We start from the raw sequence: 49,960 nt of genomic DNA on the forward strand, positions 1-49,960 counted from the left end.
AGCCAGAGAGTTCGCTATTCTCACTCGTATTGAGTAGTAAGCCTCCGTTGTTACGCGAGTCCTTATCCTCGGAGTAATCACGGACTGCATCCTCAAAAGAGATCTGCCCCTTATTTACCTCCATACGTAACGAATCCAGCTTGGCAACTGCCGCCTCCAGAGCCTGATCAGAGATTTGAGGACGAAGCAAAATCTGCCTGAAATTGATCAGATCGCCCTTCTTGTCAATAAGCTGCACGATATGATAGCCCTCCTCTGTTTTGATCACTTGAGAAACGTATCGATCCGTACTAGGCATATTGAAAACGACATTGGCAAAATCAGGATCAAGAGAAGCCCGACCTACATAGCCATACTCTCCACCTTGCAGGGCAGTCCGCTTGTCTTCGCTATACAGCCTTGCTAAAGTGGAAAATTCACTATTCCCTTTGCTTACCTCGGATGCAAATCCACGTAGCTTATCCTTGATTGCGTCGATCTCGGCCAAAGCAATCTCCGGCTTAATGCTGATGGCCTGTACCTCCACACTGGTGGGGATATACGGCAAACTGTCAACTGGTGTACTTTGCACAAACGAACGAATTTCCGAAGGAGAGACCTTTACGTTCTGTGCTATCTTGTATTGCATCTGCCGTACAATCTCACTGTTGCGCGCTATGCGCCTTTGGTCTTCCCTTATTTGCGAATACTTCTTGTTGAAGTACTCCTCCATCTTCTCCCGTGTACCATAATAGTTAGACACGGCATTGTTAAGCCAAGTCTCCACATAGCGGTTCACCTGAGCGTCATCGACCTGTATACTGTCTATCTTGGCCTGATTCAGGAAGAGCTTCTGCACAGCTATCTGCTCGGGGATATAACAATCGTAATTCCCGGCCAGCTTATGCCCCTCACTCATCAGATAGAGCTTTTGGTTTTCCACATCCGATTTGAGGATAGGTTCGTCCCCTACCATCCATATAACTTCATCAATCACATTCTTTTGGCCGAACAGACCAGATACAGGCGACAGGGCTAAGGCCACGGCCAACAGTGTACGAGAAAATTTCTTTTGCATGGTATGGGATGTTTGCTCTGTATTACTTGGTATAAATCAATTGGCCAAATCGGAGAGGAACTTTACCCTCAGTAGTCGTATTTCGTCCTCGCTATATTCATCACCCAACTCTTCCTGAGCGGCTTCGAGAGAATCCGAAGTCGATTCTTTGAAGTAGTCATAAATGTCACTGACATGGTCGGGGTCCATAGCCTCTTCGATAAAGTAGTCGATGTTGAGGTGCGTACCAGAGTAGACAATCGCCTCTATCTCGGAGAGCAATTCATCGAACTCCAATCCGTGGCTCATGGCTATATCGTCCAAAGCCACCTTACGGTCTATCTGCTGCACAATAGCAACTTTCATCTTCGACTTATTGGCCAGCGTTTTCACTCGAAGGTCTTCAGGACGTTCTATGTCATTATCTTCAACGTGCCGCTTAATCAAATCCAAAAATTCCTGCCCGTATCTCTTGGCTTTGCCGGCTCCCACTCCCGGGATCTTCTGCAGCTCCTCCATGGTCACAGGATAGAATGTAGCCATAGCCTCCATACTGACATCCTGAAAGACAACATAGGGGGGCACTTTGTGGCGAGATCCGATCTTCTTGCGCAGATCTTTCATCATGGAGAATAGCACCGGGTCTACCGCACCACCCGATCCGCCACCCGAAGTACGTGGCACAGCACTCTCGCTGTCTTCCTCTTCATCCTCACTGGGGATCTGGAAGCTAACCGGTTTCTTGAGATATTTCTTACCCTTCGGAGTCTCTTTGAGCAGGCCATAATTCTCTATATCCTTACTTAAATATCCTTCGATCAGGGCTTGTCTGATCACACTATTGAGAGTCTCTTCGGATTCTTTCTCACACACACCGAAGCTTTCCAGCTGATCATGCTTAAACGATTCCACCTCGGCAGAGTTTTCTCCGCGAAGTATCTTGATTACGTAATCCGTTTTGAACTTGCTTTTGAGTTCCTGGACGGCCTCCAACACGCTCACTAATAACTCCTTTGCTTCCACCTGTTTTACCGGCATCAAACAATTATCACAACTGCCGCAGTTATCTTTCTCGTACTCCTCTCCGAAGTAGTGCAAGAGCAACTTGCGACGACAAACTCTCGATTCGGCATAAGCTGCCGTCTCAATCAATAATTGCCTGCCAATCTCCTGCTCGCTGATGGGTTTGCCTTTCATGAATTTCTCCAGCTTGGCAAGATCTTTCTTACTATAGAAAGCCAGACAAATACCCTCACCCCCATCTCGCCCGGCTCTGCCGGTTTCCTGATAGTATCCCTCCAGACTCTTAGGCATATCGTAGTGAATCACGTAGCGCACGTCCGGCTTATCGATACCCATACCGAAAGCAATTGTCGCTACAATCACATCGGCACGCTCTTCCAGAAAAGCATCCTGGTTTTCCGCCCTCTCTTTGGGATCCATACCCGCATGGTAAGGGAGAGCGCTAATCCCATTGGCCTGCAAAATTTGGGCAAAGGTAGTAACCTTATTCCTACTCATGCAATACACAATTCCACTTTTCCCGGGCATGGAGAGGATAAATTTGACCACTTCCCGATCTACATTTTCATTCTTGGGTTTTACCTGATAAAATAAGTTCGGGCGGTTGAATGAACTCTTGAATATCGTCGGAGAATTAAGGCCCAAATTCTTCTGTATATCGTGCTGCACCTTGGGGGTGGCCGTAGCCGTGAGAGCAATCACAGGGCGAGGAGATATTTCGTTGATAATAGGCCGAATACGCCTGTACTCTGGTCTAAAGTCATGCCCCCATTCCGAAATACAGTGAGCCTCATCGACTGCATAAAAAGAGACATGCACAGTCCGCAGAAAGGCTATATTCTCTTCCTTATTGAGCGATTCGGGGGCTACATACAACAGCTTGGTAATGCCGGCTCGGATGTCTTGCCGCACCCGCTCTATCTGTACCTTGGTAAGAGAAGAGTTTAGAAAATGTGCTATACCGTCATCACTACTCACATAACGTATAGCATCGACTTGATTCTTCATCAAGGCAATTAGGGGAGATACTACGATGGCCGTACCCGGCAAGATAAGAGCCGGCAGTTGGTAGCAAAGGCTCTTGCCTCCTCCCGTAGGCATCCGAACAAAGGTATCCTTCCCCTCCAATACGTTTCGTATGATAGCTTCTTGGTTACCCTTGAATGTATCGAAGCCGAAATACTCTTTCAGTTTAAGAGTTAAGTCGTCCACCATAGATAGATCATAATGTTGATTACAGGTATAGTCGCTGTTGTTTGTTGGCAAGGGCCAAACTCCTACTTCTTGTTTCGCAAATATTCTTTTTCGGCAAAAGCACGTGTTACGGTCAGTTGCTTCTGGTCTTCACCGGGCAGGTTAAACATCGCGTCAAGCATGATTGTCTCCACAATAGCTCGGAGTCCTCTGGCACCCAACTTCTCTTCTATGGCCTTATCTACAATAAAATCCAAGGCTTCGTCTTTGAATTTGAGTGTGATCCCGTCCATCTCGAACAACTTGGTGTACTGTCTGGTGATAGCATTCTTCGGTTCGGTGAGAATCCGTTTGAGAGTATCTCTATCCAGTGGATCGAGGTAAGACAAAATGGGAAGACGCCCGATAATCTCAGGGATCAATCCATAGCTCTTCAGGTCTTGATGGGTGACATACTGCAGCATATCCTCCGGCTTAATCTGCTTGACATTCTGACTGGAAGTATAGCCTACGACCCTTGTATTGAGGCGTCTGGCAATACGCTTCTCTATCCCATCGAAAGCTCCGGCACAGACAAAGAGTATCTGCTTGGTGTTTACGGCTATGAGCTTCTGTTCGGGGTGCTTACGTCCTCCTTCGGGTGGCACATTTACCACAGAGCCTTCAAGCAATTTCAACAAACCTTGCTGCACACCCTCTCCGCTGACATCTCGGGTAATAGAGGGGTTATCGCTTTTGCGAGCGATCTTGTCTATCTCATCAATAAACACAATCCCTCGCTCGGCCTTGGAGACATTATAGTCCGAAGCCTGCAACAGCCGTGTGATGATGCTTTCTATATCTTCTCCTACATAACCGGCTTCGGTGAGCACTGTGGCATCCACGATAGTAAAAGGCACCTTGAGCATCCGGGCAATAGTGCGAGCCAGCAAGGTCTTACCCGTACCAGTAGGGCCGAGCAGTATCACATTGCTCTTCTCTATCTCCGTCTCATTCTCATCTCCCTGCTGCAAAAGCCGCTTATAATGGTTATATACGGCAACGGACAAGTATCGCTTGGCTGCATCCTGCCCCACGACATAGAGATCCAAAAAGGCCTTGATCTCTTTCGGCTTGGGTAATGGGGTTTCGTTGAGGGTCTCGAGTGTCTTATCCGATTGGCGGATCATGTCTCGGCTCACCTCGACAGCCCTCATGGCACAATCTGAACAAATAGACCCACTCAGGCCTCTCAACAAGAGAGAGGTCTGACTTTCGGGTGCTCCACAAAAGTCGCAATGCCCCTCCTGGGGCTTATTATTTTTGCTCATACACCGAAGCCTATTTCCGCTGCTTGGTCAAAATCTTGTCTATCATGCCATAGCTGAGAGCTTCTTCGGCTGTCATCCAATAGTCACGGTCGCTGTCTCGCTCCACATCCTCTATCTTCTTGCCGGAGTGAGTGGAGATAATTGTGTACAACTCTTTCTTCACTCGCAATATCTCACGGGCTGCAATCTCCAGATCGCTGGCCTGACCGCTCATACCCCCCAATGGCTGATGAATCATTACCCGAGAGTGCGGCAAAGCAAACCGCTTGCCTTTCTCTCCTGCCACCAGCAATACGGAGGCCATGGAGGCTGCCATACCGGTACATATGGTAGAGATTTCACTACCTATGTATTGCATGGTGTCGTAGATGCCATAGCCGGCATAGACCGATCCTCCCGGAGAATTGATATATATGGAAATATCTTTCCCAGGATCACTGCTATCCAAATAGAGCAACTGTGCCTGAATTACGTTGGCGGCATAGTCATCTATCTGCGTCCCAAGAAAGATAATACGGTCCATCATCAAACGAGAGAAGACATCCATCTGAGCAACGTTGAGTTGTCGTTCCTCCATAATCGTAGGAGAGATATAGCTGCTCTGTACCTTGAGATAGTCGTCCAAGCCGGTACTGCTCATGCGCAGATGACCGGTGGCATATTTTCTGAAATCGTCTTTTGTATTCATTATTATTTTTCTGCGTTGTGCTGCTGTAGTAAGTAGTATATATAGGATAAGAAGGAGGATAGCTGCAAAGACCGCCCTGCCTCAAAACCAGCAGAACTCGGATCAGGCCAATCGCCCTACCCAAACAAAGGTAGAAAATTTATGCACCCCTGCCTATACTTTTTATCCTGCCATTGTTCCTAGCATTTGGAGAGTGAGCAAGAAACACATACGACTTCCGCAATGCCTCGACGATAAGAGATCATCACAGGGGCTACTCCAAAATATAGATTTCGTCTATTCTACCATAGGATAAAACAGTTCCTCATCATAGTTTTTCACCATACATTTGCCCACAGATAACCAAACAAAAAAAAGAATGATTATGAATAAGAACATCCTTTCCATCACAGGATTGAACCCCAACGGTTTGAAAGAAACAGTCGTAGGCTTGGAAACCTTGCTGGCTTCCTACCAAGTTTATTACAATAATCTCCGTGGCTATCATTGGCACGTACGTGGGCCTCTCTTTTATGAATTGCACGCCCAGTTCGAGAAATGGTACGATGCCACGGCCGAGAAAATCGATGAGATAGCAGAGCGGCTCCTGCAATTGGAAGTCTCTCCGGAGAACAGAATGAGCATCCTCATTGGTCAAAGCAAAATCAAAGAGACAAGCAAAATGACCGACCCTGCGCAGATTTTGCCCGAAATACTCGACAACTACAAGCTATTGATGGCTCTCGAAAGGGAAACATTACGGGCTGCAGCCGAGGCCGGCGATGAAGTTACCGTTGCTCTGATGGGTAATTTTCTGGCTGAGCAGGAAAAGGAAATTTGGATGCTCACGGCCTATCTGAACTAAGCTACTGAAACAATCTTGAGGAGTTCATGCGATGGCCTCACAAATAGAGGCGTGTGTATCTGCAAATAACCCTGTGTGCCATTAACCTTGCATTAGATCTCCTCCCTCTCTGCCTTTCCTCGTAAAGGCGCAAAAATCCCCTCGAAGACGTCTTGCTGGCATCTTTGAGGGGATTTTATCTTTCTCGCTCAATCACCTTTGCCGGCCAAGAGATCTACTTACACTTGAAATCTAAGGATTTTGCTTGACCTCAAATATCAACAAATACGAATGTGAGCTGGGGATTTTTCTCGGGTAAGGCGACGAAGATTCTCGGGCAAGGTGATGAGGATTCTTAGGAAAGCTGAGAGAGCTTATCGAGCAAGGCGATGAGGTTTCTCGGGCAAAGCGATGAATATTCTCGGGCAAGGTGATGAGGCTTCTTAGGAAAGCCGATAGAGCTTATCGAGCAAGGCGACGAGGCTTCTCGGGCAAAGCGATAAATATTCTCGGGCAAGGAGAAAAATTTTCCTGGGCAAGAAAATTTATTTCCGTGCGCAAGAAAAAATATTTCTCTGCGCACGAAAATTCAGCTAACTTAGCAGAGATTTATAACACTTTGTTTAACAGTAAATTATATCATCATGATTAAAATCAAAGCAGTTGAGCGTAAAGTCGGTTTTGGCAAGACCAACAAGACGCTTTGGTACCCCGCAATCCATTTGCATTCGGATGTGACGTTCGAGGAGTTTATCGAACTCGTGGCGGACGAGACAACAGTCTCTTCGGCTGATGTTAAGGCGGTGTTTGACCGTGCCGCGAAGGTGCTTATCCGTCTGCTTCAGGACGGCAAAAGCGTCGATTGCGGCGACATGGGCACTTATCGCCCCAGCATCACGGCGAAGACCGGTTCGGGCGTCGATAGTGCCGAGAAGGTCGGCGTCGAGCTCGTGGACAAGGCCAAGGTCATCTATACGCCTCGCGTGAAGGTTAAGACGGCTCTCAAGGGCGTTCGCCTGGAGCGTGCCGAGCGTGTACTGGATGTCGCCTACAATTCCTTGGGCAAGAAAAAAGAAAACAATGGCGGTGGCTCTTCGCCCTCCGACGACAATGGACAAATTGGGGCGTAAAACGCTTATTTCGTTACATTAAAAAAGAAGAAAATCGCCAATTACTCCCCGTATAATCATTTTATGCGGGGAGTTGTCTTATTTGCCGATACAGAAGTGAGAAAATATATGGTGAAGGACAGTGTCCGAACCAATGCGACGACCGCTGATCTCCTCTATACTGTCGATACAAGCCCTGAGATCCGGACTAAGGAAATCCGAGCTAATGCCATCCTCAAGCCCCTGAACAACACGACGAAGTGCTTCGGCTGCATTCAACAATGCCTGATAATGCCTCGTGTTACTCACAATAATGTCATTGCTTCCCTCAGGGAGTTGCGCCAATTGCAGCAACTCTTGTTTCAGAAGTTCTATCCCCTCTCCTTTTTTAGCCGCTAAGCAGATCCTTTTCATCGAGCGCAACTCCTCGGGAAGCAGATCTTCGGCCGGAGTCGCCAAATCGCTCTTGTTAAGTAGGAGCAAGACGGGAGTCTCTCCGGCTGCACGGCAAAGCCTATTCGTCTCTTCCCGATCCAATTGGCTCAAATATCGCCCATCCAGCACATAGAGGATGATATTTGCTTCGGAAATAGCAGCAAAAGACCGCTCGATACCAATCTGCTCTATCTTATCCTCAGTAGAACGAATACCGGCCGTATCGACGAGCCGAAAAAGGATGCCCCCTATGCGCAAGCTATCCTCCACTGTATCTCTGGTGGTACCGGCCGTATCGCTTACAATAGCTCGATCCCTGCCGAGCAAGGCGTTGAGCAGAGTAGACTTACCAGCGTTGGCAGGCCCAACAATCGCCACAGCGACCCCTTCCTTCACTGCATTTCCGGCCGAGTAGGTCGTAATAAGCTGCTCTATACGCTGCAAAGTGGAGGAGCATAGCTCAATAAGAGTAGAACGATCCGCAAACTCGACATCTTCTTCGGAAAAATCCAACTCCAACTCCAAAAGGGCAGTCAGCTCGATCAACTTGTCTGCCAAGGCGTTGAATGCGGCACTATAAGAGCCATCGGCCTGCTTACGAGCCAAGCGAAGTGCCTGTGCAGACCGAGCTGAAATAATGTCCGCAACAGCTTCGGCCTGAGACAAGTCCAGACGACCATTGAGAAAAGCTCGCTTGCTAAACTCTCCCGGCTCAGCCATGCGACAACCGTTGCCAATCAACAAACGAAGGAGTTGTTCCTGTATATAAAGAGAGCCATGACAGGCCAACTCCACGGTATCTTCACCGGTGAAAGAATGGGGAGAACGAAAAAGAGTCGCAACTACATCGTCTAAAACTTCCCCTCCCTCATATCTGACACTTCCGTAACCGGAGCGGTATGCCGGCCATTCATGCAGCTGTTTACCCCCAACAGACCGAAACAAACGATCTACAATGGATATTGCTTCGGGGCCACTGACACGCAATACCGCCAAACCGCCCTCACCCGCAGGAGTGGCAATGGCACATATCGTATCTTGATTTACAAGGTGTAGCGAATCCATGGAATAATTATTCGTTGAATAGTTGTGCCATACTGTCTACATATAAGGCTTGTAAATCCGGAGAGATCCCGGCCTGAGCCAAATCGGCCGTATCATTCCGGTATGCTTTGATCAGATCTCTCAATCCATGATCTCCGTAGAGAGAAACAGCCTTACGGTAGTGCTCAAGAGCTTGCACTCGATCCGAAGCGACAGCATAGCAATGCCCCAAATTCAATTCATCGGAAGCCAGCACGGATCCTCCACCGCAGATCTGTTGATAGATTGCCCGTGCCTCCTCGTAGCGAGCTGTTGAGAAATAACACCAAGCCAGCGGGCGAAGCATCTGCAGGTCTTCTCTACCAGTCAGATCTCGATACTGCAAATAGAGCTCTATTGCTCTGGGATATTGCTTCTGCTCCATAAGCAAGGCAGCAGCTACCAGACAGGCCCGCTTGTCTCCTCCCTCTTGAGTAGCCAGTTGCAGGTACAGCTCCACGGCCTTCTCGGTCCGCCCCATTGCTCCGGCACAGAACGCCATTTGTTTGAGAAGCCAGCTCCCCGGTTCGCTCTCGGAGAGAATATCGGCCCTATTGTAGGCCTTGAGAGCTCGTGAGGGATTGCCGGAGAGTTGATAGGCATAGCCGAGTTGCTCGTACAACTCTCTGGATGGCTCTGTCTGAACGGCTTTCCGTAAGAAAGGGATAGCAGCAGCACAACGCCCCAGAGAGAGCAATTTGCGGCCGAATAGAGCCTGTGTTTTATCCGGAGATAGATATTTGTTCAGCACTTCCGGCACAGAAAAGTCCTTGGCAAACACATCATAGAAACTTGCCCTACGTGAGAACAACTTGTGAAAGCGATACAGATTCTCGACATATCGCTTTATTGTATTGGAAAGCTTCTCCCCTGTCGCTGCCTTATTCTCTCGCTTGAATTCATTGATTTGTTCCTGCATTTCTCTCATATCGAAGCCCATTTGAGCCAGAGCCATGCTGCGACTCTCTTGTGGCATCAATTTGAGAGTGAAAAGGAGAGAAAAGATATCCGAATCACAAAGCATGTAGGGTAATACGAGAGCCGCATCGGAGAGAGCCGAAGTTTGTTGCAAAAGGGCTTTTACCTGAGGATCCTCCGGAGAGAAGGGGCGAAACCAATTATGCAAATCCGAAAAGAAAGGCATGGCCTTGAGGTGACGAAAAGATCCAAAGACCACATCAGCCCCTTCTGCCTGTAAATCGGAAATCCGCCTCATCTTATCCTCTATACCGGACTCACGCATCTTGCGCATCCACTCGGGATCAGAGGCTGCCTTTTCGAACAGTCGCTCCAAATCTTGCTGCATCCCCGAGGACTTACCTTCAGACCATATTTTCTGCATAGCCGGCAAAAGCTCCTCCTGTAGCTCTTGAGTTAGCCGTTCTGTATGTTGTGCACGGAAAAGCCGGATATAGAGCTGCTCCAAAACAGCTCCCAAGGGAAAGCTCTCTTGAGCCACATCCAAGTGAATTTTAATCACAGGCTCAAAAAGCCGGGTATGGAGCGGATAGGTCTCTAACACCAACACTAACTCAACGAGAGCACGCACACGATTGTCGTATTCAAGGTGAGGATTTTGGATAAGCTCAAGCAAGAAGGTCACATCTCCCGTATGCCACCAAGTCCTCAAACCTAAACCAAGAGCAGAAATCAACATCGGCTTGAGAGAGGTCGGAGCTGCGATAATAGCATCCTGCTCCTCGGGAGTAAGACCATAGGCCGTCCAGATTCTAAAGAAAATGGTCTTGAGTAATTCCTCATACTGAGCTGGCTGGCGAGAGTTGTCCTGCAGGAGAGAAAACAAGCCGGAAAGACTTTCATCCGAAAAACCCTTGCGAATCCGTACAGTTTCGTAGTACTGAGCACTGTCTGAAACGATAGCTATACTACGATGCAGTTCATCACAAAGCTCCAGAAGCTGCAAGCGCAAGTTCGCAAGTATCCGGTCTCGATCAGGATCGGGCGCACCTGAGACAAAAAACTCCAGCATATGTCTATAAACATCTGCCGATCTATCAAGCCGAGGCAGCAAGGAGGGTTGCTCTGCCGTCAGGACTTCTCTCAATAGCTCTATAGCTTCGGTGATTCGTTTCTTTTCTATGAGCTTGTATATGTCTTGTCTACGATCATTCATGGTCTACAAAGGTACAAAGTCAAACACTTCCCTTTCAGAGAATCTCCCTGCGCATACGACCGGTGGGAAATCCCAATCGTTGTCTGTACTTGGCCACCGTACGTCTGGCTATTCGATAACCTTTATCCTCCAACAAGCGAGTCAGAGCCTGATCCGACAACGGATGCCTCTTATCCTCTTTCTCGATAAGAGTTTTCAGAGCTGCCATGACCTCCATATTCGAGATCTCATCGCCCTCATCAGTAGTCATCGCTGAGGAGAAAAAATGCTTGAGAGAGAAAATGCCAAAGTCCGTCTCAACATACTTGCCGGAGACAATTCGAGAAATTGTACTAACGTCGAAACCAGCAAGATCGGCCACATCTTTCAGTATCATGGGCTTGAGGTCGGATATTTCTCCCGATCGAAAATAGTCGGCTTGGAGGGATACGATCGTCCGCATCGTATTGAGCAGAGTCTCCTGTCGCATACGTATCGCCTCGATAAACCATTTCGCTCGCTCCATTTTGTGCTTGACAAAGAGCAGCGTCTCTCTGCGTTCCCTACTTCTATTCCCAGCCGAAGCCTTGTAGTCTCTGGCCATATCTACGTATTCGGGGTTTATTTTCAATACGGGCAATTCTCTCGTGCCCGGCATGGAGACAGAAAAAACGCCATTGTCCTCAGTTACGACAAAATCCGGCCGTATTTGCTGCATTTCTTCGACAGAATCGAATGCCAGAGCATTCCCAGGTTTGGGGTTTAAGCGAACAATCAGTCGTGAGGCTTCGGCTAACTCTTCGGGGGAAATATCCAACAGAGAGGTCAGGCGATCGAAATGCTTATTGGCAAAATCATCGAAATAATCCCGGATGATGACCAAAGCAAGATCACGTTTGGGATCCGGCGGTATTCTCTGCAACTGTAATAGCATACATTCACGCAAATCCGCAGCAGCAATGCCCGGAGGATCGAGCGTCTTGATCAAATCTATCACAGAGGCAAGTTCTTCGGGCGAAGCACTAATGCCGGTATTGAAAATCAAATCGTCCGAAAGATCAACGGCCGAACGACGCAAATAACCATCGGAATCTATGCTACCGATCACGAAAGGAGCAATACTGCGCTGCCTATCGGTGAGGGGCAATAGCTCCAGCTGACCGAGCAACTGTTGGGAAGCTGTCTCGGCCGAAGCAGCAAAAGGAATATTGTCGTTCCGGGCTTCCCTATCCTGTATCTGCCGGAGCTTATAACCAGGAATGTCGTCCTCGTTGCGATAATCATCCAAGGAAAGATCTTCTTCATTGACATCCTGTTCCGAACTCTCTCTCCCCGGTATCGAATCTTCCAGCTCAAGAGCGGGATTGTCCTCTATCTCTTTCTTGATACGCAGCTCTAACTCCTGCATCGGCAATTCCAGCAACTTTATCTGCTGTATTTGTCGTGCCGAGAGCGATTGCTCCAACTGCTGCTGCAAACGATTTTTCAGCATAGAGGTAGGATTTGCTCCAAATGGATACCATGAGATCCCTTGATCAACACCAAGCTATCCCGCAGAGGCTCTTGCTCCAAACGCAGGGTCAACTCTTTTACTGAAGGATAAAGCTCCAATGGCAATTTCTCGAACAAATTCGCTTGAGCAGCTGCCTGTCCGAAAAGAGATCCGACAAGACAAATGCGACTATACACGCCTGTCGCTATCTTGCCCAAGACCTCAATATGCTCGGATAGGCTCTCGCTACCCAATTCTCTCATATCCCCCAGAATAAGAACCTTGGGTTGCTTGCCACGCATCTGTTGCATATTGGCAATGGCCAAGCTCATACTCACAGGGTTGGCATTATAGGCATCCACCACTAAGGTATTGTACTGGGTACAGGTCAGTTGGGAGCGGTTGTTCTGAGGTTTGTAGTCTTCCAATGCTCGAAGAATACCCGCCGTGGCCACATCGAAGTAGCGACCGACAGCCACCGCTGCCAAGGCATTAGGCAAATTGTAGTCACCAACCAGCTGTGTAGAGATATCGTGAGGGATAGCGACTTGCTTCCAGCGGAAACTAAGTGTATAGGGTTTGGCGCGAATGATATTGCCATAAAAAGTGGCCGAAGTGAAGGTACCATAGGTAACCTGCCGAAGGTCATGAGCCAACTCGACCAAAACAGGATCATCCGAGAAAACAAAAGCAATACCGTTGTGCTCACGCAAATAATCCATCAATTCTCCCTTGGTTCGTTTCACTCCCTCGACGGAGCCAAAGCCCTCCAGATGAGCCTTACCGACATTGGTGATCAATCCGTAGTCGGGAGCTGCTATCTCGACCAACTCCCGAATATCTCCGGGATGAGAAGCTCCCATTTCTATCACCGCAATTTGATGCTTCGGTTGCAACCGAAGCAGGGTGAGCGGTACTCCGATGTGGTTGTTCAGATTTCCTTCCGTAGAAAGGACATTATAGGCCTGACGCAATACAGCTGTAACAAGCTCCTTGGTCGTTGTTTTGCCATTGGTACCGGTAATTCCCAATACTGGCAAACCCAATTCCCTGCGGTGATGTGCGGCCAATTGCTGCAAACAGAGTAGACAATCCGATACCAAAATATAACGCTCCGCATCCTCGGGAGGGATGACGGCTGGGTCGTCCACTACTGCATAAGCTGCACCCGATTGCAGGGCAGCCGCAGCAAACTTATTACCATCGAAGTGCTCCCCTTTTAACGCAAAAAACAGACTGTCGGTACTAACCTGACGACTGTCTGTACAGACTTCCGGATGCGCAAGGAAATGACTATAAAGTTGAGTGATATTCATAAGAAGCTTTGCTTGCATCCCTTCACAAGGCGAAGGGCCTTTTTACCTTAAACGAGACCGTCACATGGGCCATCAAAAAGGCTATTTCAGCTGTTTTTGGCCATTTTTTCAGACTGCAGTAACCGCAAAGCTCTTAGACAGAGAGTGAAAGAGAACGCACTTTCTGGTACGTGACCATACTCGAATGTCGACAATAATGCAGTGACTGCCGTATTACGCAATGATCTCTAAGCACAAATGTAAGGCAAAAGCCATTGTAGCCCAACAGACTCTCCAGAAGAAGAAATAAGGGGCTGTGGCAAAATTCGATTTTGCCCACAGCCCCATTTATGTGCGTTAGAATGCGCAAAAAGCAAGGCTCTAAGACTGAGGCTGAGGGGAGCATACTGGAAAGCCGAATGTCGCAAGTAACACAGCAGTTTGCGTATTATGGCACTCCGTCTGTATCCTGTACATTGTCAAAGTTCACCCTTATGGCACATAACCTTTGTAGAAAGAAAAACGAGAGGAGATCAACTCAGAGGCAAAGCATGTTGCAACTGAAACAAATGGGCAAATTCACCTCCTTGCTTCAACAATTCGGCTGGATGTCCGCTCTCAACGACCCGTCCATCCTTGAGTACAACGATCTTGTGGGCATTGGCCACTGTACGCATCCGATGGGCAATGATCAGCACCGTCTTATTGCGAATTAACTCCGAAATAGCGGACTGTATTTGACTCTCATTCTCCACATCAAGACTGGCCGTAGCCTCATCCAGCAAGACGACAGGGGCATCTTTAAGCAAAGCCCGGGCAATAGAGATGCGCTGACGCTCCCCTCCGGAGAGTCTCTCTCCATTCTCCCCGATAATCGTATCGTAGCCATTCGGCAGACGGCTGACAAACTCATCACACCGAGCCAATCGGGCGACAGCTCTGACCTCTTCGTCGGTTGCATCTTGCCGGCCTATGCGGATATTGTCCATCACACTTGCATTGAAAAGAAGGACGTCCTGAAAGACAATTGCGTAATGGCGAAGCAAACTTTCGGGATCGATAGTAGAAATATCTACCCCTCCTAAGAAAATCCGGCCATGATCAACATCCCAAAACCGGGCAGCCAGCTTGGCCGAAGTACTCTTACCTCCACCAGAAGGACCCACCAAGGCTGTCACCTCTCCCTGACGGGCAGTGAAAGAGACAGAGCGCAAGACCTGTCTATCGCCTCCATAGGAAAAATCTACCTCCTCGAAAGTAATATCATAGTTAGACACCTGAAAGTCTGATGTTCCTTGCTGGATAGGCATAGCATCCATTTCTCGCATACGGTCAATGCGAACATCAAGAAAGGCAAGAATAGCCATGTTGTTGAATACCTCCATAATCGGGTTGTAGATAGTCGACCCGATCATGAGAAATACGAGATATGTAAATAGATCAACCTCTCCTGAGACTAACAAGTAAGCCCCCACGAGAATAACCGAGGCCAACCCCAGTTTCAGGATGATATAAGATATATTGATAGAACAGCCAACAAGCAGTTCTCCCTTGATCATGCCTTGCTCACAGCTATCCAATTCGTCATCAAGCTTAGCCAAGTAGTCTGCCTCTCCGTTGTAGGACTTAATTTCCTGAATTTCCTCCAAACCCTCCTGTATACGCTCCGTGACAGCTCGCTTGACGAAGTAATGCTTCCTATGCAGACGCAACATAAACTTCTTGGATACAAAAATCACTGCAGCTGCCACTGGTACAACCCAAAGCAGGGCCAGAGAGAGTTGCCAGTTAAAACAGAACAAACCAAGTCCAACCAACGATAAACTCAAGAAAGAGGCAAAAAGCTGTGGAATGGAATGGGAGAACATTTTCTCAAGCTCCGAATTGTCCTCCATAAGCGTTGCAGTAAGGTCAGAGAGATTTTTCTCCGCAAAGAAAGCCAATGGCAACTTGCGCAACTTCTCAGCCAGACCAATACGCCTATTGGCACTTTCCACATACACGTTCGTGTAAGTATTGGTGTATTGAATCATGGCAAGGGCAAACAATATCAGCATAAAAGCAAGTGCAACAGCTATATAAAAACGCCAACCATGCAAAGCAAGAGCATGGAAATAATCATCAAGAAACAGGAAAGTAAACACAGCCGGCAACATCAGGGCAATATTGAGCAGCGTAGTCCAGGCAATCCCCCCGAAAAGGGACTTGCCCCCCTGTCTCGATAGAGCAAATCTATTTTGGAAGTATGAAATCATCTTTGTGTCAATTTATTATTCGGATTAGTGATACAAGCCTCCTCCTATACTGTCCAGGCCACAGATCGCTGGTATTCATCCCACATGGAACTATACAGACCTTTCTTGGCGAGCAACTCTTCATGGTTCCCCTGCTCTGCAATCTGCCCCTTATCTACCACCAGAATACGATCTGCCTGCTGCACACTTGTCAAGCGATGTGCAATCATCAACACTGTCTTGCCTTTCATCAACTCTTGCAAAGCCTGATGTATAAGTGTCTCACTCTCGGGATCGGCAAAAGCAGTAGCCTCATCAAGCACCACAATAGAGGCATTCTTAAGAATAGCTCTGGCTAAGGCAATCCGCTGTCGTTCTCCACCGGAAAGGTAGATACCGTCCGCTCCAATTCGTGTATTCAGGCCATTGGGTAAGCGATCGATAATCTCCCTGCTTCGAGAAAGATCGATAGCCCTATTTATCGCCTCCTCTGTAGCATCGGGAGTTCCATAGGTAATATTTTCCCGAAGTGTCGTTTTGAAAAGTTTGGTATTCTGGAAAACAAAAGCAACTCTCTCCATCAGATCCTCCTTGGCCATATCACGCACATCTACCCCACCTATCCGTACACTGCCATGAGAGACATCCCAAAAGCGAGGGATTAGCCGAGCGATAGTTGTTTTGCCACTGCCGGAAGGGCCTACCAAAGCATAGGTCTTGCCCTCCGGGATCATGAAGTCTACACCATCGACAGCTTTTTGTGTCGTTCCCGGATAGCCGAAGCTCACCTGGTTGAATGCAAGGTCGTGCTGCTGAGGCCTAAGGGTTTTCTCGGCAATAGGCAAAGAGCTCTCAGAGGTAAGTTGCTCCAAGCGGCTAATTGTCTCATTTGCCAAGAAAAGATTTTGTCCAAGATGCATGATCTTCATGATATTGGTGGCAAAAAGAGGGGTGACCAATAAATACAGGAACATATCTGCCAGCAACTCCGTTGGATTATCTGATTTGCCGATCAGCAAGATCGTCACCGGGATGAGGAAAAAGGCAAAACTATGTATCGCCACCATATAGAAAGACATGGGTTTCTGCCAGCTAAGAGTGTACTTCATCACCAAATCTCGATAGGAGATAATACTATCGTAAAATCGCTTAAAAGAGAATACCGTTTGCTGAAAAACCTTCACCACCGGGATCCCTCGTACATATTCAACAGCTTCGCTGCTCATCTTTTCCTGTGCATCAAGGTATCTCCGCTGGAAATCATTACGATTCGGATTCATCATAATAAACATCGTAAGACAGGCAGCCAATATGGGTATCAGACAAACCAATCCCAGACGTGGGTCAAACACGAATATAAGGATGAAGACACCCAAGGGAGCAGTTATACTCCCAATGATATCCGGCAACAAATGCGCCAGCAAGATATGTGTCTGGGAGGTATCTTCGTCTATGACTTTCCGTATTTTGCCACTAAGTTTCTTATCGAAATAGCCCAATGGCATTCTCAATACACGACGCATCGCTTCTCGTCTCATATTTAGCTCGACCCGAAAAGCAACCAGATGCGACAACATCAGGGAGCAAAAATAGAGGAGTATGGCTATGACCGAGACGCCCACAGCCCACCAAGCATAAGTCTTCACAAGAGAGCTATCTGCCAAGCCTCTACCGGACAACAGTTCACGGACGATAAACCAAATAAGAATGAAAGGCAACAATGACACCAAACCATTCATGGCCGAGAGAGCAAAGGATATGGGCAGAAGAATCTTACGCTGCCCCATGTAGGATTGGATTTTTTGAATCGTATTCATCGGAAATGCAATGTCTTTTTAGAAGCTGTATCTAGCTTTGATCCAAACTTCCGAATTGTCTCTATATCGGGCAAACAGGCTCCCATTGTCTTGCCCGGCAAACCAATCGTAACCGGCCAATAAATGCAACTGATCACTCAGAGCATAATCTCCTGAAAAACGGCTGAACCACGCTCCATTATTGAGATCGAGATAAGTAAAATTGGCAAGAGAGAGTGTACTGCCCAGCATTTTTTTTGAGATATGAAGTGTAAGCAGAGAGGTATGCTCATCTTGCCCGGCAATAGGATCGTAGTCGAAAATGCTCTCTGAAGAAAGCTGAGCTGAGAGCATCCATTCGTAAGGAGCATACCAATCAGCTCCAACAAGCCAATTGAGAGAATTGAATCCCTGCTCTGGAGAACGAAAATGCTTATCTATGTTGAATGCCGCCTCTCCTCTAAGGACAAAAGCACCGAGAGGCTTGGCAATGTCTCCCCCAACGAAACCCATGCGGTAATAGCGAGGAGAGACACGCACACTGCCAGGAGTCATTCCTCTTTCGATCTGCAAAACAGGCATTTTGTTCCATGTATGCAAAGCTGCAAGAGAAAAATCTACACCCGGCAGAGTAAAGCTCAAACGACCGCCATATTCTATATTGGCCAATTTGAGGGCAGGCTTACTATCCTTGTCATCCCATTCGATTTCGTAAGACTTTTTTTGACCTGAAGAGGAGAATATACTCCACGGATTGTTTTCCCCAGTCGGCAATATATACCCCTCGAAAGTGGGTACCAATATGGTTTCGAATCGTAGCTTTTCGTTGTACAGAGAGAAGCGCAAAGCATTTACCGGCAAACGGATATCATCGTAGTCTTGAGCGAGAAACTCTGTCAAATCCATTGGAGAGACCAAGTCGGTAATACGTACTCCATCGGCAGTTCCCCAAATCACAAACTGTCGCCCAAAACTGATCTTCCAAAACTCCTCTTGATGTTCAAAATAGGCTTCTCTCAATTTCAGATTGCAAGGCCCTCCGGTGATGGGGTTATACGCAGCATCGAAAGAAGCAACAACAACCGACTCGTCGAAACGCTTGGTAAACTCTCCTCGCAGCCGTGTACGCGAACTCATAATATCATGAGGAGAGGTTACACGCATCGCATGGTAGGTATCTACAAAGCCCTTTGTATCGAATGTCACTCCTCGCTCTCCTTCCGGAGACAAGGCTCGCAGAGGCAAAGCCCCGACAATCAGGCCAAGCAACAGAATCGCATATAAACAAACAGTATCTCGATACATCATCACATACCGCCTTTCTCGAGAGTGGCAACATTAAACTTCGATTCATCCAGAGGTAAATCGAACTTAGGGTTTTTGATTTCCAAAATCGTTTGGTGTCCATTCTGTACATTAGTCATGTGCATCTTCTTGGCCACCCAAAATCCGTTCACCTTACTGATCTCGGATAGCTCCAGCCGACGATGTAGCTTGCCCATTTTGTCGTAGTACTCGACCTTGACAGGGATCAAACAATCCTGGCGTACCCAAGTCATCTTGCTCGAAAAGACATCACGGTTATCTCGTGGCTTGGACTCCACTTTCCAGCATTTATGCCCGGCAAGAGTCTCTTCTGCCAGGAGAGAATGTGTGTCTTCATCCACATGTCTGCCCCCCATGTCGTCATAGGTAAAGTCACTTCCCATGAAGTAGTCTTTCTTAGCTGAGGAACCACTGATCCGTCTGACTTTTTTCATTGAGGGGAGATAGAGCCAACGATCATCTTCTTTGTCTGCCGAATCGTAATCCCAAGTGAGAAATCCGGTTCCTTTGACATCTCCAGGATAAAGGAAAAACAGAATTGTCTTGCGGTCTTTCTTCCCTTTGCCCATATCAATCGAATAGGAGAGCAATTTGCGCTCTCTGGTACTTCCACGTTTATTGATCAGAGTCATGCCCAATTCCGACTGTCGAGTGTCTCCATCTGAGCGATCCTTCACTTTCTGCATAACATCTCGCCCTGTCTTCTGCGCAAAAGATCCGGTCGTCCAGAGAAAGGCCATGACAAGGCCTGTAAATACGATACGATTCATTGTTTCAATTATGTTTTTATTCGGTTTCTAATTCTGGTTTACTTTCCATAGGTTTCCACAAGCGAACAACGAGAACAATGTTTGTTGCCAAGATGAAAGAGAGGAGCAAAATCTGTTCTATGCAGAAAGGACTCTCTCCGAAGGTTGCAATCAAGTGAACTGCATTGAGAAGCCCCATCAAAGAAGCCCATATTCGATTGAACCAAACAAAACCTCTGCTCTCAATCAAAAGAGTAAGCAGCACCATCAGCAAAGAGCCTACTCCGAAAACAATATGACTGACCACAAAGATGGTCGGCTCGGAGCCATCCGTTCCCGGCAGCTGAATATTTGCTCCGTAGAAGAGACTGTCCAGAGAAAAAACAGAGTGGAAAATGATCCCTGTGACAACCAATAGCCACAGAAAAGCCAACTTAATTTGCTCGATTTGTTTCATAACTACCTCTTCATTTTAAGGTTGTACGATTCTCTTCTTCTCTCCTCTTGTCTCCCTCTTCCTTGCCGAAAATTTTGAAGCGACGGAATAACAAAGGAGTAATACACAAATCGGCCAAAAGAGCCGAAAGCATCCCTGCCACAGAAAGAATACCCATATGGATGAAAGAGAGATTTTCCGAAGTTGTATAGGCGGCAAAATTGGAGGAAACGATAAGGCTCGTCAGAACAATGGGAGTCCCCACAATACGGAAAGTCTTCAGAATAGCTCCACGATAGTCTCGTTGTCGATCGAACTCCAAATGGCCATGATTGATGAAGTGTATCGTGTCATCCACAGCCAGACCGAGTACCATAGGCATGATAGTGGCCGTCATCATATCAAGAGGATAATCCATCCAACCCATCAATCCACCAACAACAATGGCAGGCATTATATTAGGTATCAAGCCGATAAGCCCCACACGGACACTGCCAAAAACAACCATCATCAAGATGCCGATAATCAGTAGCGAAATCACAAATGAGCTGATCTGTCCGCGCACAATGTATTGCATCATCGTGGTAAACTGTGGCAACGATCCCACCGGTGTTATCTGTGCATCCGGGAAAAGTTTGCGTGCCAGATCGGTAATATCTTGCATCTCCCGCTCGGCTTCTCCGGAGTTGTAGGCCTGCAACTCTACCTTAATGCGCAGACGGCTGTATTCGTAGTCAATCCAGTTTTCCACCTCACTGCCACCGGCATTCTCGTAGAGTAAGAGCTGTTGGGCAACCTCCTCCTGACTGTCGGGAATGGTATAATAGGCTGCCTGACCATCGTGCAAAGTCTGGTTGAGATCCTTAATCACATTCAAAACCGATGTAGTACGCTTGGTGAGAGGATAGTTCTCCACAACACGAGCCACGGAGTCCAGAGCCTTGAGAGCTTCGGGATTTTTGGCTGCACCGGGATTTTTGAGATCTATCATGATGTCATAGGAATAGACCGAACCAAGCTCACTCTCCCCTACTTCCATTATATCCTTTACATAGTCGATCCTCCGTCCCATAGTCCTGTCTATATCGAAAGCTGCCTCTATATTGGTAAAGTGGTAGAGGAGACCAACAGTGAATATTCCAAACACCAGCAAGATCTTTTTCTCATTGTTCAGGATCCAATCCCCAAAAGCCTCCAAATAGCGATCGATCCACTGCTTACCTATCGTGGCAGCGTTCTCCACTGGCTTGCGATCTTTACCAAAGCTCAGAGTTACTGGCATGACCAACATAGAAATGAAGAAAGTCAGAAGTACACTGAGTGAGGTAACAATCCCGACAAAATGCATCGGAACTACAGGAATAGTAAGGAAAGACAGAAGAGCAGCAAAAGTGGTCAAGGCACTAAACAAGATGGGCCAACCAGTTTCTCCAATCGTTTCGATAGCTGCCAACTTGCGTTTCCCATGCAGACGAAGTTGCCGCTTGAAGAAAGAATGGATATGTATGTTGTAGGCTATCGCAATGGCAAAAGCCAAAAGCATCGGGATCAATATCATCGCACTATCTATACTCAAACGGAAATAGCCCACTAAGCCATAGGCAATGATGATAGAGCTCACAGCCGTGAGAATCGGTACCACTACTCCTCGGACTGAGCGAGTAAAGAGAGCAAGAACGATTAGAGCACAGACAATAGCCAAACTCATTACTCGAGTCATCTCCTTCCCGATCCAATCCAGTTTACGGGCAGACAAATAAGGCATACCGGTACCTCTCGGGTTCAGCGGGGCATATTCGCTCTTGCTTAGTATCCGGTGAAGCTCTCTACCTGTAAGCATCTCAGGCGCAACACTCCCCTTTCCTTTATTCCAGACAGAATCTTCCGGGAAAGGGCGAAGCTTGAGCAACACCCAAGTCAATGTACCGTCTTTGGAAACCAGACGGCTGGCAATGTGTGGCTTGCGATAGGCTTTGCGCCGTATCTCAGCCAAGGCTGCCGGATCAGAAGGGATCTCCTCGGGAACAATCTGCTCGATGGATATTCCCTCCTCATTGCCTTCCATAAATTCTATATCGGTAAGCGAAGTAATCTTATCCGCATAAGACATACTATCCAACATCTCGTTGGACAATTTGCGGATCAGCTCCAGACTCTCCTTGCTAAAACTGTCTTCACAGCGCGTAAGGACGGCAGCATAGTTGTCGTTACCGAAAATGGACTTGAACTCTTCTGTTTTGACCATCATGGGATCGTCCTCGAGGAAGTAATCCTCCCAAGAGGTCTTGATGTTCAGAAAAGACAAGCCAAAGAGCCCTATAACAAGCAGCAAAACAAAAAGCCCCAAAGAGAGAAAACGCCTGTGAATAATGTACTCCGCACGACGATAAAACCATTTGTTGATTCGTTCGATCTTCATTGCTATAAATAATGTGGTTATTCAAAATACTCCCGACCAAATGCCTCTCTCAAACCGGATCCAACGGCCATCATCCTCTCATCAACTCAGTCCAACCGGCCGTTCCGAATGCAATATATTCCGAGAGAGCTCGCTCTATCTCCTGCTCGGTCAACTCTTCGTTGGCTATGATCTCGGTAAATATGATCATCCACCACGTGGAACTCAGCTTGACAAAGAGAGGGGATACCTCCGCCTTGAATTGCGGATATTTCTTTCGAAATCGCTCCAGATACACCTTACCCACCTCGGTTTGGCGACGGACAACCTCTTCTCTGAAAGACTCCAAGGAAGATCCTCCAGAGAGCAACAGCAGGAGCTTAAGCTCTGCCCGATATGTACGGGTAAGAGACATAAACTCTTGCACCATTTTCTCTCGATAGCGATCCGGAGCAGACATGTACAACTCCATATCCTCATCGCTATTGTGTTCCTCCAACATCTTGTTGAATGCATTCAACAAAGGAGAGAGTACCTCTCTGAAAAGGCAATCCTTATGATCGAAATGGTTGTATATATTGCTAACTGCCACCGCACTCTCTGCAGCTATCACACGCAAAGAGGCTCCACGGAACCCCTTGGCAAGGAACTCTTCCCGAGCTGCTCGTACGATCCTTTGGCGAGTTGTGTTATTGCTCGTTGACTTCATCTGTTTTGTTCATTAGGGTTCGGCACAACGGAGAATAAGGAAGAAGTCTCCTCATATCCAAGGGCTTATTACCAAGATCTGAGACAAAAGTATCGAGCATGAACACTGTTCACAATGCCTACAGTTGGGTATTTCCTTCTCTTTTTTTCAGTATTTTTTAGTATGGATGACGAATTGCCAATTAGAGGCCTTCGGACCCAAAACGATCATTTATCAAAAACATAGGCAAATAGATTGTATTTTAATAGAATACAACATCCTATAAATGGGCAGCGGGACGTAATTTTTATTTAATGGGGAGAGAGCGAAAATTCTCTCCTCAGAGAATTTTCGCTAACACAGGAGAGAACAAAAATTCTCTGAGGAGAGAATTTCGGCTCTCTCAAAACACCGATGAATAGGGCTTTTTCAGGATGGGTCAAAAGGGGGTAAAGTTGAGGAAACCCTTGTGTGGCAAAGTGTTTAATTTCATTTTGTACCTTTGTTGAACAAATTAGGAAAGAACCGATTTATAATGGCAGGGGCATTCCCCATTGAAACAAGAAGCAAGATGATAGATATTACGACTACTTATGCAGGGCTGCAACTCAAAAATCCTATCGTAGCAGCCAGTTCGGGTTTGACAAGCAATATCAACAAGATCAAAGAGCTGGCAGCTCAGGGAGTGGGAGCTATCGTGTTGAAATCTCTCTTTGAGGAACAAATCGAGATGCAGGGACAGTCAATGCTGGAGCACACCGACTACCCGGAGGCAGCCGACTATATAGCCCAGTATGTGCGTGGAGAACAGGTGAATCAATACCTCGACTTGATCAGTCAAGCCAAGCAAAGTACCGATGTACCGGTAATCGCCAGTATCAACTGCTTCCGGGCGGATGCATGGGCAGACTTTGCAGGTCGCATAGAGCAAGCAGGAGCAGATGCTATCGAACTGAATGTAATGCGCCTGGAGACAGATCTGTTTGCCAAAGAAAGCTATGAAGACCAGTATGTCGCCATCGTAGCATCCATTGTCAAGGCTGTAAAAATCCCTGTGACAGTGAAGCTTTCTCGCACATTAAGCAACATCCCTGCATTGGTAGACAAATTGCGTGCTACCGGAGCCAAAGGAATCGTGCTATTTAACCGCTCCTATCGCACCGATGTAGACATAGAGACAGAAAGTCTGTGCTCCGGAAATGTTTTCTCTCAACCAACAGACATCTGCGACACTCTCAGATATACAGGCATCTGCTCCGCCCTGATCCCTGGTGTGAGCTTGGCAGCCTCAACCGGAGTACATGGCTGGGAAGAGGTGGTTAAATGTATTTTGGTAGGCTCTTCGGCAGTGCAGATGTGTTCGGCCCTGTATAAGGGGGGCAGCACTGCTATCAAAGAAGCTATACTTGGCCTGACCACGTGGATGGAGCGCAAAGGTTATCGCTCCATAGAGGAATTTAGAGGACGCCTGAACGCTGCTGACATCAAATCGGCTACAATGTTTGAGCGTATGCAATTTATGAAGTACTTTTCGAGACACGAATCCAACTAAGCAATACGCATCCTGTCAGAGGACTTGTGTCGGGTACATATCGGTCGCAAAACAGGAGCAACACAGAAACAAATAAGGATAGAAAAAACATGAAAAAGACAAGTATTATTGCAGCTCTGGCAGCCACAGCTCTACTGATCAGCGGATGCGGACTCAGCAACGCAATCAAGGGAGGAGCCATAGGTACAGGTGCCGGTGCCGCTATTGGAGCCGGTATAGGTAAGGTGGCCGGGAATTCCGGCATGGGTGCCATCATAGGGGCAACCATAGGAGGAGCAGCCGGTGCTATCATCGGGAACAAGATGGACAAGCAGAAAAAGGAGCTAGAAACTCAACTCCCCGATGCCAAGATAGAAGCAATCAACGATGGCGAAGCTATCCGAGTAACATTTGACAGCGGTATCCTCTTCCAGACAGGCAAGAGTGACCTGAACGCCGCTTCACGCTCCGCTCTGAGCAAATTTGCGAAAAACATCAACGAAAATCCAGATACGGATATTGAGATTATAGGTCATACCGACAGTACCGGTAGTGATAGGGTGAACAATCCGCTCTCAGAACGTCGTGCCAAGGCTGTGTATAGTTTCCTTAACGCTCAAGGAGTTGCCACCTCTCGTATGCAATACAGTGGCAAGGGTAGCTATGAGCCTATTGCAGACAACAGCACAGTGGAAGGTCGTCGTCTGAACCGCCGTGTGGAAGTGTACATCCTGCCGAATGCCAAGATGATAAAGGAAGCAAAGCAGGGCTCTCTGTAAGCAAAACTTATCAAGAGTCTCCGCACCAAACGCAAAGGAGACAACGAAAATTAGACAGCGCAAGCGGAGAAGAAGGCCGGTATCCGAGCCCCGTTCTCGCTTGTCGCTGTCTTTGTTTTTCACAGTCACATAATATTACCTCAAACTGATTAGCAGCCAACAAATGAAACGAAGAAACCTTTTTCCGGTCTGCGCTCTGGCATTCGCTCTCAGCTCGACATCTCTCTCCCTTTTGACTTGTTCCGGATCTCGCAGCCGAACGGAGGCACAGGCAGACACAACCCGAAACACTCAGGTAGCTCACGAGCTGGAAACGCTGGCCTTCCCCTTGCCGGATGTGCCCTCTTATCTAATAGAGCCACATGATCGCGCAAAATATTTGCTGCTACACTATTGGGACAAATGCTCCTTTACCGACACAACCGAGCTACAAAAAGGAGGACGTATGGAAGCCAGTTTTGCCAACTTCGCAGCATTGGCAGCCAATATGCCATTAGCAGAAATACAACAGTCTTTGCTGGTGCCTCTGGAAAAATCGTCAGGAAAAATGCTCAACTTCTTCCTAAAGATGTACGAGAAGTATTACTATTTCTCCAACTCCCCGATGCACAATGAAGAGTTTTATATCCCCATCCTCGACTGGGCTGAACAATCACCCAAACTCGACTTTGCCTCACAGGAGCGTCTCAAAGCTCGAGCTAAACTTGTCCGCCGCAACAGGGTGGGATCAAAAGCATTCGACTTCGCTCTTGAAATGGCCGACGGCTCCCAACGTAAGCTCCACTCTTTCGCAGGTGAATACCTATTGCTCATATTCTATTCTCCGGGTTGCCATACTTGCCAGATGACAATAGAGCAAATCAACAATACACCGGAAATAGGACGCCTACACACCTCCAAACGTGTGCGCTCCCTTTATGTATATGCAGAGAACGACAAAGAAGCATGGCTCAACTACCGTTCCCAACTGCCCTCCTATGCCTACAATGGGATGAACACGGATGGGGCGATCCTCTCCCGAGAGCTGTATGACCTCAAGGCCTCCCCCACCATATATCTGTTGGACAAAGAAAAGAAAGTCCTTCTCAAAGATGTATCCATAGAGACTGTTCTGGATTATCTAAACTTCCACTTATAAATACACTTCGATGAAAGGCATCGTACTTGCCGGTGGATCCGGCACACGACTCTATCCTCTCACCATCGGCCTGAGCAAACAGCTATTGCCAGTTTACGACAAACCTATGATCTACTATCCGATCTCGGTACTTATGTTGGCCGGCATCCGCGAAATTCTGCTCATATCCACCCCACAAGACCTACCGCAATATCGCCGTATGCTGGGTGATGGATCGGCTTTCGGCATATCAATTGCCTATGCTGAGCAACCCGAACCACGAGGGCTGGCAGAAGCCTTCATCATAGGGCGAGAGTTTGTCGGCAGCGAAGCTGTATGTCTGGTGTTGGGCGACAATATCTTTTATGGACAATCATTCTCCTCTACCCTTCTTTCAGCTGCCGACAAAGTGGAGAAAGAGGGTAAGGCTATCATTTTCGGCTATCGAGTCAAGGATCCTAACCGCTACGGAGTGGTAGAGCTGGACAAAAACGGCAAAGCGATCAGTATCGAAGAAAAGCCCTCCAACCCCAAAAGCGATCTGGCCGTTGTAGGTCTCTACTTCTACCCACCATCTGTGGTAAACATCGCAGCCAATGTACGCCCCTCGAATAGAGGGGAACTGGAAATCACATCTGTAAACAATGCCTACCTCACCCAAGGAAATCTCTACGTAGAAATGCTGGGGCGCGGATTTGCATGGCTGGATACTGGCACACACGAGGCTCTGGCTCAAGCCTCTACCTATGTGGAAATTTTACAGAAAAGGCAGGGGTTAATGATAGCCTGTCTCGAAGAAATCGGTTACAGGCATGGCTGGCTGTCTCGGGAAAAGTTGCAAGAACGGGCGGCTCTCATGCCGGGTAACGATTATGGCCTCTACTTGTACAGCTTGTTGGGTTAAGAAGGAAACCTCCCCGGACACATACTCCACTTGTATGGTGTTTGAGAGGGCTTGTGCAGGAGAAATGTTAGTTGTACCTTCGTGGCTGATTATCGATCTACGCCCGTATTAGGCGGGGGTAGTATTTATGTTTAATAAAAAACAATAAGAGAATGTATCTCGACAAAGAAAAGAAGGAAGAGATCTTCGGCAAGTATGGTAAGGCTACAACCGATACGGGTAGCCCCGAGAGCCAAATCGCACTCTTCACCTATCGTATTCAGCACTTGACCAAGCACTTGCAGGAAAACAAGAAAGACTTTGCTACAGCCCGTTCGCTCAAGCGTCTCGTAGGCCGTCGTCGTCAGTTGCTGGACTATCTTACTCGCAAAGATATCGAGCGTTACCGTGCTATAATCAAGGAGTTGGGCATCCGTCGCTAAAAAGACTCGCCTCAAGATCTTGAACAAAGTGCCTCCCAGAGAGGGTCACACTTACGGTTCGGAGGGTATTGCAGAATAAACCTGCAATACCCTCTTTTTCTTTTGAGAACTCCGGCAATAAAAAGGCAGCCAAAATCAATCGACACTGCCCCTATCAACGTTTCCTCTTCTTCCTCAAAAGTGTCGATCCCAAAGTCTTAGGTCCAAGCTTGAAGCCTAATTCTTTTTCTTTTGAAATAATCATATATTTGTGATCGGCTGTCTGTTTTAATCCAAAGGATAGCCATAAGAGGATATCTTAGTCACAAAGACATTATTTCTAAACAACAACAAAACACAAACAACAATGGACATCAACAAGTATCCAGCCGAGCCATTTCGCATCAAGAGTGTAGAACCCGTGAAAATGAATTCTCGCCAGGAGCGGGAGCGTATGATCAAGGAAGCAGGTTATAATACCTTCCTGCTCAATTCAGAAGATGTATACATCGACTTGCTTACCGATAGTGGTACCAATGCCATGAGTGATCGTCAATGGGGAGGTATGATGCAGGGTGATGAGGCTTATGCTGGCAGTCGCAACTGGAAACATCTGGAAGCAACGGTACAGGAGCTTTTCGGGTTCAAGCATATCGTTCCCACTCACCAGGGGCGTGGGGCGGAAAACTTACTGAGCCGTATCGCCATCAAACCGGGACAATACGTACCGGGGAACATGTACTTCACGACTACCCGCTACCACCAGGAGCACAACGGTGGTATTTTCGTGGATATTATTCGGGATGAGGCACACGATGCCGGTCTGGATATTCCTTTTAAGGGAGATATATCTCTCGACAAACTACAGAAACTAATCGATGAAAAAGGGGCCGAGAATGTCGCCTATGTCTGTCTGGCTGTAACAGTGAATTTGGCTGGAGGGCAACCGGTATCGATGAAAAATATGCGTGCCGTACGCAAGCTGACGGCCAAGTACGGTATTAGGGTGTTCTTCGATGCCACACGCTGTGTAGAAAATGCCTATTTCATCAAAGAGCAGGAAGAGGGCTATGCCGACAAATCAATACAAGACATCGTATTGGAGATGTTCAGCTATGCCGATGGTTGCACGATGAGTGGCAAGAAAGACTGCTTGGTGAATATCGGAGGCTTCCTTTGTATGAATGACGAGGATTTGTTCCAAGCCGCCAAAGAATTGGTTGTCGTGTACGAAGGAATGCCGTCTTATGGAGGCATGGCCGGACGCGATATGGAAGCGATGGCCATCGGTCTTCGCGAATCAATGCAATACGAATATATCCGTCACCGGGTATTGCAGGTGCGTTACCTTGGGGAGAGGCTACTCGAAGCCGGTATTCCTATCATCCAACCCGTAGGTGGTCATGCAGTGTTCTTGGATGCCAGACGTTTCTGTCCCCACTTGAAACAGGAGCAGTTCCCGGCACAAAGTTTGGCTGCCAACCTCTTTTTGGAAAGTGGTGTGCGATCTATGGAAAGAGGTATCGTATCGGCTGGTCGTGATGCTAAAACAGGGGAAAACCATGCACCGAAGCTCGAAACAGTGCGCCTAACTATCCCCAGACGTGTATACACCTACAAGCATATGGATGTGGTAGCCGATGCTGTGATCAAGCTCTACCGTCACAAAGAAGACATTAAAGGCTTGCGCTTCGTTTATGAGCCTAAGCAGCTTAGATTCTTCACAGCTCGCTTTGAGGAGATAGACTGATCAATTCAGATAGCGATCTCAAAATACTCGCCTGTAACTGAAGGCAGGATACCCTCAAAAAAGAAGCCTCCTTGCAGATTAGCTAATCTGCAAGGAGGCTTCTTTTTACTCGACTCTTAAAGTCGTACGATCTATTCACTGTCAATCAATGCTGTTTACCCGTCCTAAGAACATCAACTTACCACTACCAGCATGGCTGATAGTAAAGAAGAATGGATGGTCTGCCTTGAATTCGACCGGCTCTTCCGGGGCAGCAGTGTCGGTAAATATCACCGCAGTGGCAGCTGCCGCTTCTACGCCCTTTTCGTCCCATCCAACCATACACTTCTGCAACACCTTACTTACCCGAAGGTTAGGATTATCCATTATTCCCATGAGGTTACCCGGTTGGGTAATCTTGCTCAAACCCAGTTGTCGTGCTCCTTCCTGATCAGCGTCATTAAGTAACAGCGTCGATTTGGTGGTAAATTTATATTTGGGCAAGTAGATATCCACCGTCCTCATTATGGCATTCTCTTCCTTTGCAAAGACCTTGATTGGGTCATGCTTGGCAAAAAACTCAGCCGTCAGTTCTTGTTTTTTGTTTTTGGGGAGGATGATATCAAGGAAGAAACCTTTCTTCTCTGTTGGCAGACGCAATATCTGAGCCTCGGGCAAATCGGCCAAAGTCTCAGTTCTACATCCTCGAAGCATTTCCACTTCTTGCTTAGCCCCAGTTGCTACCATAAATTCCCCTTTCTTAGTATCTGCCTTACTGAAAGGCCTGTCCCATGGAGTATTGAAATACAATACATTTGTGAGAATCATAGCCAAATCATCCGAAGCCAAATCCTCTGATAGTAGATTCTTGATTTTTCCATAACTCTTACGCTCTATCCACTCGTTTATGTAGCGAATAGCCTCCCCCTTAGATAAGTTGAGAACCGACATGGCAGCATCGAAATACTTAAGCATCACCGGTGGATAGTCGGCTTTGAGTTTCTGCACCCGTTGCTCATCCACCCAAAGGGCATTAGCCACAAACAAGCGTCTCTCAGAGCTGGTCGTTTCCAAGTCTTTTGTCAAACGTCTATGATATTCGGAGAGCTGTTGTCTGTCTGCCGAACTCCATCCCATTGCATTTACCAACTCCCCTCGAGCCTCATCGGAAGCCCCCGCAGCTACCATGGCAATGGCATATTCCCAAGAAAGGGGAGAGAGAATCAAATTTTCATTACGACTCTTCGAAGCCACATAGGCAAACATCTTATAGGCAAAACCATTGGCACCCTTCACCAACAACTTGTCGGCCTCTGTAATCGGCTCATTATCCGTATTCTTTATAGATGGAACATCCGCTCCCTTTTCGGGCAATTCGGGCTGAGAAAGGATTGCCACCCCTCCCTCCGGTATCGGAATTTCCGGCTGGGGTACATCGGCCCCTTTCGGACTATCCTTACCACATCCCACAAGGAAGAATACGGAAGACAACGCTAGGCAAATCAATTTTGTTTTCATAACTCCTCTGTTTTATTTGTGAAACCTATTTTCAACACTCACTACATTCTCTTTCGTCTCTCTGTACTCTGCCACACCGCAGAGACTTAGGCCTCAGAAAAAGGCCGATGAGCAAAGGGAACTACCTTGACAAATCCGCTGAAACGAAAGTGAACCCTCGTAGACAATCTCCTCTCTCAACTCTTAAATGATCTTAAGTAAGAAATACTGCATAAAAACTTTGCATCATACAGTTTTTGTTGTGCGATCATAGATCTTGAGCTCTGACTACACATCCAAATCTCCCAATATCTTCGTGATTGCTACACTAAAAAAACGCCCAAAAAGAATGCGAAAACGGCCTTTTGAGGATCTGCGCAGCAGTCTCGTCTTACAATGCAGCATTTGTCTTAATTTTGCCGAAGTCCCTGCCCTGAGGGAGGAGACTTGCACAACTTCGCCTCTGAGGTCACTTAAGAACCTGAAATGAATACTGTTTACGACAAAGACGATTTGCAGACCGCTGTACGCACGCTTCGGGAAGGAGGAGTGATCCTCTACCCTACCGACACCGTATGGGGAATTGGCTGTGACGCCACCAATTCGGCCGCAGTGCAAAAAGTGTATAAGCTCAAACAAAGATCGGATTCCAAAGCTGTGCTCGTACTGATCGACCATGAGGCCAAGCTATCCGGTCTCATGAGAGAGGTACCCGAATTAGCCTACAATATGATAGATCTGGCTGTCAGACCTCTGACGATCATCTATCCAGCGGCTCGCAATATCGCCCCTGAACTGCTTGCAGAAGACGGCAGTTTAGGAATCCGCATCAGTAAGGAAAACTTCAGTCACGAATTGTGTCGCATGCTCGGCAGACCTGTTGTTTCTACCTCTGCCAACATCAGTGGCGAGCCCTCCCCGGCTTGCTTTGCTGAAATAAGCCAGAAAATAAAGGAAGGTGTAGACTATATAGTTCGCTACAGGCAAGACGATAGAAGCAAAGCCTTGCCCTCCCAAATCATCAAATTGGAAGTTGATGGTCAGGTAAAAGTGATTCGAGAATGAATGCGGAGTCATCTTTGAGGAGAAAGTACATCCTAACCGATGTTTTAAGCACAAGCATCGTATACATTGGCTACAATGGCATACGCAACGAGCTGGAACATGGAGTCGGCCTACTGTCTTGGGACTATCTACTAAGTATCAAATCCATTGCCGTATATCTAGCCTTTGTAGGGTTTTGGATCGGTTTCTTTGCCCTTTCGGGGTACTACAATAAGCCTAAGAATAAGAGCCGTTTAGTGGAGTTTTCCTCCTCGATCATCAGCATTTTCTTAGGTTCAGTGATCACTTTCCTACTTTGGGTTGTGGATGATATACTCCACAATACGAGTCTTTATTTACCACTCTTTCTCTATCTGACAGGGATGATGCTGGCAATCGTTTATCCTCCCAGACTGATACTGACCACCCTGTTGATCAGAAAAGATCGGTGGGAAGGAGTCAAGAGTAAGGTCCTACTCATCACTGACCGAGAAGCATTCGACAGAAGCCGAGCCATCTTACAACAGATGGGAAAAGAGATTATCGAAGAAATGTGCATGGATCTTGGCAATACTGCCGAAGAAAGAGAAAGAGAGCTGGACAGACAGATTGAAGATATCAGTTATGCTATATCCGTACACAACCCCGAATCTCTGGTCGTCTCGCTCGAAGGGACTCGTCCAGAACTCATCAGTCTACTACTCTACAAACTTTACCCCTTCAAGTTACCAATCAAAGTCCCCATACAAAGCTTATTCTTTGCGGGTGCCAAAGTGAAAGTGACGGCTATGACAGGAGAGCCCATGGTGGATATGACTGAGACCAATATGGCCGAATGGGAGAAAAATGTCAAATGGCTTTTCGACAAAGTATTCTCTCTTTTGCTACTTGCCCTTACATCCCCTCTGCTACTCTATCTGAGTATACGTGTAAAACTCTCCTCGGAAGGCCCTGTTATCTTCTGTCAGGAACGTATCGGCTTGCATGGCAAACCATTCATGATATACAAGTTCCGATCGATGTATCAGGGAGCTGAAATGGATGGACCTAAGCTCAGTTCGGACAACGATCATCGTATCACTAAGCTGGGCAAACGATTGAGGAAGTATCGCCTTGACGAATTGCCACAATTTTGGAATGTACTCAAAGGCGATATGAGCTTCGTGGGGCCAAGGCCGGAAAGAGCACATTACATACGCCTACTTATCCAACGTGCACCCTACTACTACCTGCTGCACAATGTTCGTCCGGGAATTACCTCTTGGGGAATGGTGCGCTATGGTTATGCTTCAAATCTGGAAGAAATGCACGAGAGGCTCAAATACGATTGGCTCTATTATGAGAACATGTCGCTGCAACTGGATCTGGCAGTACTGGTATATACACTGAAAACTCTCATCAAAGGAAGTGGAAAATGAAAAAGACAAGTGAGGGCAATATGTCTCAATGGTTCAAGAGCTTGCTGCTGTGGCGCGAAAAGCACATCAGCCAAAGAGCTTTTGTACTGATGTTAGCTTTCCTCATTGGGCTATGTACAGCCCTCTGTGCTACCCTGCTGAAAGAAACAATACACCATATACAGGCTTTTTGGATAGCCCAATCGAGGTCATACAACTTCCTCTATCTACTACTACCGGTAATCGGGATTCTCATCACAGCTCTTCTTGTGCGCTACGTGATACGGGACGATATAGGACATGGGGTCACCAAGATATTGCTGGCTCTGTCTCAACGGAAAAGCCGGATCAAGCCGCACAATATGTGGTCTTCCATGTTGGCGAGCTCCATTACGATTGGCTTTGGAGGATCAGTTGGGGCTGAGTCTCCTATTGTCCTGACAGGGGCTGCCATCGGGTCAAATATAGGGCGGCTTTTCCGTCAAGAACAGAAGATGCTTATGCTTTTGGTTGGCTGCGGTGCTGCGGGTGCCATAGCCGGTATCTTCAAAGCTCCGATTACAGGTTTGGTATTCGTCGTTGAAGTTTTGTTGATGGATTTCACACTCAACAGTATTTTGCCTTTGCTGGTCAGCTCCGTAACCTCGGCTGCCGTATCGTATATCATCGGAGGGACGGAAGCAATGTTCCATTTTAGCCAGACTGAACCATTCTCTCTGGATCGCATTCCTTTTGCGATTTTGCTGGGTATTCTCTGTGGTCTCCTTTCTCTCTATTTCTCCAAAATGATGTTTATGCTGGAGGGGAGGATGAAAGGGATACGCTCCTACACAAAACGTTTCCTCATCTCTGCTCTTATCCTATCGGGCCTGATATTCCTCTTCCCTTCCCTCTATGGAGAGGGTTACATCACGATAGAACGGCTCATCAACGGAAACTATGCCACACTCATGGAGGGGAGTCTGTTTGAGCGGTGGAGCGACTCGTACTGGCTGCTCTTCGTGTTCTTGGGCTTTAGTGTGCTCTTCAAGGTATATGCCTCCGTTGCTACCAATTCTGGGGGAGGCTGTGGCGGTTTGTTTGCGCCTAGTCTTTTTGTAGGCGGACTTACTGGCTTTATGTTCGCCTATGCGATCAACTTTTTCGGGTTTATCCGCCTGCCACACAAAAACTTCACCCTCATGGGGATGGCTGGAGTAATGGCAGCCGTCATGCACGCTCCACTCACGGGGATTTTCCTGATTGCCGAGCTTACCGGTGGATACGATCTGTTCCTCCCTCTCATGATGGTATCGATCAGTGCCTATGCCACGATCCGCATATTTATGCCACACTCTATCTATTCGCTCCGTTTGGCCAAAGAGGGCAAACTACTCACCCACCAGAAAGACAAAGCTGTATTGCGACTCATGTCTGTCGATAGCGTTGTAGAAACAGAGTTCGAACCAGTAATGCCCCAGATGACTCTCGGAGACATGGTGCAAGTCATAGGCAAATCTACTCGCAATGTCTTTCCTGTAGTAGACGAAGAGGGAATACTGCTCGGGGTTGTGCTGTTGGACAATATCCGCAACATCATGTTCAGACCGGAATTGTACGACCGCTTCAAGGTGGAAAAATTCATGGTCTCCCCTCCAGCCAAGATCAATAACACGCAGTCTATGGAGGACATCATGCGTATTTTTGACGACACTCAGGCATGGAATTTACCCGTAATCGATACAAATGGACATTATCTGGGATTTATCTCCAAATCGAAAGTATTCAACTCTTATCGAACCGTATTGGTTGAGACCTTCGAGGGAGACTAACCTCTACCAATCCTCCCACATATTCTATTTTCAGTACTACAATCGGTCCAACGGATGAACAAATTCTACTTCAAAACCTCCTATAGGTCTGTCTGTCTGCTTTACAATCTATTACTGTCTCTGGTATTCCTCAATATCGGCCGGCTGGTTTTTGCCCTCTACAATCATGACTACTACCAACATCTAAGCCCCTCAGAAGTATCCACAGCTTGGCTCGGTGGGCTGCGATTCGATGCCTCTGCAATGGCCTACCTCTGCGCCCCCTTCGTGCTGATATTTCTCTTTTTGGCATTCTTGCCAAACAAGGTTTACACCCACAAGATCTCACGCAGAGTTTTGCGTTGGTCTTTCTTCATACCCAATGCAATGGGAGTCATTCTTAACGTGGGAGACAGCGGCTATTTCCCTTATGTATTGAGACGTACTACAATGAGCGTCTTTCAGGAGTTCTCCAACGACTCTGTCCCCTTGATCATGGGAAGGCTTTTAGTACAGTACTACGGGCTTACGTTGTTAGGTGTGGGTTTGGTATTCCTCTTATGGTGGATGACGGGGAGAGTCCGCTTCCAGACAGAAAGGGAGAGTTCGGCAATTCGCAGGATCGTGGGAGCTTCTCTCGGCTCACTGCTGATAGCTCTGCTCTTCGTGGGAGCTATGAGAGGAGGTTGGGCACATAGTTTGCGACCTATTACATTGAGCAATGCCAGTTTGTATGTAGAAAATACCAAGGATAGAGATCTGGTGCTCAACACTCCATTCTGCCTGATACGCACAATGGGGAAAAGAGTATTGAAAGAGGTGGAATACATTCCCCAAGAAAAAGCACAACAGCTCTTCAACGGGGTCTACCAAGCAGCTCCGACAACAGATTCGGACAGTCTATTCGGAGCCTATCGAGGCTACAATGTAATGATCTTCATTGTAGAATCTTTCTCCAAAGAACATATCGGAGCACTGCAAGAAGACGGCCGAGGCTTCTCTCCCTTCATCGACTCTCTCATCAGGCACGAAGACGTGCTCAGTTTCCCCTACGCCTTTGCTAATGGACGAAAGTCCATTGATGCGATGCCTTCTATCCTCACTTCTGTCCCAGCATTGGGGACCAACTTTGTCACCTCGCACTATTCAGGTAACGAGGTTTTGGGAATGCCACGGTTATTGTCTTCGCATGGCTACCAACATACGGTATTTATGCATGGAGCACCGAATGGATCAATGGGGTTCGATGCGTTTGCCAAACAAGTCGGTTTCCGGGAATACTATGGAATGAACGAATATCCGGAGAAGAACGACTTCGATGGAACTTGGGGAATCTGGGATAAACCTTTCCTACTCCAGTCTGCCGATGAACTCTCGCACAAGCCCACTCCTTGGATGGCCTGCCTTTTCACGCTGTCCAACCATGCTCCCTTCAAGGTTCCCAAGGAGGATGAAGGATGTTTCCCTCTCGGTTCTCTCCCTCAACACCAGTGTGTAGGCTATACCGACAGCGCATTCAAGGCATTTTTTGAGAAAGCGAAGCAGCAGGAGTGGTACTACAATACCTTGTTCGTATTCACAGCCGACCATGCCTCACAATCCTGCAGGCCAGAATACCAGAATACCCCCGGCAGCTACGCCGTACCCATGCTTTGGTTTGCCCCCGGGAAACCTCTTACTCGCTATCATATCGACACAAACACTATTGTACAACAGGCAGATATCTACCCATCAATCAACTACCTGCTTGGCATAGAAGAGCGTATTGTTGCATTCGGGCAAAACATGTTCGATCCGAAGGCTCCCCACTATGCATTGTGTTTCGACGGTGACTACAAATTGATGAGTGCCGATCGGGTTGTTTCTCTGAAAGAATCGGGAGAACTTAAATCCGAACACTTGCAAACTCCTCTACTGCCGGATACGGAAAACTCTGTTGTGCCGGATAAATTCTTACCAGCTGTCGTACAGAATTACAATAGTCGCCTGATTCATAATCGGCTTATACAAAAATAGCCTGCACTGCACCTGTCATAGGATACCTTCGGATAGCCCGCAAAACCTATTGTACGACTATCTCGGGAAGCAGATTTTGCACAACAACTCCCCTATTGGAAGGAAGTCTCTAGACTTTCAGAAAAGGCTTTGTACCTTCGCATACCGAGCTTGTTGCACAGGGAAGGACATCTGCAGATAGGTTGCCTTTTAGCTCCTTTGAGGTTTGTGATGTCCCCTCTTTGGGCTTACAGCAACGGTTCATTAGCAGATAAAGACCGCACAGATGAAAGTATGTATAGCCGAAAAGCCAAGTGTAGCACGAGAAATTGCCGCTATCCTGGGAGCCAGAGAGAAACATGATGGCTACTTGGAAGGGAACGGCTATCGAGTCACCTGGACTTTCGGCCATCTCTGTACGCTCAAAGAACCTCAGGACTACCGCCCCGACTGGCGAGTATGGGCTGTGAGGAACTTGCCGATGATTCCTCCCCGATTCGGTATCAAACCAATCGATATCACATCATACCGCAAACAGCTGGATATCATAGCCCGGATTGTAGCAGAAGCTGAGGAAGTGATCAACTGTGGCGATGCCGGGCAAGAAGGAGAGTTGATACAGCGTTGGGTATTACAGCAAGTTGGCTGCAATTGCCCGGTAAAACGCCTTTGGATATCATCCCTAACTAAAGAAGCTATCTCCGAAGGCTTCGCTTCTCTCAAGCCGGCCGAATCTTATCAAGCTCTCTACGAAGCCGGATTAGCAAGAGCCATAGGAGACTGGCTGCTCGGGCTCAATGCCACTCGTCTCTATACCCTACTATATGGCAGTCGCGGACAAACTCTTTCGGTGGGGCGTGTGCAGACCCCTACTTTAGCCCTCTTGGTATCTCGTCGCAAAGAGATCGAAAGCTTCATTCCCGAACCTTATTGGGAGCTGAAAACGACTTACCGGTCTGTCCTATTCTACGCAGCCAAAGGTCGCTACACAGATCGGGAAGAAGCTCTTGCCGCTATCGAACAAATCAGAGAAGGACTTTTTGAAATTACATCCATAGAGGGAAAGAAAGGGAAAGACTTACCTCCCTACCTCTTCGATCTGACGGGCTTACAAGTAGAGTGTAACAAGAAATTCGGCCTTAGTGCAGAGGAGACCTTACATACAGTGCAGACACTATATGAGCGCAAACTTACTACCTATCCGAGAGTAGATACTGTCTGTCTGCCGGAGGATATTTACCCCAAAGCTCCTGATATACTCAAAGGACTAAAGGGCTATGAACCCCATGTACAAACCCTGCTCCAATCCAAGTTGCGCAAAAGCAAAAAGGTTTTTGACAACAGTAAGATCACCGATCATCACGCTATTATCCCTACAGGGCAGCCGGCAACAACTTTGTCTGCCTCAGAGGAGAAAGTGTACGATCTGATTGTCAGACGATTCTTAGCAGCATTCTATCCCGACTGCCTTTTCAACACAACGACTGTTCTGGGACAGGTGGAGCAAATCCCATTCAAAGCCACAGGGAAAGTCATTACCCAAGAGGGCTGGCGCATCCTTTTCGCCAAACCTTCGGCAGAAGAAAAAGAAGAAGAAGAGAGCGCAACGGAAGAGGAAGAGCGCAGTCTGCCTCTCTTCGAAGTTGGAGAACAGGGAGAACATTTACCCGATCTACAAGAGAAACAGACACTTCCCCCCAAACAATATACCGAGGCAACTCTACTGCGGACAATGGAGACAGCCGGTAAGCTGACCGAAGACGAATCATTGCGATCGGCTCTCAAAGAAAATGGAATCGGGCGACCAAGTACCCGAGCCAGTATCATCGAAACCTTACTCAAGCGAGGTTATGTAGAAAAAAAACGCAAAGCTCTCATTGCCACAGATCTGGGGGTGAGATTGATCGACCTTGTCAAATCCGATCTACTCAAAAGTGTAGAGCTCACAGGTCTGTGGGAACGCAAACTCAGACAAATAGAAAAGCTACAACTCCCGGCTGCAAGTTTCATAGACGAACTCAAGAGCATGGTACACCAAGTTGTTACAGATGCTTTTGCCACACCTGCCCCAGCCTCCTCTCCCGCTTCTGATACCGAACTCTTCTCTATCCACTGTCCTCTCTGCCAAGAAGGGCACCTGCTACGTGGCCGAACAGCCTACGGATGTTCGGCATGGCAAAAAGGTTGCTCTTGGCGTATGTCCTTTGAACAGTGTCCCAAAGAAGCCTCTGCGGACCAAATACGGTCTGCCTTACAATCATCACAAGATTAGTTCACCATTTACTTATTCGAAACGATGAATACACATACTAAATCTCATCCCATTTACAAACACTACCCCGTATTGGGTATGCACTGTGCTGGATGTGCTCACAATGTAGAACAGACTGTGGCCAAGCTCCCCGGTGTCTGTGAATCGAAGGTCGATTTTGCGGCAGCAATGCTGCATTTGCAGTTAGAGAAAGAGAGTGTTCTTACCGACAACGATATACGCAAAGCAATACGAGCTATCGGTTTCGACTTGATTATTGCCGACGAAGATGAGGAGCTTATGCGCAAGCAAGAAGCCGCTCAAAAACGAGAACGAATATGTCTCGGCATCGACTTGTCGATTGCCTGGGTAGGACTACTATGTTCAATGTTGTATATGTGGATAAAGGGGCATGAGGGAACTCCCGGACTTGTTTTGGCCATCAGCTTGCTCGTCTACCTAATCAGTGGCAGACGCTACATTTTCTCGGCAATCAAGCAATTGAGACACGCCGTATTCTCCATGGATACACTTATCTTTTTCAGTACTACGGCTTCGATCATTTATGCCATGGTGCGCCTGTGGCTCCCCGGTTTGCAGCACACCGATGCAGCTATACATTTGGATGGCTCCACAATGATTTTAGCCTTTGTCCTTACCGGGAAATGGCTCGAAACGAGAGCCACCGGAAAAAGCCGATCAGCTATACGTGCGTTAATGAACCTGCGTCCGCGTACAGCCAGACGCGTTCAAGACAACGGAGAAGAACAAGAGGTGGCTGTTTCACAGATCAGACGGGGCGACTTATTGCGTGTCCTCCCGGGGAGTGAAGTACCGGTCGATGGGGAAGTCGTAGAAGGAATTAGCTCGGTAGATGAGCAAATGATTACCGGAGAGGCTGTTCCTGCTGAGAAACTTGCCGGATCCAGAGTATACGCCGGTACGGTTAATGGGCCGACAGCTGACTTGCTAATACGAGCCGAGCTGATGGGTTCGGATACCATACTTGGCGGGATTATTCGCACAGTACGTGAAGCAGAAGCCTCCAAAGCTCCTTCCATGCGCTTGGCAGACAAAGTAATTGCCGTATTTGTCCCCGTTGTATTGGCCATTGCCGTAGTTACTTTCTTAGCCTGGATTTTTGTTGGAGGTACTCAAATATGGTCTTCGGCTCTATTGTCAGCCATTGCCGTGCTTGTAATAGCCTGCCCTTGCGCTCTAGGCTTGGCCACTCCTACAGCCGTGGCTGTAGCTGTAGGGAAAGCTGCAGAAGAACAAATCTTACTACGCTCGGCCGAAGCTCTTGAAGAGCTGGACAAAATCGATACTTTCGTTTTCGACAAGACCGGTACACTCACCATAGGCCGGCCCACAGTGAGACAAGAGAGTTGGTTTAGCGAAGATCCCGAGAGTGACAAACTGCGGGCTCTGCTCTATGCCATAGAGCAACGAAGCTCCCACCCTCTAGCTTCGGCCTTAGCCCAACATCTGAGGAACAATCGAATGGGACAACTTCTTCCTGAGCTGGGGACTCTCCCTGCTCCGATACAAGAGCCGGGGCGAGGAGTTTCATTTGTCTACCGGGATAAACTCTACCGGATTGGCTCAGTGGATTATTGCAGTGAACTGATCGAACAACCTGCTCCGGAAATGGCCATGCAAGGTTCGCAAATATATTTTGCTCGCGAGAATGAATGGCTTGCCGCTTTTGTATTGTCAGATCTGATCCCTCAATCCAATATAGAAGCAATAGCCAAACTCCAAGAGCTGGGCAAACAGGTTGTATTGCTTAGTGGAGACCGTCAAACTGAGGCGGAGCGTGTAGCGCAGTTACTATCTATCTCCGAAGTAAAAGGGGAGTTGCTACCTGAAGACAAGCTAAGCTATATAGCTCAATTGCAAGAAAAAGGCAGAAAGGTGGCCATGGTAGGGGATGGCATTAACGATACTGAAGCCATGAGTAGAGCTAATATAGGTATTGCCATGGGAGGAGGAAGTGACATAGCCAAAGAAGTGGCACAAATCACCCTTATGCGTCAGGATCTCAATCTAGTAGTTCGGGCTATGGAAATCTCCGGCCAAAGCAAACGCATTATTCGGCAAAATCTCTTTTGGGCAATGATATACAATGTCATCTCTATCCCCATTGCTGCCGGCTTGCTGTATCCGGTGCTGCATACTGTACTCAAACCCGGGGTGGCAGCAGCAGCCATGGCTTGCAGTTCGGTGATCGTTGTAATGAACAGTTTGCGCCTAAGACGTTTATAGTTTTCAAAGGTCGTATGATAAGCAAAGACTTAAAACGAAAAATATACTCCTGGGCTACTACCAGAGGGGGGTATCTGGCAGGTATATATCTGATCTTGCTTTTGTACTTCTTAATTTGGCATGGGCTGTTCTTGCTTTTTAACTACAAACATTGGCCGGATCCTCTGTGGAAAGAATTTGTAGATGTTTGTTACCACGGATTGAAACTCGACAGTGTTGTCTCTGCCTATATGTTGCCAATCCCTTTCATTTCTCTACTGCTGATATACATATTACCACGGAGAGGGATAGACCTCTTTTTGCGTGTCTACTATGCTATCATCGGGATCCTCCTGGCTATCATTTTCACTTCCGATCTTCTTCTCTACGGCTATTGGCATTTTCGGCTGGATAGCACCCCTCTCTTTTATCTGCAACATCCCACCGGAGCCATTGACAGCGTAAATGCGTGGATGATTATAGGAGCTGCCTTAGGGATGGCTGTTGCGGCTGCCTTGCTTATCCGTATTCTCTGGGGCTGGCATAGGCGATTCCTCCCCGAACAACCCAAACACAGACGATATACTTTCATTTACACTCCCGGATACTTCCTTATGGCCGGATTGATTTTCGTGCTTATCCGTGGAGGGCTATCTGTAGCGACAGCCAATGTAGGGATGGTATACCATTCGGAAAAACAGTTTCTGAATCACGCTGCCATCAATCCTGCCTTTAGCCTGGTTTATTCGCTCAAGACAGAACGAGACTTCACCAAGGGCTATCTCTTTTTCGATGAAAAAACCCTTGCTCAGAATTATGATTTTTTGGCTCAGCAAGCCTCAGCCGATACCGATCCCAACAAGACGGAAAAAGTGTTGACTCACAATCGTCCACATGTGATATTACTCCTGCTGGAGAGTTTTTCGGCCAATCCGATTGGAGCTCTGGGTAACTCACTGGGGCTTACTCCACACATAGACAGCCTGGTCAACGAAGGCTTATTGTTCGAGCAAACCTATGCCAACAGCTTTCGTACCGATAGAGGTATGGCTTCCATCTTGAGTGCATTCCCCGCTCAACCCAAAACATCAATCATCAAGTATCCGGCCAAGTGCCAGAGTTTACCCTCAATTGCACGCTCCCTCTCTGCCAATGGCTATACGACCCATATGCTCTATGGCGGAGACATCAATTTTGCAGGTATGCGCAGTTATCTCACAGCTACCGGCTATCGACGAATTGTAGATTTATCTTCTTTCGATGCCATTCACCGACTTAGCAAGTGGGGTGTACCGGATGAAATCACTCTCGAATACTTAGCCAAAGACTATTTGGAGCAATGCCGTCAGAGCAACAAGCCTGTTTTCTATACAATGCTCACTCTCTCAAGTCACGAACCTTTCGATGTACCGACAAAGAGAAACGAAAACCCCTACCTCAATTCCATTGCTTACACTGATGAGGCCTTGGGTCACTTTGTCAGTCAACTGAAACGCTCCTCGGAATGGGAAAACACCTTACTTATCCTCATCGGGGATCATGGGTATCCTTACCCGGAAGACAAAGCCACCCCCGACCGACCAGAGAAGTATCGCATCCTACAGCTTTGGGCAGGAGGGGCTTTAGAAAAAAAAGGCCGTCTCTCGACTATTTGCAGCCAAACAGATGTGGCAGCTACTCTACTTTCACAAATGGGCTTCGATCATAGCGATATGCCCTACTCCAAGAACATTCTCTCTGCCCAAGTAGAGCCATACGCCTTTTTCTCTGTACCCAATCTCTTCGGTTTTGTAGATAAAGAAGGGATCACAACTTGGGATTGTGACAGTAAACAGACATTGTTCAACGAAGGAACCCACGAAGAAAGACGTATCCTACTCGGCAAGGCTTACCTGCAAAACTTGCTTATGGATGTAAGTAAACGATGACTCAAAACGCATAAAACATATAAACCTCTTTTGTCTAACTTTGCGCTTGAGGGTTTCTCTTCGTTACAGTTTTGCCGGTGCAGTAAACCTTCCGGCAAAACAGATAAACCACTAAACAACGGAAAATACAGATGACAACACACAAGGAACATAACAAGATTATGCTGGCGAACATCAGTGGTGTAGACCGCCCCGGTGTGACTGCCCAACTCATGGAGGTTTTAGCTCGCCACAATGCACTCATTTTGGACATCGGTCAGGCAGATATCCACAGCCATTTGAACCTGGGTATTCTCTTCCAGACAAGCGACCGTAATTCCGGAGATCTGCTCAAAGACTTGCTCTTCAAGAGCTATGAACTTAATGTTAAGATTCGCTTCTCTCCCATTAGCGATGAGGACTACTCTTCCTGGGTCAGTCTTCAGGGGAAGAACCGCTATATTATCACTATCGTAGCTCGTCAGATCACAGCACAAATGATTCAGGCAATAGCCTCGCTTAGTGCTACACAAGGCCTGAATATAGACTCCATCAAACGACTCACCGGGCGTATTCCATTGCAAGAGACAGAGCGCAGGCCACTGGCCAGTGTAGAATTCTCCATGCGAGGAACACCCTCGGACACCGAAGCCCTGCAAAAGAGCTTCATGGATATTTCCGGCAAGCTAAATGTAGATATCTCTTTCCAAAGAGAATCAATGTTCAGGCGTATGCGCAGACTGATCTGCTTCGATATGGACTCCACTCTCATACAGACCGAAGTGATCGATGAACTTGCCATACGCGCCGGAGTAGGTGATGAAGTAAAAGCTATTACCGAGAGTGCCATGAGAGGAGAAATAGATTTTACCGAGAGTTTCCGGCGCAGAGTCTCCCTGCTCAAAGGCTTGGATGTATCCGTAATGCAGGATATTGCTGAAAATCTACCCATGACAGAAGGAGTCGGCCGTCTGCTTCGTACACTCAAAATGGTGGGCTTCAAGATTGCGATCCTTTCGGGAGGATTTACTTTCTTCGGCAACTATCTAAAAAATAAATACCCCATCGACTACATATACGCCAATGAGTTGGAAGTGAAAGATGGCAAGCTCACTGGCCGCTACTTGGGTGAAGTCGTGGATGGTCGACGCAAGGCCGAATTGCTCCGCCTGATCGCACAAGTGGAGAATGTAGACCTGATGCAGACCGTTGCCGTTGGAGACGGGGCTAACGACTTGCCCATGCTCTCATCTGCCGGTCTGGGGATTGCTTTCCATGCCAAGCCGAAAGTTAAAGAAAGTGCTTCGCAGGCAATCAGTACGGTCGGTCTGGATGGGATCTTGTACTTCCTCGGCTATAAAGACTCTCACATAGATGAGAATAAACTGGGCATCGACATCCACAGTGGAGAAGTGAGCGGGATGTGGGGGCGTTGAGTTCAACTGCCTACTCCTTACCGGCGATACTCTGCCTTTTTTTCGTAAAGAGGAACATCCGTCGCCATAGCTATGTTATATCCGAGAGATAGAATTACCACTAAACCAACAACTAATTATGCTAAGACATATCGTATTATTTGCCCTTGATGGGTTCCCCACTCCGGGAGATAAGCAACGCCATTTGTTGCGTATCAAAACCAGTTTGGAAGTTTTGCCACAAGAAATAAATGTGCTAAACTCTCTCTCTGTACGACTCAACGTAAATCACGAAGAAGAATACGACTTCCTTTTGGAAGCAGAGTTTAACTGTGAAGACTGCCTCAAAGCCTACCAAGATCACCCACTACACCAACGAGTAATAGAGGACTTCGTGAAGCCTTACCTCAAAAGTAGGGCCTGTGTGGACTATATTCTTTAAGCCCAAACCTGCAACTCCAAAGAGGAAGAGAGGCAATTATCCACTCTCTTTACCGATTTATTCTGTTCCAAACGGAACAAGTTTTTTTTGCAATGGCCATACCACTACTCTCAGATGACTATTCTGTATCAGACAAGAGTGTGGTGTGGCCATTGTCTGCATATATCCGACACTATCATCACCCCGAAGTCTTCGTTTCCTATTGTCAAAAATGCTCTCGCTATGGACGGACCTGGAGTTGTCCTCCTTTTGATTTCTCCCCGTCGGACTATTTGTCGCCCTACCATTCGATTGGCATTTTAGCAACACGCATTTACCCCAATCCCAATCTCAACGAGAGAATTCTCCGCCGGGAGTCTTCGATGAAAGAGCTATACGACGGATTGATCCGGCTAGAGCGAGCAAAGCTGGATTCCGTATTGCTCGATTTAGAAAAGGAGTACCCCGGTATGCAGGCTGCCTATGCCGGTCACTGCCACTTTTGCCCCAACAGAGGATGTACACGAAGCAATGGATTACCCTGCCGTTTCCCTCATAAAATGCGCCCATCTCTTGAGGCTTTGGGGTTCGACTTGTGCCGTACCACAACCGAATTGATGGGCATAGAACTTCAGTGGGGGCAAGATGGTCTACTCCCCGACTACTATTGCCTAATAAGTGGTTTATTGTTTTCCCCGAGTATTCCGGTCGAAAGTACTGCTGCGATACTGCTACGGCTTGGCGAACTCCGGCAAGAGACAGAGCTGCAATAGCCTCCCTATCACCGTGAAGAGAACCGAAATAAAACTTCTTTTACCCGCTCTATCTTATTGTTTCTGTCGAAAGAATAAGTCTTACTTCTCACAACATTGAACTCATAGAGCAAGAGAGATCTTTCCAGACAGATCTTAGACAGGGGCAGAGCTGCATTCAAGCCAATTTCAAAGAGAATATCTGCTAGACTAAGTATTATTAGCATCAAATCCTTGACGTTTAGTCAGGTACTCTTCAATCTTATCCGGCTCCAATGAGAGAAATAAATCCAAATCAAAGTCTGCTTTTTTGAGCAAAATGTCTTTTGTCTTATTGATTTGGGCATCAACCGTAATCGCAAGGTTTTCTTTTCTTCCACCAAACAACAGCTGTCGGATAGAGGTCAAAAGCAGACCTATCTTCTCAATTTCTCTTAAATAAAAATCCCGTTGTTCCATACACCCAATCGAGGTATCAAGTATGACTTCTCAAAGCTAAGACTATTTCCAAGGAACGTCTACCCACTGGATTTTGCCATCCGACAAGAGAAGACTCAGCCCCACACACGACTCACCCATCCGTTTGTCTGAGAAGGAAGCTGCATGCTGTCAATAAGTTATTTAGCCCGAAAACAAGCTGCGTTTTGCACAAATATCGGATTGTACACAGTCTAATCTTTTGTCTATACAAAGTTTAGGTTTATATTTGCCCTTAACGAAGCAAGAATAAAATTCTATAATGAAAACTAAAGCTATGAAAGTAAAGTACTTGATGCTTACATTGGCCGGGGTTTACGCCCTTTCAGCCTCTGCTCAGCAGGAGAATATGCCACGAATGGGGCAGACTCCCGCCAAGAATACCGCTTACGCTCGCTCTGAAGCCGGTGACAATTGGTTTGTGACTTTGCAAGGAGGTGCTGCTATGCAGTTTGGGAAAGGTAACGAGGATGCCGACTTCTTCGACCGCCAAACTGTTGCTCCCACTTTTGCCGTAGGTAAATGGCACAATCCTTTCTTCGGGACCAGATTGCAAATGGGCTTGGGGGTATCTCACGACTTCTCGAACAACGAAGCGAAATCCAAGTTGGAGATGAACCACGCTCGCTATGCTAACGCACACTTTGACTTTATGTTTGATGTGATTAACTACTTCAAGCCCTACAGTGAGGACCGCGTATTCCACCTTATTCCGTGGGTAGGTTTGGGTTACGATCACAAGTTTGAGAAAAACAGCAACTTCAAGGTGGATGCTCTTACAGCCAACGCCGGTTTGATGTTTGCTTTCCGTGTGATGGAGCGTATGGACATTGTGTTGGAAAGCCAGGTAATGTATTCTGACTTCAACCTCAACACAGCTCTGCCCGAGCCTCGCTACACAGCTTGCTCCGGCATGCTCACTGCCGGTTTGAACTTCCGTATAGGAAATATCGGATGGAGCGAGATCCTACCAATGGATTGGGGCTTGGTAAATGACCTGAACGGACAAATCAACGCCATGCGTGCTAAGAACGCAGAGTTGAGCAAGCGTCCCGTTTCTTGCCCCGAATGCCCGGAAGTTGAGCCTCGTGTAGAGCGTATCAATATGCTTTCGGACAAGTCTGTTCTTTTCCGTGCCGGCAAGACAACTGTAGACAGCGATCAAATGGTAACGATCTTCGACGTAGCTCAGTTTGCAAAGAAGAATGGCACACAGATCACCGTTACAGGCTATGCAGACAAGAAGGGCAAAGAAAGCGATCGCACCTCTGAACTTCGTGCAAAAGCCGTAGCCAAGATTCTCACCGACAAGTACGGTGTACCTTCCGACAGAATCAGCATCGAATGGAAGGGCGTATCTGAGCAAGTATACGACAATCGCGACTGGAACCGTGTAGTAATCCTTCGCTCGAAGTAATCTCCATTGTTCTTCTCAATTATCAAACCAGAAAAATAAAAAAGACAAGAATATGAAAGCACGTATATTGCTCTTGGCGATAGCTTCATCGACCATCTTCTTGACGGCCAATGCACAGGAACCCATGTCGCAAAATCAGCCAGGCAAAAACACCACTTTTGCCAGAGACAAAGCCTCCGACCACTGGTTCGTAGACCTGCAGGGCGGAGTGGGTATCGCTCTATTCGGCAGCAACAGAGACAAAAAAGAGTACATGGAACGCTACTCCATAACCCCTACTCTCTCTGTTGGTAAATGGCACGAACCTTATTTTGGTACACGCCTGCAGGTAATGGGCTGGAATATGAAAGGCTTCTACAATGAAGTTAGCGGATCTCAAGGTCTCATGACAGGTCTGAAAGCCAATAACCTCTATGGGGCAGCCCACTTTGACTTCCTCTTCGATGCCACGAACTACTTTGGTGTGTATCGCCCGGATAAGTTCTTCCGCGTAATTCCTTTCGTTGGATTGGGAGCCGGCTACAAGATCAAGAGCACCAACGAAGAAGACAAAATCATGCGTGAAGCTCCAGAAAAAGGGAAAGAAAACGAGGAAGGAAGACAAAGCCGCCTCTCACCGACACTCAATGGTGGTGTGATGCTCAAGTTTCGTTTGTCTTCTTGCATAGACCTCAACTTGGAAGCTCAGACAATGCTCTCACGTATGCGTTTCATAGGCACAGATAACGACAAAGCTATCTCTGATGTAAACAGCTACCTGACAGCAGGTTTGACCATCAACCTTGGCAAAACGACTTGGGATGAGGTAGTACCTATGGACTACAACATGATCAAGGACCTCAACAGCCAACTGAATGCTTTGCGCGCTCAGAACGAAGAGTTGAACAAGCGTCCGGTCTCTTGCCCCGAGTGTCCTGAAGCATCTGTAAGCACAACGAAGAAAGTTGTAGTAAACAATGTTGTTTACTTCCGTCTCAACTCTGCTCAGATCGATCGTCCACAGATGGTAAACATCTACAATACTGCTGAATACGCAAAGAAGAATAATCAAGATGTATACATCGTTGGTTATGCAGACCGCGACACAGGTACGGCTGCTTACAACAAGGCTCTGTCTGAGCGTCGTGCCAAGGCAGTGGCTGAAGTCTTGACCAAGAAGTACGGTATTGATGCTAGTCGCATCAAGATCGAATGGAAAGGCTCGGACGAACAGGTTTACGCTGAAAATGCTTGGAACCGTGTTGTAATCATGAACGTGGAATAAGCACAAACGAATTGGAGGGGAAATATCTCCAAACATATAAGACTGCCATGTGGGAGCTTTCTCACATGGCAGTTTTTTTATCTTTCACAAGGCACAGCCATCCTGGCGGACAAAGGATATGCTTCTCAAAAAAATCGTTCGTACCTGCAAACACATCACCCTCAAGATGGCATTATGCACAAGGCACAACGCAACAGGGCATTGACCAAGCAAGAGAAACAGCGAAACAAAGCCATCAGTCCGATACGGACTACTATCGAACACGCCTTTGGCAATATTCGTCGGAGGTTTCATGGCGGACGATGTCGCTACCGGGGGCTTGCAAAGACCCATACCCAAAACATTCTTGAGAGCATCGCCTTTAACCTATACAGAACACCGGGGATAATTATGTCCT

General features: G+C 47.4%; 37 protein-coding genes and 1 pseudogene (1 of these 38 running past the window's edge). 21 read left to right on the top strand and 17 right to left on the bottom strand.

Translation table 11 applies throughout. From position 1 onward, the window contains the following. From B5D48_RS05280 to clpP, 4 genes are all read right to left on the bottom strand, one after another. Positions 1 to 1,057: the 5' portion of a peptidylprolyl isomerase gene (locus B5D48_RS05280; RefSeq protein ID WP_023937157.1), read on the bottom strand. It extends 332 nt beyond the left edge of the window; the window shows 1,057 of its 1,389 coding nt (coding positions 1–1,057); it begins with the start codon at positions 1,055 to 1,057; the stop codon falls past the left edge of the window. 36 nt (positions 1,058 to 1,093) lie between these two features. Then, on the bottom strand, positions 1,094 to 3,274 hold the full coding sequence (gene recQ, locus B5D48_RS05285) for a DNA helicase RecQ (protein ID WP_036887178.1): 2,181 nt from the start codon (positions 3,272 to 3,274) through the stop codon (positions 1,094 to 1,096). 62 nt (positions 3,275 to 3,336) lie between these two features. After that, positions 3,337 to 4,563, bottom strand: coding sequence for an ATP-dependent Clp protease ATP-binding subunit ClpX (gene clpX, locus B5D48_RS05290; protein ID WP_023937160.1), 1,227 nt, complete (start codon positions 4,561 to 4,563; stop codon positions 3,337 to 3,339). Between the two features lie 10 nt (positions 4,564 to 4,573). Continuing rightward, positions 4,574 to 5,251 (bottom strand): ATP-dependent Clp endopeptidase proteolytic subunit ClpP, encoded by a 678-nt coding sequence (clpP, locus tag B5D48_RS05295; RefSeq protein ID WP_023937162.1) that lies wholly within the window; start codon positions 5,249 to 5,251, stop codon positions 4,574 to 4,576. A gap of 364 nt (positions 5,252 to 5,615) precedes the next feature. Between clpP and B5D48_RS05300 the strand changes: the two genes are divergently transcribed. Together B5D48_RS05300 and B5D48_RS05310 are read left to right on the top strand one after the other, a co-directional pair. Next, the gene (locus tag B5D48_RS05300; RefSeq protein WP_042120223.1) at positions 5,616 to 6,095 is read left to right on the top strand and encodes a Dps family protein; all 480 of its coding nucleotides are present in this window, start codon (positions 5,616 to 5,618) and stop codon (positions 6,093 to 6,095) included. Positions 6,096 to 6,718: 623 nt separating this feature from the next. Then, positions 6,719 to 7,204 carry an HU family DNA-binding protein gene (locus tag B5D48_RS05310; protein WP_023937169.1) on the top strand — a complete coding sequence of 162 codons (486 nt, stop codon included), beginning with the start codon at positions 6,719 to 6,721 and terminating at the stop codon, positions 7,202 to 7,204. A 78-nt stretch (positions 7,205 to 7,282) separates the two neighbouring features. On the opposite strand, the gene mnmE is transcribed toward B5D48_RS05310, so the two are convergent. The 11 genes from mnmE to B5D48_RS05365 all read right to left on the bottom strand — a co-directional run bounded on the left by mnmE (position 7,283) and on the right by B5D48_RS05365 (position 23,249). After that, entirely contained in the window at positions 7,283 to 8,683 is a 1,401-nt protein-coding gene (mnmE, locus tag B5D48_RS05315) for a tRNA uridine-5-carboxymethylaminomethyl(34) synthesis GTPase MnmE (RefSeq protein WP_023937171.1), read from the bottom strand. Between the two features lie 7 nt (positions 8,684 to 8,690). Further along, the gene (locus B5D48_RS05320; RefSeq protein ID WP_023937173.1) at positions 8,691 to 10,835 is read right to left on the bottom strand and encodes a tetratricopeptide repeat protein; all 2,145 of its coding nucleotides are present in this window, start codon (positions 10,833 to 10,835) and stop codon (positions 8,691 to 8,693) included. Positions 10,836 to 10,869: 34 nt separating this feature from the next. Beyond that, positions 10,870 to 12,306 (bottom strand): RNA polymerase factor sigma-54, encoded by a 1,437-nt coding sequence (rpoN, locus tag B5D48_RS05325; protein WP_023937174.1) that lies wholly within the window; start codon positions 12,304 to 12,306, stop codon positions 10,870 to 10,872. Further along, on the bottom strand, positions 12,300 to 13,622 hold the full coding sequence (locus B5D48_RS05330; protein ID WP_023937175.1) for a UDP-N-acetylmuramoyl-tripeptide--D-alanyl-D-alanine ligase: 1,323 nt from the start codon (positions 13,620 to 13,622) through the stop codon (positions 12,300 to 12,302). Before B5D48_RS05330 ends, rpoN begins: the two co-directional genes overlap by 7 nt. 512 nt (positions 13,623 to 14,134) lie before the next feature. Continuing rightward, a complete protein-coding gene (locus tag B5D48_RS05335; RefSeq protein WP_023937176.1) occupies positions 14,135 to 15,856 on the bottom strand; it encodes an ABC transporter ATP-binding protein in 1,722 nt (573 codons plus the stop codon). A gap of 44 nt (positions 15,857 to 15,900) precedes the next feature. Beyond that, positions 15,901 to 17,652, bottom strand: a complete 1,752-nt coding sequence (locus B5D48_RS05340; protein WP_023937177.1) for an ABC transporter ATP-binding protein — start codon at positions 17,650 to 17,652, stop codon at positions 15,901 to 15,903. 18 nt (positions 17,653 to 17,670) lie between these two features. After that, on the bottom strand, positions 17,671 to 18,939 hold the full coding sequence (locus B5D48_RS05345) for a DUF1302 family protein (RefSeq protein ID WP_143742812.1): 1,269 nt from the start codon (positions 18,937 to 18,939) through the stop codon (positions 17,671 to 17,673). Then, positions 18,939 to 19,727 carry an outer membrane lipoprotein-sorting protein gene (locus B5D48_RS05350; protein ID WP_023937179.1) on the bottom strand — a complete coding sequence of 263 codons (789 nt, stop codon included), beginning with the start codon at positions 19,725 to 19,727 and terminating at the stop codon, positions 18,939 to 18,941. The genes B5D48_RS05345 and B5D48_RS05350 overlap by 1 nt, the downstream gene beginning before the upstream one ends. Before the next feature lie 16 nt (positions 19,728 to 19,743). Then, on the bottom strand, positions 19,744 to 20,163 hold the full coding sequence (locus B5D48_RS05355; RefSeq protein ID WP_023937180.1) for a hypothetical protein: 420 nt from the start codon (positions 20,161 to 20,163) through the stop codon (positions 19,744 to 19,746). 10 nt (positions 20,164 to 20,173) lie between these two features. Beyond that, the gene (locus B5D48_RS05360; RefSeq protein ID WP_023937181.1) at positions 20,174 to 22,561 is read right to left on the bottom strand and encodes an efflux RND transporter permease subunit; all 2,388 of its coding nucleotides are present in this window, start codon (positions 22,559 to 22,561) and stop codon (positions 20,174 to 20,176) included. A gap of 70 nt (positions 22,562 to 22,631) precedes the next feature. Beyond that, positions 22,632 to 23,249, bottom strand: a complete 618-nt coding sequence (locus B5D48_RS05365; protein ID WP_036890372.1) for a TetR/AcrR family transcriptional regulator — start codon at positions 23,247 to 23,249, stop codon at positions 22,632 to 22,634. Positions 23,250 to 23,799: 550 nt separating this feature from the next. Between B5D48_RS05365 and B5D48_RS05370 the strand changes: the two genes are divergently transcribed. From B5D48_RS05370 to B5D48_RS05400, 6 genes are all read left to right on the top strand, one after another. Continuing rightward, positions 23,800 to 24,780: a dihydroorotate dehydrogenase-like protein gene (locus B5D48_RS05370; RefSeq protein WP_036887276.1), complete on the top strand. Its 981-nt coding sequence runs from the start codon at positions 23,800 to 23,802 to the stop codon at positions 24,778 to 24,780. 89 nt (positions 24,781 to 24,869) lie between these two features. Further along, positions 24,870 to 25,538 carry a YiaD family glycine zipper/OmpA-like lipoprotein gene (locus tag B5D48_RS05375; RefSeq protein ID WP_023937186.1) on the top strand — a complete coding sequence of 223 codons (669 nt, stop codon included), beginning with the start codon at positions 24,870 to 24,872 and terminating at the stop codon, positions 25,536 to 25,538. Between the two features lie 163 nt (positions 25,539 to 25,701). After that, positions 25,702 to 26,676 carry a DUF5106 domain-containing protein gene (locus tag B5D48_RS05380; protein ID WP_023937187.1) on the top strand — a complete coding sequence of 325 codons (975 nt, stop codon included), beginning with the start codon at positions 25,702 to 25,704 and terminating at the stop codon, positions 26,674 to 26,676. A gap of 10 nt (positions 26,677 to 26,686) precedes the next feature. Beyond that, on the top strand, positions 26,687 to 27,559 hold the full coding sequence (gene rfbA, locus B5D48_RS05385) for a glucose-1-phosphate thymidylyltransferase RfbA (protein ID WP_023937188.1): 873 nt from the start codon (positions 26,687 to 26,689) through the stop codon (positions 27,557 to 27,559). A gap of 152 nt (positions 27,560 to 27,711) precedes the next feature. After that, positions 27,712 to 27,981: a 30S ribosomal protein S15 gene (gene rpsO, locus B5D48_RS05390; RefSeq protein WP_023937190.1), complete on the top strand. Its 270-nt coding sequence runs from the start codon at positions 27,712 to 27,714 to the stop codon at positions 27,979 to 27,981. Positions 27,982 to 28,327: 346 nt separating this feature from the next. Next, entirely contained in the window at positions 28,328 to 29,710 is a 1,383-nt protein-coding gene (locus B5D48_RS05400; RefSeq protein ID WP_023937196.1) for a tyrosine phenol-lyase, read from the top strand. Between the two features lie 141 nt (positions 29,711 to 29,851). Here B5D48_RS05400 and B5D48_RS05405 read toward each other — a convergent pair whose 3' ends face one another. Further along, entirely contained in the window at positions 29,852 to 31,207 is a 1,356-nt protein-coding gene (locus B5D48_RS05405; protein WP_023937506.1) for a serpin family protein, read from the bottom strand. A 465-nt stretch (positions 31,208 to 31,672) separates the two neighbouring features. Between B5D48_RS05405 and B5D48_RS05410 the strand changes: the two genes are divergently transcribed. The 10 genes from B5D48_RS05410 (at position 31,673) to B5D48_RS05455 (ending at position 46,426) form a co-directional block, all read left to right on the top strand. Next, positions 31,673 to 32,251 carry an L-threonylcarbamoyladenylate synthase gene (locus tag B5D48_RS05410; protein ID WP_023937509.1) on the top strand — a complete coding sequence of 193 codons (579 nt, stop codon included), beginning with the start codon at positions 31,673 to 31,675 and terminating at the stop codon, positions 32,249 to 32,251. Then, a complete protein-coding gene (locus B5D48_RS05415) occupies positions 32,248 to 33,648 on the top strand; it encodes an exopolysaccharide biosynthesis polyprenyl glycosylphosphotransferase (protein ID WP_023937511.1) in 1,401 nt (466 codons plus the stop codon). Before B5D48_RS05410 ends, B5D48_RS05415 begins: the two co-directional genes overlap by 4 nt. Continuing rightward, positions 33,645 to 35,438, top strand: coding sequence for a chloride channel protein (locus tag B5D48_RS05420; RefSeq protein WP_023937513.1), 1,794 nt, complete (start codon positions 33,645 to 33,647; stop codon positions 35,436 to 35,438). The genes B5D48_RS05415 and B5D48_RS05420 overlap by 4 nt, the downstream gene beginning before the upstream one ends. 54 nt (positions 35,439 to 35,492) lie before the next feature. Further along, entirely contained in the window at positions 35,493 to 37,433 is a 1,941-nt protein-coding gene (locus B5D48_RS05425; protein ID WP_023937514.1) for an LTA synthase family protein, read from the top strand. Positions 37,434 to 37,698: 265 nt separating this feature from the next. Then, the gene (locus B5D48_RS05430; protein WP_023937515.1) at positions 37,699 to 39,684 is read left to right on the top strand and encodes a DNA topoisomerase 3; all 1,986 of its coding nucleotides are present in this window, start codon (positions 37,699 to 37,701) and stop codon (positions 39,682 to 39,684) included. A 24-nt stretch (positions 39,685 to 39,708) separates the two neighbouring features. Next, positions 39,709 to 41,931, top strand: coding sequence for a heavy metal translocating P-type ATPase (locus B5D48_RS05435; protein ID WP_023937516.1), 2,223 nt, complete (start codon positions 39,709 to 39,711; stop codon positions 41,929 to 41,931). A 14-nt stretch (positions 41,932 to 41,945) separates the two neighbouring features. Then, complete coding sequence (locus B5D48_RS05440; protein ID WP_023937517.1) at positions 41,946 to 43,838, top strand: LTA synthase family protein; 1,893 nt, start codon at positions 41,946 to 41,948, stop codon at positions 43,836 to 43,838. Positions 43,839 to 43,969: 131 nt separating this feature from the next. After that, positions 43,970 to 45,253: a phosphoserine phosphatase SerB gene (serB, locus tag B5D48_RS05445; protein ID WP_023937518.1), complete on the top strand. Its 1,284-nt coding sequence runs from the start codon at positions 43,970 to 43,972 to the stop codon at positions 45,251 to 45,253. A 118-nt stretch (positions 45,254 to 45,371) separates the two neighbouring features. After that, positions 45,372 to 45,674, top strand: coding sequence for a Dabb family protein (locus B5D48_RS05450; protein WP_023937519.1), 303 nt, complete (start codon positions 45,372 to 45,374; stop codon positions 45,672 to 45,674). 92 nt (positions 45,675 to 45,766) lie between these two features. Next, positions 45,767 to 46,426 (top strand): DUF2284 domain-containing protein, encoded by a 660-nt coding sequence (locus B5D48_RS05455; protein WP_023937520.1) that lies wholly within the window; start codon positions 45,767 to 45,769, stop codon positions 46,424 to 46,426. A gap of 189 nt (positions 46,427 to 46,615) precedes the next feature. On the opposite strand, the gene B5D48_RS05465 is transcribed toward B5D48_RS05455, so the two are convergent. Beyond that, positions 46,616 to 46,864 carry a hypothetical protein gene (locus tag B5D48_RS05465; RefSeq protein ID WP_023937524.1) on the bottom strand — a complete coding sequence of 83 codons (249 nt, stop codon included), beginning with the start codon at positions 46,862 to 46,864 and terminating at the stop codon, positions 46,616 to 46,618. 295 nt (positions 46,865 to 47,159) lie between these two features. On the opposite strand from B5D48_RS05465, the gene B5D48_RS05470 reads away from it, so the two are divergent. The 3 genes and pseudogenes from B5D48_RS05470 to B5D48_RS05480 all read left to right on the top strand — a co-directional run. After that, positions 47,160 to 48,299: an OmpA family protein gene (locus tag B5D48_RS05470; protein WP_036887285.1), complete on the top strand. Its 1,140-nt coding sequence runs from the start codon at positions 47,160 to 47,162 to the stop codon at positions 48,297 to 48,299. Between the two features lie 52 nt (positions 48,300 to 48,351). Then, complete coding sequence (locus tag B5D48_RS05475; RefSeq protein WP_023937528.1) at positions 48,352 to 49,563, top strand: OmpA family protein; 1,212 nt, start codon at positions 48,352 to 48,354, stop codon at positions 49,561 to 49,563. A gap of 6 nt (positions 49,564 to 49,569) precedes the next feature. Then, positions 49,570 to 49,960 (top strand): annotated as a pseudogene (locus tag B5D48_RS05480) (transposase); the annotation flags it as partial.

The organism is Porphyromonas crevioricanis (genome assembly GCF_900167225.1).
Taxonomy (GTDB): Bacteria; Bacteroidota; Bacteroidia; order Bacteroidales; family Porphyromonadaceae; genus Porphyromonas; species Porphyromonas crevioricanis.

Bases quoted from the DNA above. Each gene is read 5' to 3' on its own strand.
- B5D48_RS05345 (WP_143742812.1), bottom strand. From the start codon at position 18,939: ATGATGTATCGAGATACTGTTTGTTTATATGCGATTCTGTTGCTTGGC.
- B5D48_RS05340 (WP_023937177.1), bottom strand. From the start codon at position 17,652: ATGAATACGATTCAAAAAATCCAATCCTACATGGGGCAGCGTAAGATT.
- B5D48_RS05425 (WP_023937514.1), top strand. From the start codon at position 35,493: ATGAACAAATTCTACTTCAAAACCTCCTATAGGTCTGTCTGTCTGCTT.
- B5D48_RS05375 (WP_023937186.1), top strand. From the start codon at position 24,870: ATGAAAAAGACAAGTATTATTGCAGCTCTGGCAGCCACAGCTCTACTG.
- B5D48_RS05410 (WP_023937509.1), top strand. From the start codon at position 31,673: ATGAATACTGTTTACGACAAAGACGATTTGCAGACCGCTGTACGCACG.
- rfbA (WP_023937188.1), top strand. From the start codon at position 26,687: ATGAAAGGCATCGTACTTGCCGGTGGATCCGGCACACGACTCTATCCT.
- B5D48_RS05455 (WP_023937520.1), top strand. From the start codon at position 45,767: ATGGCCATACCACTACTCTCAGATGACTATTCTGTATCAGACAAGAGT.
- B5D48_RS05330 (WP_023937175.1), bottom strand. From the start codon at position 13,622: ATGAATATCACTCAACTTTATAGTCATTTCCTTGCGCATCCGGAAGTC.
- B5D48_RS05310 (WP_023937169.1), top strand. From the start codon at position 6,719: ATGATTAAAATCAAAGCAGTTGAGCGTAAAGTCGGTTTTGGCAAGACC.
- B5D48_RS05415 (WP_023937511.1), top strand. From the start codon at position 32,248: ATGAATGCGGAGTCATCTTTGAGGAGAAAGTACATCCTAACCGATGTT.
- B5D48_RS05435 (WP_023937516.1), top strand. From the start codon at position 39,709: ATGAATACACATACTAAATCTCATCCCATTTACAAACACTACCCCGTA.
- B5D48_RS05380 (WP_023937187.1), top strand. From the start codon at position 25,702: ATGAAACGAAGAAACCTTTTTCCGGTCTGCGCTCTGGCATTCGCTCTC.
- B5D48_RS05320 (WP_023937173.1), bottom strand. From the start codon at position 10,835: ATGAATGATCGTAGACAAGACATATACAAGCTCATAGAAAAGAAACGA.
- B5D48_RS05405 (WP_023937506.1), bottom strand. From the start codon at position 31,207: ATGAAAACAAAATTGATTTGCCTAGCGTTGTCTTCCGTATTCTTCCTT.
- B5D48_RS05440 (WP_023937517.1), top strand. From the start codon at position 41,946: ATGATAAGCAAAGACTTAAAACGAAAAATATACTCCTGGGCTACTACC.
- rpoN (WP_023937174.1), bottom strand. From the start codon at position 12,306: ATGCTGAAAAATCGTTTGCAGCAGCAGTTGGAGCAATCGCTCTCGGCA.
- B5D48_RS05350 (WP_023937179.1), bottom strand. From the start codon at position 19,727: ATGAATCGTATCGTATTTACAGGCCTTGTCATGGCCTTTCTCTGGACG.
- B5D48_RS05355 (WP_023937180.1), bottom strand. From the start codon at position 20,163: ATGAAACAAATCGAGCAAATTAAGTTGGCTTTTCTGTGGCTATTGGTT.
- clpX (WP_023937160.1), bottom strand. From the start codon at position 4,563: ATGAGCAAAAATAATAAGCCCCAGGAGGGGCATTGCGACTTTTGTGGA.
- serB (WP_023937518.1), top strand. From the start codon at position 43,970: ATGACAACACACAAGGAACATAACAAGATTATGCTGGCGAACATCAGT.
- B5D48_RS05300 (WP_042120223.1), top strand. From the start codon at position 5,616: ATGAATAAGAACATCCTTTCCATCACAGGATTGAACCCCAACGGTTTG.
- clpP (WP_023937162.1), bottom strand. From the start codon at position 5,251: ATGAATACAAAAGACGATTTCAGAAAATATGCCACCGGTCATCTGCGC.
- mnmE (WP_023937171.1), bottom strand. From the start codon at position 8,683: ATGGATTCGCTACACCTTGTAAATCAAGATACGATATGTGCCATTGCC.
- B5D48_RS05475 (WP_023937528.1), top strand. From the start codon at position 48,352: ATGAAAGCACGTATATTGCTCTTGGCGATAGCTTCATCGACCATCTTC.
- B5D48_RS05360 (WP_023937181.1), bottom strand. From the start codon at position 22,561: ATGAAGATCGAACGAATCAACAAATGGTTTTATCGTCGTGCGGAGTAC.
- B5D48_RS05420 (WP_023937513.1), top strand. From the start codon at position 33,645: ATGAAAAAGACAAGTGAGGGCAATATGTCTCAATGGTTCAAGAGCTTG.
- B5D48_RS05335 (WP_023937176.1), bottom strand. From the start codon at position 15,856: ATGATTTCATACTTCCAAAATAGATTTGCTCTATCGAGACAGGGGGGC.
- B5D48_RS05450 (WP_023937519.1), top strand. From the start codon at position 45,372: ATGCTAAGACATATCGTATTATTTGCCCTTGATGGGTTCCCCACTCCG.
- B5D48_RS05370 (WP_036887276.1), top strand. From the start codon at position 23,800: ATGATAGATATTACGACTACTTATGCAGGGCTGCAACTCAAAAATCCT.
- rpsO (WP_023937190.1), top strand. From the start codon at position 27,712: ATGTATCTCGACAAAGAAAAGAAGGAAGAGATCTTCGGCAAGTATGGT.
- B5D48_RS05470 (WP_036887285.1), top strand. From the start codon at position 47,160: ATGAAAGTAAAGTACTTGATGCTTACATTGGCCGGGGTTTACGCCCTT.
- B5D48_RS05400 (WP_023937196.1), top strand. From the start codon at position 28,328: ATGGACATCAACAAGTATCCAGCCGAGCCATTTCGCATCAAGAGTGTA.
- B5D48_RS05365 (WP_036890372.1), bottom strand. From the start codon at position 23,249: ATGAAGTCAACGAGCAATAACACAACTCGCCAAAGGATCGTACGAGCA.
- B5D48_RS05465 (WP_023937524.1), bottom strand. From the start codon at position 46,864: ATGGAACAACGGGATTTTTATTTAAGAGAAATTGAGAAGATAGGTCTG.
- recQ (WP_036887178.1), bottom strand. From the start codon at position 3,274: ATGGTGGACGACTTAACTCTTAAACTGAAAGAGTATTTCGGCTTCGAT.
- B5D48_RS05430 (WP_023937515.1), top strand. From the start codon at position 37,699: ATGAAAGTATGTATAGCCGAAAAGCCAAGTGTAGCACGAGAAATTGCC.